Source organism: Phreatobacter sp. (genome assembly GCF_051860605.1).
Taxonomy (GTDB): domain Bacteria; phylum Pseudomonadota; class Alphaproteobacteria; order Rhizobiales; family Phreatobacteraceae; genus Phreatobacter.
The window spans coordinates 55460-112136 of the sequence record NZ_JBHYDR010000008.1 but is presented as its reverse complement, the minus strand read 5'-3'; the positions used below and the strand labels follow the sequence as shown (position 1 = coordinate 112136).

Below are 56677 nucleotides of genomic sequence, written 5' to 3'. Positions count from 1 at the left end.
GGCACATGGTCGGGCAGGGCGTTGGAGGTTGCGCCCGCCACGGGCTCGTATTTGAAGCAGCCGACCCGGTCGAGACCGACCTCGTCCAGCCAGTCGAGGAGGAAGTCGAATTCCTCCTCGGTCTCGCCGGGAAATCCGGTGATGAAGGTCGAGCGGATCGTCAGGTCCGGGCACATCTCCCGCCAGTTGCGGATGCGCTCGGCGGTCTTTTCCTGATGGGCCGGGCGCTTCATGCGGCGCAGCACGTCGGGATGGGCGTGCTGGAACGGAATGTCGATATAGGGCAGCACCTTGCCCTCGGCCATCAGCGGGATGACCTCGTCGACATGCGGATAGGGGTAGACATATTGCAGTCGCACCCAGACGCCGAGCTCGCCGAGCGCCTGAGCCAGGTCGAGGAACTTCGTGCGCCACGTGCGGTCGCGCCATTGGCTCTCGGCATATTTGACATCGATCCCGTAGGCCGAGGTGTCCTGGCTGATGACCAGCAGTTCCTTCACGCCGGCCGCGACCAGCTTTTCGGCCTCGCGCATCACCTCGCCGAGCGGGCGGGAGACCAGGTCGCCGCGCAGTTTCGGGATGATGCAGAAGGTGCAGCGGTTGTTGCAGCCCTCGGAAATCTTCAGATAGGCGTAGTGGCGCGGTGTCAGCCGGATGCCCTGCGGCGGCACGAGGTCGAGGAACGGGTCGTGCTTCGGCGGCGCAGCCTCATGGACGGCGGCAAGCACGTTTTCATATTGCTGCGGTCCGGTGATGGCGAGCACGGAGGGATGGGCCGCGCGGATCTGCTCGGGCTCGGCGCCCATGCAGCCGGTGACGATGACCCGGCCGTTCTGCTTCAGCGCGTCGCCGATGGCGGCGAGGCTCTCGGCCTTGGCGCTGTCGAGGAAGCCGCAGGTGTTGACCAGCACGAGGTCGGCGCCCTGATGCGTGCGCGACAGCTCATACCCTTCCGCGCGCAGCCGCGTGATGATCCGTTCGGAATCGACCAGCGCCTTCGGGCAGCCGAGCGAGACGAAGGAGATTTTCGGTGCGGCCCGGTCAGGGGCCTCGACATCGCTCATGGCGGGGTCCGGCGAAGGCGCGGTCAGGACGCGGGAAGCGCCGCACATAGGCCAAGGCGCGGCCGATCACAAGGCTTCAGGCCGTTTCAGGGCGGCGCTGGGCCGTTCGGAACCGTGCCGTCGTCACCCCGGGGCGCCGGAAACCGCCGCATGCAAGCCAATGGCGGAGAGGGAGGAACGAAGTCCGAACCCGACGCATGGCGCGCAACTGCGCGACCGGCCGAGAGGCCGCCCCCGCGGAGGCGTTGAGCGAAGCGAAACCGCCGTGAGCGAGACAATGGCGGAGAGGGTGTCCATTTTTGGCCAATCTACGGGGGTCCACCTGCATCCATAACTTGTGTTTTCTCAACGACTTGTGGCATGGTCAGCCGTCTATCGGCGTCCCTCGAAAACCACGTGAAGCCAAGGGGCGATTGTGGGTAAGGTTGCGGGCACTGAGAGTTAGACGGAGAAAAGCCGGGTTGTGGGTAGGGGAAATCTAACTGCACTCAAGATTGCCGCGCTTTCGACGCCGGGCCGATATGGCGACGGCGGCGGGCTTTATCTCCAGGTTGCCAAGGGCGGCACGAAGGCATGGCTTTTTCGTTTCATGCTGGACGGGCGCGCTAGGCAGATGGGTTTAGGCCCGGTGGAACTCGTAAGCCTCGCCCAAGCCCGCGAGAAGGCCATACAGGCCCGACAGCTTCTCCTCGACGGCATCGACCCTATCGACGCCCGCGATGCCGCACGCGAGGCCCGCCGCGCCGAGAAGGCGTCTGCCATCACGTTCAAGGAAGCCGGCGCCCGATACGTCGCAACGCACCGGGCCGGCTGGAAAAATGCGGTGCATGTCCGACAATGGGAGCAAACCCTCGAAACCTACTGCGACCCGATCCTCGGCAGCGTCTCCGTCGCCGAGGTCAACGTCGGCATGGTGCTGAAGGTGCTGGAGCCGATCTGGCTCGACAAGCACGAAACCGCGAGTCGGCTTCGCGGCCGGCTGGAAGCCATCCTCGACTGGTCGACGGCGCGCGGCTACCGGAAGGGCGACAACCCTGCACGGTGGCGCGGGCACCTTGAAAACCTTCTGCCCCGCATCAGCCGGGCTAAGCGGATCAAGGGCCATGCGGCACTTCCCTATGAAGAGGCGCCCGCGTTCATGCATGCCCTGCGAGCGCGGAACGACGTGTCATCGCGTGCGCTGGAGTTCCTGATCCTCACAGCGGCCCGCACCGGCGAGGTCATCGGCGCCCGGTGGTCTGAGGTCAACGTGGCAGAGAAAGTCTGGACTGTGCCAGCTGAGCGGATCAAGGCGGGCCGGGAGCATAGGGTTCCGCTGTCCGACCGTGCGCTCGAAATCCTGCGGACGGTGCCAACGGAGGGAGACTTCATCTTTCCGGGCCGTGCGAAAGGCGCTGGTCTCTCGAACATGGCCCTTTTGGGCACGTTGAAGCGCATGGGTCGCGAGGACCTGACGGCGCACGGGTTTCGCTCGACATTCAGGACTTGGGCGGGCGAGCGCACAAACTTCGCCCGCGAGGTCGCCGAGCAATCGCTTGCACACGTCGTCGGCGATGCGGTGGAGCGGGCCTATGCGCGCGGCGATCTATTCGAGAAGCGGCGGCGTCTGATGTCGGCATGGGCCGGCTATCTGGCGACGGAGGTAACGGCTGGCGAGGTCGTTGCGATTCACGGGGGGCTGGGTAGATGAAAGTCGAGGAAGTTCTTCGGTGGCCTTTGCACGAAGTTATTGCGCGACAGTCTGAGGCCGATGCAGAAAACCGCGGAATGCAATCAACCGCACCAATATACCGGCACGCTGCTGCGCAAAGGATTTCTGCACTAGAGCAAGCGTTCAGAAACGGCGACAAATATGCGCTAATGAAAACGATTGAAGTCTGCGCTTTGCATGAATTCGTAGTGCCTGACTGGGCATCAAAGGCCTATATCGAAGCTTTCCGCAGTATCGAACGCATGAAGGTAAGATCATGGGATCAGGCTTTCGGCCCCCCATTTAAAAAGGGGGTTCACCTTCACGAAGCCGCGCAACGCCAACGACTTGCGCCAGCGGTATTCGCAGAGGTTCGCGAAGTTCTCGCGCTTGATCCAGCCTCGCCCATAGACGATGGGCTGTTCGAACAGGTTGGAAAGCGGTTTGGGATCGGCAAGACCCTAGCCAAGGAGCTCTACTACGAAAGACAGAGCTTCTACGAAGCCTATTTCTCGCAGAAATCCCCCTAACGCTCGATTCCCTGCCGCCAATTTCTGAAATTTGGCGGCAATACCGTCGCGCCACTGTCAGCCATCGTCGTCCCTGTGAGGCCGCCCCACGGCCAAGAGGGACGCACGATGAACAACATGCTTCGCCGCGAGGAAGTCACCCGGCGCACGGGATTGGCCCGTTCTACGATCTATAAATTGGCTGGCCTTGGGCAGTTCCCACGACCGGTCAAGATCACGGGCCGGGCATCCGGCTGGCTCGAAACCGAAATCGACGCATGGCAGAAGTCCCGGCTCGCCGAGCGCGACGGCAAGACCCGCCAGACTGAGGCCGCGTAATGCAGCGGCTTGAACGGGGGCCGCCCGAAAACAGCAGCGCCGGCCTGGGGACTAGCCAGACCGGCGCTGAGATGCAGAAGCAAGGGCAGCTTCATCCCGGAGAATATCCCGCCGGGCCTGACCTCGCAACTGCGCTGGACGAGTTCGAGGGCCGCGCGTTCGTCAATCAGTGCCTCCGCGATCCCGATCTTGCGCGGCACGGCATCCCGGCCGACCTGCCGATGATCGTCACACGCATCCGCTGGACGTGGGCGAGCCGCTGGACCTTCGCTGATGAAGGCGAGGGCGAGTTTGGCGCCGTCGTCGTGGTGCAGGACGAGGGCGAACCGCTTGACCTCGCCGCATGGTCGCCTGCCGATCCCAGCCGCTGGGGCTTCATGTTCGGGGCCGCCGTGGCGCTGGGGCTGGAGCGGATCGACCATGCCGGCAGCTACACATGGGATACGCCTTTGCCCGTGTTCCGGACGCCGCTGGGCTGGGCGAAGGCGGGCGGGAAGGGGGCCTGCTTCAAGCACGATCATGACCTGCGGCTCCTCGAACGGGCGCACGGCCGCATCGTCTGCGAGGATCGCGACCACGCCCTGACCGTGGCGCGCTGGGCTTGCCTGTCGCCGTTCATGTCGGCCGACCGGATCGGCTTCCGGAGGGCAGCGGTATGAACGATTTCACGCCCGTGGCGGATTTGCCGGAGTTTGATCCGGCGGCCCCGGCCCCCAAACCGAAACCGCCCGAGTCCTTCGGGATCAGTTTTGCGAGCCTGCGTCACAAGACGTTCCCGCCCGTGCGCTGGATTGTGCCGGACATCCTGCCGGAAGGTTGCACCATCCTCGCCAGCCGTCCGAAGCTCGGCAAAAGTTGGCTGGCGCTCGATGCGGCCATTGCGGTCGCACGCGGCGGGTTCGTGCTGGGCGACAAGCGCTGCCCGGAGGGCGACGCGCTCGTTCTGTCGTTGGAGGACAACGAAAGGCGCCTGCGGTCGCGTGGCTTTAAGCTGCTTGGCCACGATGACTGGCCGGCACGGCTGACGGTAGCCACGGAATGGCCGCGTGCTGATCAGGGCGGCATCGCCAAGTTGGAGCGTTGGGCGAAGTCAGTTGCCGATCCGCGACTGATCGTCATCGACGTGCTGGCCGGCTTCCGCGCGCCGGTCTCCGACCGTGCGAACGGCTATGGCACCGACTATGCGGCCATCGCAGAGTTGCGCGACCTTGCGAACCGGCTGGGGCTTGCCGTCCTTCTCATCCACCACGTGAGGAAGGGTGAGGCGACGGACCCCGGCGACTTGGTGTCGGGGACGTTGGGCTTGACCGGGGCTGCCGACGCAACGCTGGTCTTGTCACGGACGGCGGAGAAGGGCGCCACGCTCTACGGCCGGGGCCGCGACCTTGCCGAGATCGACCTCGCGCTGGACTGGTCTCAGGACGCCTGCCGCTGGACCATCAAGGGCGCCACGGCTGAGGTGATGCGGTCGGACCAGCGAAACATGATCCTGGCCGCTATCGAGGAAAACGGCTCCCCGATGACGCCGAATGACATTGCGAGCGTTACCGCCATTCGGGGAGGTAACGTTCGCCGGCTCATCGGCAAGATGGTCCGTGATGGGCAATTGAGGAAGGAAGGACGGTCCCTCTACGCCATCGGTAACACCGGTAACGCCGGTAACGCGTCGGACGATCCTCTTGAATTTGAAGGGGAAAGTGATGAATGACGTTGTTACCGCAGGAGAGATGACCGGTAACGGTAGCCGGCGCTCAACCTTCGCCGTGCCGCTGATCGTTACCGCTGTTACCGCTGTTACCGGGGGGCGAGGGTCAAGTCTGGTCGCGGCCGTCTCCGGACCGTCGCGGGCAGTAAATCTTCGGCGTTTGCAAATTGCCGTTCTGGCCGTGCCAATCCAGCGAGGCCGGCCATGAGCGCGGCTGACCGTGCCCGCCGATATCGCGAACGGCGGCGCGAGGGCATCGAGGTTTACCGCGTCCCGGTTCGCGACTGCATCGCCGTGGTGCTTGTCGAGCTTGGCGAACTGCACCCGAACAAGAGCGACGACCGGGCCGCCGTCGAAGCGGCGCTGGCGCGGTTCCTTGAGCGGCTGGCGCTTGTCGATCTTCACGAGACCTGACCGTCACGCGTGACGACGCGGCCCGTGAAAACCTGCGAATCTGCCCTCGACCCGTAGGAGGACATGCTCATGAAAGCCGCAATAGTTCGCGCCACGGCCGACCCCGCTGCCGCTGCCATCCCCCAGGCTTTTCGCCTCTACCTGAAGGCGAAGGCCGAAAACCGCGAACCCGCCGACATCGCGGATGATGCCGGTGCGTCCTTCACCGTGCGAGCCGTCCTGAAGGCGGCAACCTCCGTGATGACCACGACGGACACGAGCACATCGGTCCTGATCGATGGCGCGGTCAGCGCATGGTCGGACGCGCTTCGCCAGCGCAGCGCATTCGCCGCAGCCTTCGCTGATGGCGCCTTCGCCCGTGTGCCATTCCTGATCCGCTCGACCGTCATCACAAATGGTGCGGTGGCGTCGGTGGTCGGGGAGGGCCGCCCGGCGCCGATAAGCCGGATCGACTTCAGCGCGGCGCAGACACTCCAGCCGGAGAAGATTCAGGCGACCGTGGCCGTGACGGGCGAGCTGATGGACGAGGCTAGCCGCGAGGGCAGCGCGCTGCTCGAACGCGAACTTAACCGGGCGGTCGCGACCTGCCTGGACGAGGCCATGGTTGCTCGTATCGTCAACACCGGGACGCCGTCCTTCTCGTCGGCCGGCATTGCGGACGCGGCCCATGCCGACCTGCTCGACCTGATCGGAAGCCTCGACCCTGACGAGGGCAGCAGGATCTACGCTGTCGCATCGGCTGACGTGGTGCGCGGCGCAAGCTTGCTCTGGACCACCTACGGCGGCAGGGTTTTCCCGAACGTTAGCGTGACCGGGGGCACACTGCCCGGTGGCATCCCGCTGTTCCTTTCCTCTGCGATGGAGCCCGGCGAGATGCTGGTGTTCGACGCTGGCCGGATTGGCGCAAACCTTGGTGCGCCGCGCTTCGAGGTTGCCCGACATGCTTCCATCGAGATGGCGACCGATCCCTCGAACGACGCCGTCTCGCCTTCCGAAACGACGACTGTGAACCTCTGGCAGGCTGGCCTTCGTGCCGCGCGCATCTCGCTCACGTTCGGCTGCAAACCGGAACGGGAGAACGTGGCGGCACTGATGACCGGCATCGCCTGGGGCGCAACGGGGAGCCCGGTGTGATGACAGATGAGCGCAAGACCCGCCGCTTGCAGGCCTCCATCGCCCGCGCAAACGATCAGGCGAGAGCCGCCCGCGACCGTGGGTGGACATCGCTCGCCGAGCAGTTCGAGCGTCTGGCCGTGGCGCTCTCCGTCCGGCTGGCGAGCTTGAGGGTGGGCTGACATGGCAAAGCGCACGCGAAAAGCCACTTCGGCACCGACAACCCAGCCGACCAAGCAGCCGACCGCGCTGGAGCGGGTTGACGCTGAGATTGCCGATGCCCGTGCCCGTGCCAAGGCGCTGGAGGCGGACGAGAAGGACGCAGCGCACCGACTGGACGATAGGCGCTGGCGGGCCGCGAAGGCGGCGGGGGAACGCGCCTGGGCTCGCCTTGACGCGCTGGAGGTGAAGCGCGCGGCGATCATGGCCGGCGAGATGCCGGGAGAGGAGCCCGCTGGCGGGGGCCTGACAAAGCGCGAGCTGGCGCTTGCCGAAGTGGTCATGGAGCTCCTGCTCCGGACCGAGGTTTTTCCTCTTGAGGATCGCGTCAAGGCGCTGGAGTCGCGGCCCGCACTTGAAGACCACGGCGTCTGGACAGAGGGCAAGGTCTATCGGCCCGGCAATGCCGTCTCTCACGGCGGCTCGCTCTGGCTGGCTCAATGCGAAACATCAGCCAGGCCAGACACGAAGGACAGCGGCTTTCGACTTGCCGTGAAGAAAGGTCGAGACGGGAAGGACGGCCGATGAAGCCAGCAAATGACAACAAACCCTTCGATGCCAAGCGCTTCGATACCGTCGCCGAGGCCGCCATCGAGCGCGCCATTGAGGCCAGCGTTGCCCTGCTCGTCCGCCACGGTGCGACGGATGACGAGATCGCGACCCATATCGCCAGCGAACGGCAGCGATATGCAGTGTGGAAGGCCGACACCCTGGAGCAGTGGACCCGCGCAGCGATGCTCCCGGCCAAGGAGTGGGCCGCACTCCCGTCCACCCAGTTGCAGTGACCGGGGGGGCCTCCGTGAGCCATCGGGCGCAATCCCCGGACCGTCGCGGGCAGTTTCGGCGCGCTAAACCTGTAGAGAAAAATTTGCAGGAACGCAAAAAATGCTCGAAACTATAAGACATTCTTTGTGCGATTTCGCATGCGCTATAGGCGGGTTTCTTTGCCTAATCGACAACGTTCGGGGCGGGCATCAACGAATTTTGTCGCTAGGGCCAATCCGGCATCCGCTGAATCTGTCGTCCGCCGCACGCAGAACGGGTTAGGCGCCGGCCAGCGGACGGGAATGGTTCATCGTCGTTGGCCTTCATGCGCTCCCACGACAAGACGACATGCCGGCCGCACGAGACGCACCAAAGCCGAGCCCCCTTCACGCCTTGATCGCGCAGCAGCCCCACGGTGGGTGGCGCCGATCTGACAGCCATGTCCTCGCCGTGGCTGTCAGATCGAGCGGACACCATGTCGAAGGGATAGACGCCGGCCCGGTCGCAGGCGGACAGCCGCATGCCGGCCGACGCCATGACCTCGGCCACGGGGCGCCGTCCCAAACTTCGACCAAGAATGGATGCTCGACCTTGCCGCAATACCGCCACTCCCCGAACGGCGATACGCAAATGCGTTCCTTGCAGGTTCTCAAATTGCAGCTGGCGCGCCTCACAAGGATGCCGGTCTAGCGCGCCGCCACGGTGCTCAACTCAAAACGCCCCCCAATTGGGGGGCGCGGTCCACCCAACTGCACGGCAGACTGGTTCGGTCACGCGCTCGGAGTGAACCATGAAGTTCCCGTATTCAGTCTTGGCAGCAGCAATGCTGTTTTTTCCCGCGGATCAAGCTAGGGCGCGCGCTCCTGAAGCTTGTGTAGTAACTCGCGGAACCAACCTGTTCAATGGCTGCAACGCGCGTCTCAGCGTTTGGTACCGTCAATGCAGTGGCGCAGTTGGGCTTGTTGTTATCAATCCGGGGCAGCAAAAATTCAACGGATCAACATCATGCGGACCGCAAATATTGAAGGCCTGCGTCTATCAGGATCATATAGCCAATCGCTGCAACTATCGGGGCTGATGTGAGGTTCTTTCGGGAGGCCAATGGCGCGCTGTTTGCGGTTCGGCAGTCGCGCGATAACCTAGCTGAGTGTGCAACCTTTACAGCCGCCCGAAGGGCCAGCAGGCCATCCTAGACCTTGCCCGGGCGCAGGTGGATCGGACAGGCAACTCTGCCATCGACGCGCTGGACCGGCTGATCGTCGGCGGGGAAAGCTTCGGCCAGGTTCTCGGAGACATCACTCGCCAACTCGCCCGCATGGTCTTGCAGGCCGCGCTTCTGGGGCAGGGGCCGCTTGCCTCCCTGTTCGGTTTCGGCGGGACAGGGGGCGGCGTTGGTGGCTTGGTCGGGCTTCTGTTCGGTGGTGCCCGCGCGGCAGGCGGCCCGGTCAGTACGGGGCGCTCCTATCTCGTTGGCGAGAAGGGGCCGGAAATGTTCGTCCCGAACTCAAGCGGAGCAATCGTGCCGAACGACATGGTGAGGGGCGGCGGCGGTGGCGTGGCCGTGACATTCGGTGACACGCTCATTGATGCCCGCAACTCGTCCATGAGCGAAGCGCAGTTCCGGTCGATCCTCGCTGAGAACAACAAGCAGGTTCTGTCGATGGTCCCTGCCGCTGTCCAGAAGGCCCGGTCCACCCGTGATCTGGATCGACGCCGATGAGCGGGTCATTCGGCATTCCGCAGAAGGGCGGGCTCGTCAGGTAGGGTTCGCCACTCGTTCCCTTTATGGTCCTACGCGTAGTTCATGTCATCATGCGACATGAAATCTCTTGTTAATGAACCATACGATATGTATCGTCGTTGTATCGACATGCGCCCAGGGAGAGGCGTGGATCGATGGAGAGAACCATGAACATGCCGATCACGAAGTGGGGCAACAGCCTTGCGCTACGCATTCCCTCGTCTTTCGCGAAGGAAATCGGGGTGGGCGAGGGTGCGATTGCCGATCTTTCCGTGGAAAATGGTACCTTGGTCGTTCGACCGGTTGCCAAGCCTGCCTATGATCTCGCAATGCTCGTAAGTGGGATCACCGAGGCGAATCTCCATGGCGAAACAGATACCGGTTACGCAGCCGGCAACGAAATCGGCTGAGGAGCCGTATTGCCCTGAAGAGGGCGATATCATTTGGATCAACTTCAATCCTCAAGCAGGGTCAGAGCAGGCTAACAGGCGTCCTGCTCTTGTCCTCTCCCCGAGGAACTATAATACTAAGGTACGTCTGTGCGTGGTTTGCCCAACTACGAATCAATCAAAAGGCTATCCTTTTGAGTGTGCGGTGCCTTATGGTGCTAAAACTTCGGGAGTGGTCTTAGCTGATCAGGTAAAGAGCCTGTCTTGGCATGCTCGCCAAAGCTCATTCATCGAACAGGCTCCAAGGGCATTGATGGAAGAAGTTCGAGGGAAGCTACGCGTTCTCCTCAAGTTCTAGTAACGCGCGTCGGTTGGCGAGCCTATATCCGAAGCCTCCGAATTGCTGTTGAGGAAGTCGCGACACTCGCGGATGTCCGCGAGATTTCGAGCGCGATGGCACCGCGCTCATATCTCCGTTCCTTCATCGGCCTGACGCCCGGCCGCTGCCGTAACCGACGGCGAGCACTGGACGGTGCGCGCAACCAGCGATAGGGTCTACATATGCCCTACTTGCTCTACATCGTTGGAATTTTCAGCGTGCTTGCCGGCATCGCCTTCATGATGGTCGCAAGGGGCGGCATTCATGAAGCAACGGCGGCCATCCTTTGGTGCGGAGGGTTCGGGATCATCGGGATCGCCGCGATCCTGACAGAGTTGCGGAAGAAATGAAAAAGGGGGCCTCGCGGCCCCCTCTCTCATTCTTTCGACAGCGACGGATCAAGCTTGCAAGTTGGTGAGCGATCCGACCAGCAGATCGAACTGCTCCTCGCCCGCGCACTCCATGAGCGTGCGGCAGCCAGAAATGTATTGGATCTTGCGGCGGACCATCTCCGCAGTGCGGCACGGGAATGCGATGAGTTCGTCTTCCATGTCCACGAGATGTCGGCACCGAACGCCCTCGGCCTCGTCCAATGCCTTGAAGGCGTCAGACCCCCAGACCTGTTGCAGCGCATCGCCGCCCATATGCTCAACGGGGCGTTCGAGCCGAGCCTTGGCTTCGAGAACGGCTTCGAGGGCAGCATGCGCTTCCATCTGGCGGGCGATGCAGGCTTCGAGGCCAGCCATGTCACCGTCCGGAACTTCGGCAACGGCAGCCACGGGCGCCAGCGCTGATGCGGCGATGCCGACGAGCGCGGCGCGACGTGATGGGGTATGCGATGAGGTAGCCATGATCGTCTCCTAACGACGGTGGTGGTCAGGGCCGGGAAGGGGCACAGCCTTCCCGGCTCGCACGATCATGATTTCATGTGTGGGCAAGTCTGTCGGCAGAAAAATTCCGCGGAAATAAGATATAGCAAAATCAATGGCTTATAAGGGTATTTGGCGGAGAGGGTGAGATTCGAACTCACGGTGGGCGTGAACCCACGGCGGTTTTCAAGACCGCTGCCTTAAACCACTCGGCCACCTCTCCCGGCCCGGCATCCGGGTGGGCCTGTCTAGGCCCAGCGCAGGGCGGGCGTCAACGCGTCGTCGCGATGCCGGGAGAAGCTGCGGGGCGCGGCGGTGGGGCCGTCGCAATTGGTCAACCATCCGCCGCCTTGCCCGGCCAACCGCCACGTTTCGGCCCCGATTGCCCGGAGGATGGATTCGTTCATGAACGTCGGCTAAAAGAACCGGCGTGAAGCGGGCCCGCAAGAGGCCCGCAGGTCACAGCGGGCACGGAGCGATCGGCTTGGCTTTTTCGGCAACGAACGGCGGATCGCGCCCCCATGCGGGGTTCGTCGGCATTCCGGCGTCCCGGCTCGGGCTCATCAGCCTGTGCGCCATCGGGCTTGCGCTTGGCGGCTGCGCCCATCAGGACCGCGTCGCCGAAGGCGCACCCTCCGTCGACCGGTTCAATGCCCGCTACGGGGTCTCCTCATCTCCGCGCGTGCTTGAGGGCAACCGTCCGGTTCCGCGCGGCGGCGGGGTCTATCGCGTCGGCCGCCCCTATACGATCGCCGGGCGGCGCTACGTGCCCTACGAGAAGCGCGTCGGCCACACGGAGGCCGGCATCGCCTCCTGGTATGGGCGCCAGTTCCACGGCCGCCTGACCGCGAATGGCGAAGTCTACGACATGAACGCGCTGTCGGCGGCGCATCGCACCATGCCCATGCCGAGCTATGCGCGCGTCACCAACCTGCGAAACGGCCATTCGGTGGTCGTGCGCGTCAATGACCGCGGCCCGTTCCACGGCAACCGGGTGATCGATCTCTCCCATCGCACCGCCAACCTGCTCGCCTTCCGCGGTCACGGGGTCGCCCGTGTGCGGGTCGAGTATCTCGGCCGGGCCAGTGTCGATGGCAGCGATGACCGCCGCCTGCTCGCAACGCTCAGGACCGACGGCTCGCCGGCGCCGACGCCCGGCGCCGTGACGCCGACCATGCTGGCGGCCGCGCCGGGCCCCGCCGAGCCTGCGCGCGTCCAGCCTGCGGTCCAGGTGGCCCAGGCTCCGGTGACACAGGCTCCGGCGGCAAGGCAGTCGGGCTTCCACCTTGCCTCGACCGGATCCCGGCCGGTGCCCGCGCCGGTGGTGCAGGTTGCTGCAGCAACGCCGTCAGCGACCATGGCAGGCGCGCCGTTGCCGGCCGCGCGGCCCTCCTCGGCGGGCATGACGGCGACCACGACGATCGCGCGGGTCAACCAGCCGCCGCAGGTCTATCAGGCCCCCGCCATGCGCTCGGGCACGACGACGACCACCGTGGTCGCCGCGCCGGCGGCCGCTTCGGCCGCTCCTGATCGCGCGCAGCGGGCAAGCCTGTCGACCGCCTCGGCCTTCTCTGGTCAGCGGCAGGGCGGCAACCAGTCCGCTCCGGCCCTGTCGGCCATGCCGGCACCGTCGAGCCGCGTGGCATTCGGCATGGGCGGCCTCTACTGACACGCCGGCCTGCGCGCGGGCAGGGCAGGCGGCGGGACCCTTTGCCGCCCTTGATTTTGCGCTTCCGCCGGCCCATCCATGACCGCATGGCGCGCGGGTTGGGACGGCTCTTCGATCGCTTGGCTTTCTGGCGCAAGCCGGCCGTTCGGGCTGGCCTTTGCGGCTTGTTGCTGCTGCCCGGCGCACCCGCCCTGGCGCAGGATGCCTTCCAGACCACCGTCCGCAACGCCATCCTCCTCGACGTCGGCACCGAATCAGTCTTGTTCGAGAAGGCTGCGGACGAATTGCAGGCTCCGGCGAGCCTTGCCAAGCTCATGACGCTGGCCGTGATCTTCGAGGAGATGCGGCAGGGCCGGCTGCAGGCCGACCAGGACATCGTCATCAGCCGGGATGCATGGCGCCGCGGCGGCGCGCCCTCGCGCACCTCGTCGATGTATGCGGCCGTGAATTCGAGGGTGAAGCTGCAGGACCTGCTGCGGGGCGCCATCGTCCAGTCCGGCAACGATGCGGCCATCGCGCTGGCCGAGGCGGTCTCGGGCACCGAGGCGAATTTCATCGACGTCATGAACCGGCGCGCGCAGGCGCTCGGCCTCAGGCAGTCGGTTTTTCGCAACGCCACGGGCCTTCCGGACCCCGAACAGCGGATGACGGCGCGCGAGGTGGCAAGACTGGCCGACCACATCATCCGCAGCTATCCGGAACATTATCCGATCTACGCGGAACGCGAGTTCACCTGGGGCGGCATTCGCCAGCAGAACCGTAACCCGCTGCTCGGGACCTATCCCGGCGCCGATGGGTTGAAGACCGGCTATATCGAGGAGGCGGGGTTCAATCTTGCCGGCTCCGCCGTGCAGAACGGCCAGCGGCTGATCGTCGTGGTGATGGGCGCAAGGTCCCTGCAGGAACGCTCCAATGAGGCGCGCAAGCTGCTCGACTGGGGGTTCCGTTCCTTCGAGCTGCGCGATCTGTTCCGCGAGGACGAGGTCCTCGGCGAGGTGCAGGTCCATGGCGGGTCGCAGGGGTCCGTTCCGGTCACCGCGCGTCGCCTGGTTCGCCTCCTGGTCCCACGGGGGCAGTCAGATCGGGTGACGGCCCAGATCGTCTATCGCGGGCCGCTACGCGCGCCCGTGGCTGCCGGCACGGAGGTCGGCCGCCTGCGGGTTCTGCGCGGAAGCCAGCTCGCGCTTGAAGTGCCCGTCTATGCCTCGACCGATGTCGGAACCGGCACGCTCACCCAGCGCGCGCTGCAGGGCGCCTGGGAACTGGTTGCCGGCTGGGTCCGCTCCGGGATCGCGCGGCCGTGAACGAGGCGGCAGGGCGCGGCCGGTTCATCACGCTGGAGGGCGGAGAGGGAGCCGGGAAATCGACGCAGGCGAAGCGCCTTGCGCGCCATCTGGAAAGCCGGGGCCTGTCGGTGGTCGTCACCCGCGAGCCCGGCGGCTCGCCCGGCGCCGAGATCATCCGCCATGTCATCCTGTCGGGCGCCGCCGAGCCCTTCGGTCCGGATGCGGAAGCGATGCTGTTCGCGGCCGCCCGGCGCGACCATCTGCGCACCACCATCCTGCCGGCCCTTTCCCGCGGCGACTGGGTGATCTGCGACCGTTTCGCCGATTCCACCCGCGTCTATCAGGGCGTCGCCGGCAAGGTCGATCAGGCGTTCATCCTGGCGCTGGAACGGATCACGGTGGGCGAGGACCGACCCGATCTCACCCTGATCCTCGACCTGCCGGCCAAGGTGGGCCTTGCGCGGGCCGCCGGCCGCGGGGAGGGCGCCGACCGCTTCGAGAAGGAGGCGCTCGCCTATCACAACAAGCTGCGCCAGGGCTTCAAGGCGCTCGCCAAGTCCGAACCGGAACGGTGCCGGCTGATCGACGCTGCCGTCGACGAGGAGGCTGTGGCAACCGCGATCCGCGACACGGTCGACACGCATTTCGGCCTTGGTGCCCGGCTGGTGGCATCGTGATCGAGGAACCGGCGGCGGACCGGCTGGAGAGTGCGCCGCATCCGCGGGAACGCCAGGTGCTGATTGGCCACCGCGACGCCGAGCGGACCTTGCTCGATGCCTATCGCGGGCCGCGGATGCACCACGCCTGGCTGATCGGCGGCCCTGAGGGCATCGGCAAGGCGACGCTTGCCTACCGCTTTGCCCGCTTCGTGCTGGCAAATCCCGATCCGGGCAGGCTCCGGCACGACACGGCCGACCTTTCGGTTACAGCCGACCATCCGGTGGCGCGCCGGATCGTCTCCGGGGCCCATCCCGACCTCCTCGCTCTGCGGCGGATCGCCGAGGGCGGCAAGGACAAGATCCCGCAGGACATCGCGGTCGCGGCGGTGCGCGAGATCGTCCGCTTCTTCGGCTCGACGGCCGGTGAGGGGGGATGGCGCATCTGCATCGTCGACAGCGCCGACGAGTTGAACCGGCATGGCGCGAACGCCCTGCTGAAGCTGCTGGAGGAGCCGCCGCCGCGGTCGCTGTTCCTCATCGTAGCGCATGTGCCGGGAGCCCTCCTGCCGACCATCCGCTCGCGCTGCCGCTTGCTGTCGCTTGCCCCGCTTTCCGCAGAGGAGATCGTCCAGGGGCTGGCGAGCTTCGATGAGGTCAAGATCCCCGCGGACGAAGCGAAGGCCATCGCGCGGCTCGCCGATGGCAGCCTGCGGCGAGCCCTGCAACTGGTCGAGGGCGGGCAATCGGCCTTCGCGGCCGAGATCGAGACGGCGCTCGCGGCCCTGCCGCAGGTGAACGGACGCACCACCCATGCCATCGGCGACCGGCTGGCCAAGCGCAATGACGAAGCCTTCGACCTGTTCCTGCGCCTCGTCTTCGACCATCTGAGTGCCGCGGTCAGGGGGCAAGCCGCGGCCGGCGGCCGGCTCCTTGCACCCCATGCCGAGGTATGGGAGAAGGTCGAAACTGCCGCGGCCGAAGTGCGGACGTTCAATCTTGAGCGCAAGCCCTTCGCTTTCCAGGTTTTCGGCTGGCTTGCCGAAGCCGGCCGGCAGCGGCCCTGATTTCAGACCCGACATCCACCGAACCTGCGCCATGGCGAAGCCCCGCTTCTACGTCACGACCGCCATTTCCTACCCCAACGGCGTGCCTCATATCGGGCACGCCTATGAGGTGATCGCGACCGATGCCATCGCCCGGTTCATGCGCAAGGATGGCCATGAGGTCTTCTTCCTGACCGGCACGGACGAGCACGGCTTGAAGATGGTCCAGACGGCCGAGCGCGAGGCATTGCCCGTTCGCGAACTTGCCGACCGCAATGCCGAGCGCTTCCGCGCCATGGCGGCGGCGCTCGCCATCTCCAACGACGACTTCATCCGCACGACCGAGCCACGCCACTACAGGGCGAGTCAGGCCATCTGGGACCGCATGGTCGCGTCCGGCGACATCTATCTCGGCGGCTATGAGGGCTGGTATTCGGTGCGCGACGAGGCCTTCTACAACGAGGACGAGACCTCGATCGGACCGGACGGCGTCCGGCTCGGCGGGCAGGGGACACCTGTGGAGTGGACTAAGGAGGAGACCTACTTCTTCCGCCTGTCCAGGTACCAGGACAGGCTGCTTGCCCATTATCAGGCCCATCCCGCCTTTGTGGGGCCCGATACCCGGTTCAACGAGGTGATCAGCTTCGTAAAGGGCGGGCTGTCCGATCTGTCCGTGTCGCGCACCACCTTCGACTGGGGCGTCCCGGTGCCGGGGTCCGACGGCCATGTCATGTATGTCTGGGTCGATGCGCTGACCAACTACATCACCGCTGCCGGCTTCCCGGACGAGACCGATCCGAGGTGGACCTTCTGGCCGGCCGACCTGCACGTCATCGGCAAGGACATCGTGCGGTTCCATGCCGTCTACTGGCCGGCTTTCCTGATGTCGGCCGGCATTGACCTGCCGAAACGCGTCTATGGCCACGGCTTCCTGTTCAACAGGGGCGAGAAGATGTCGAAGTCGCTCGGCAACGTGGTCGACCCCTTCGCCATGGCCGACGCCTATGGCGTCGATGCCATGCGCTATTTCCTGTTGCGCGAGGTCGCCTTCGGCAATGACGGCTCCTATTCGCACGAGGCCATCGTGGCGCGGACCAATGCCGACCTTGCCAACGATCTCGGCAATCTCGCCCAGCGATCCCTGTCGATGATCGCCAAGAACTGCGACGGCGTGCTGCCAACTCCTGGTGCCTTCACCGGCGAGGACGAGGCCATGCTCGCAGCCGCCGACGGCATGCTGGCCGCCTCGCGCGAGGCCATGGCCACGCAGCAGATCCACCGCTGGCTCGAGACCGTCTGGGCTGTGGTCGGCGAGGCCAACCGCTATTTCGCGGCGCAGGCGCCCTGGGTGCTGCGCAAGACCGATCCCGCGCGGATGGGCACGGTGCTTTACGTCACCGCCGAGGTGATCCGACAGGCGGCGATCATGGCCGAGCCGGCCCTGCCGATCGGTGCGCCGAAACTGCTCGATCTGCTGGCGGTGCCGGCGGAGGAGCGGGATTTTGCCGCGCTTGCGACCCGACTTCGGCCTGGCTCCGCATTGCCGGCGCCTGTCGGCGTGTTTCCGCGCTATGTCGAACCGGAGGCAGCGGCCTGATGTGGGTCGACAGCCACTGCCACCTCGACTTTCCCGAGTTGGAGGCCGACCGCAGCGGGCTCATCGCCCGGGCGGTCGGTGCCGGGCTGCAGGCCATGGTCACGATCGCGACGCGGGTGCGCCGGTTCGATCAGATCAAGGCGATTGCCGAGGCGCATGACGGCATCTGGTGCTCGGTTGGCACCCATCCGCACAATGCCCACGAGGAACTGGACGTGACGGCCGACACGCTGGTGGCGCTTGCGGCCCATCCCAAGGTGATTGCCATCGGCGAGGCCGGTCTCGACTACCACTATGACAAGTCGCCGCGCGAGGCGCAGGAGCAGGGCTTTCGCACCCATATCGCAGCGGCGCGCCAGAGTGGCCTGCCGCTCGTCATCCATGCCCGCGAGGCCGATGAGCGGGTGGCCGCGATCCTGACCGAGGAAATGGGGAAGGGGGCGTTCAAGGCTGTCCTCCACTGTTTCACGGGTTCGCAGGCGCTTGCCCTGCGCGGTGTCGAACTCGGGCTCTATGTCTCGTTCTCCGGCATCGTGACCTATCGCAGCGCCCAGAACCTGCGCGACATCGCAGCGGTGCTGCCGGCCGACCGCATTCTGGTGGAGACCGACGCTCCCTATCTCGCGCCGGGCAAATTCCGCGGCAAGACCAACGAGCCGTCCTTCGTCGTCGAGACCGGCAAGATGGTGGCCGAGGCGCGCGGTGTCGCTCCCGAGGTCATGGCCCGGCAGAGCACGGAGAATTTCCATCGGCTGTTTGCCAAGGCCGATCCCCGCCAGCGGCTGACCGCCTAGCCGGGCCGCCCATGACGCTCCGGTTCACCATTCTCGGCTGTGGGTCCTCGGGGGGCGTTCCCCGGGTCGGCCAGGGCTGGGGCGCCTGCGACCCGAATGACCCGCGCAACCGGCGGCGTCGCTGCGCGCTGCTGGTGGAACGCTCGGGTCCCGGGGGCACCACCACCGTGCTCGTCGATACCGGGCCGGACCTGCGCGAACAACTCCTGGACGCCGGCGTGACGCGGCTCGACGGCGTGCTCTATACCCATGACCACGCCGACCACACCCATGGCATCGACGACCTGCGGCCGCTCGCCATCACCATGCGCCGGCGGATCGATGCCTATGCCGACGCGGCAACCACCCAGACGCTCATGCAGCGCTTCGGCTACTGCTTCGTGTCGCCGCCGGGCAGCGACTATCCGCCGATCATCACGCTGAAGCCGATGGAGGCGCACCAGCCTGTCAGCATTGCCGGTCCCGGCGGCCCCATCGAGGCCGTGCCGTTTCCAGTGATGCATGGCGCGCCGTATCGCGCGCTCGGATTGATGTTCAACGACGTCGTCTATTGCCCTGACATCAATGTGCTTTTGCCTGAGTCCGAAAGCTATCTCCGGAACTGCAGACTGCTCGTGCTGGATGCGCTGCGCTATACACGGCATCCGACGCACTTCAATGTGGATGAGGCGCTCGCGGTCGTTGCCCGGTTCAAACCCAACAGAACGGTGCTGACCAATCTGCACTGCGACCTGGACTACCGTGAACTGGCCAGCCGACTGCCTGAGGGCGTCACGCCAGCCTATGACGGGATGGTTCTGGCGCCTTGATCCTGCAGCGCCAGCTGGCGCAGAGCCCGGAAACCGTCGCTTTGGTGACACCGATATATTCCATAATATGTCTTATGCGAATTGCATTCGAGGCAGCCTGCCTGTGGATGGCTGATCGCGCCCCTTGCCCCTCAACGGCACAGACACCCCTATGGAGCCATGACCGTTCTCGCGCCTTCCGACGATATCGCCGCCCTGCTGGCCATCATGGCGAAGCTGCGGACGCCCGGTGAAGGCTGTCCGTGGGATATCGAGCAGGACTTCGCGTCCATCGCGCCCTACACGATCGAGGAAGCGTATGAGGTGGCGGACGCGATCGCGCGCGGTGACCTGTCGGACCTGCGTGACGAACTGGGCGATCTGCTGCTGCAGGTCGTTTTCCATGCCCGTATGGCCGAGGAGCGGAACGCCTTTGCCTTCGGCGACGTGGTGCGCGCCATCACGGAAAAGCTGATCCGCCGTCACCCCCATGTCTTCGGTCAGACCCCCAACCTGACTCCGGCGCAGGTCAAGGACCTGTGGGATCGGATCAAGGCCGACGAGCGGCGCGCGAAGGCCGAGGAACGGGCTTTGCGCGGACTTCCGGCGCCATCCGACGCAGGTGCCCTTGCAGGCGTGCCCGCCGCCTTGCCCGCCCTCACCCGCGCACTCAAGCTGCAGCAGAAGGCCGGCCGGGTCGGCTTCGACTGGAACGATGTTGGTGCGGTCATTGCCAAGATCGCCGAGGAGGCCAGCGAGATCGCCGAGGCCCGCCGGGCGGGTGCGAGCGATGATGTGGTGGCCGGAGAGGTCGGAGATCTGCTGTTCGCAGCCGTGAACCTTGCCCGGCATCTCGGCGTCGATCCGGAAAGTGCCCTTCGGGGCACCAACGCCAAGTTCGAGCGGCGGTTTGCCTCGATCGAGGCCGCGCTGGCCGCGCGCGGGCAAACGCCGGCCGGATCGAGCCTCGACGAGATGGATGCGCTGTGGAACGCGGCCAAGGCGGCGGAGAAGCGCCCCGGCACCTAATCGTCAACCGGTCGCGAGGCGCTCTTCAAGTTGCGCGCGCTTGGCCGGCGCGATCCGCAAGGTCACCTCGGTGTCGCCATCGGCAAGCGGGCGGCGCTGCTCCACGGCGGCATTCTCGTGAATCCAGCTCAACGTCTCGCCGTCGCGGGCCGGGACCGTCACGACCATGCGTTCGTTGCCGGCGCCGAGCACCGCCTCGATCATGACGCGCAGGCTGTCGAGCCCCTCCCCGGTGGTCGCCGAGACGAAGTGGAGCTGGCGCTCGGTCTCGCCGCGGGCCGCGCGGTTGCGGGCCTCCTCGCGCGCCGGCGCGTTGAGCAGATCGACCTTGTTCCAGACCTCGATGATCCGGTCGCTGTCGGGATCGATGCCAAGGTCGGCGAGGATCGCCGCAACATCCGCCGCCTGGGCCTCGGTGTCGCCATGGCTGACGTCACGCACGTGAAGGATGACGTCCGCCTCGATGACCTCCTCGAGCGTCGCCCGGAAGGCGGCGACCAGCATGGTCGGCAGGTCGGAGATGAAGCCGACCGTATCGGACAGGATCGCCTTGGTGCCGCGCGGCAGGCGGAGTTGGCGAAGCGTCGGATCCAGCGTGGCGAACAGCATGTCCTGCGCCAGCACGCCGCCCGTGGTCAGCGCGTTGAACAGCGTCGACTTGCCCGCATTGGTGTACCCGACCAGCGCCACCACGGGATAGGGCACGCGCCGGCGCCCTGCCCGGTGCAGCCGCCGCGTGCGGATGACCTGGTCGAGTTCGCGCTCGATGCGCGTGATCCGTTCCTGGATCATGCGCCGGTCGGCCTCGATCTGCGTCTCGCCGGGGCCACCGAGGAAGCCGAAGCCGCCGCGCTGGCGCTCGAGGTGGGTCCAGGAACGGACGAGCCGGCTTTTCTGATAACTCAGATGGGCCAGTTCCACCTGGAGGGCGCCCTCCTTGGTCCGGGCGCGCCGGCCGAAGATTTCGAGGATCAGGCCTGTGCGGTCGACAACCTTGGCGTTCCAGGCCTTTTCGAGATTGCGCTGCTGGACGGGCGACAGCGCCGCATCGACGAACACCAGGCCGGCCTTCTCCGCCAGCACCAGCCCCGCCACCTCGTCGACCTTGCCCTTGCCAATCAGCGTTGCCGGCCGCGGCGTGTTGACGGTCACGACCATCGAGGATGCCACGTGGAGGTCGATTGCGGCCGCAAGGCCCACCGCCTCGTCGCGGCGCGCCGCAGGCGCGCGCAGCGAGCCGGCCTGCGCGCTGCGCCCGCCCATGATCGGCACAACGACGACCACCCGCGTCGGCTCGCCGCGCGGGGTATCGGTGCCCGAGGGCGCCGTGTCCAGAATGTCGGGTCGTCTGATCTCCAACAGGGCCTCTTCGGGTGTCAGGCCCTGTCGCCGTCTCCGTCCTGGGGCTCGAAGAGCTGGATCGGCGCGCCGGGCATCACCGTGGATATGGCGTGCTTGTAGACCAATTGCGAGTGCCCGTCGCGACGAAGGAGCACACAGAAGTTGTCGAACCAGGTGACGACGCCCTGCAGCTTGACGCCGTTGACCAGGAAGATCGTGAGCGGGACCTTGTTCTTGCGGACGTGGTTGAGGAAGGTGTCCTGAAGGTTTTGCGCCCGTTCCGCCATTGTCGTTATCCTTTTGTTGCCGCAGCCACACACACGCTGCGAAGGTTTATGGACCGGCCGAAGCCGTTCTGGGGATTTGCCACATTAAATGCCCATGATGCCGCACTGCACAAGGGGCAAGGCGTCACAGGCCCGTGTATCGGCCCTGCTACTTGATTTCGGCCACCTCGTGGAATTTTGACCGCAGTTCTGTCGCGATCTGCCCCGGCATGCCGTTTCCCACAGGCCGACCGTCGATCTCGACGATTGGCATGACGATCGTCGTCGCCGAAGACAGGAAGGCCTCCTTGGCGTTCTGCGCCTCGGCAATGGTGAAGGGGCGCTCCTCGATGCGGATGTTTTCGCGCTTGCACAGGTCGAACAGGGTCGTGCGGGTGATCCCCTTCAGGATGCCGTTGTCGGCGAAGCGGGTGACCAGCACGCCGTCCTTGGTGATGATCCAGGCATTGGTCGACGAGCCCTCGGTGACATTGCCTTCGTCATCCACCAGCCAGGCCTCATAGGCACCGGCCTCGCGGGCGGCCTGCTTGGCAAGGCAGTTGGGCAGAAGGCCGACCGATTTGATGTCCACCCGCTCCCACCGGTTGTCGGGAAGCGAGATGACCTTCACGCCCTTCGCGGCGGTCGCGTCGTTCTTGGCGAAGTCGATCGACTTGGCGGTAACCACCAGCGCCGGAGGCGTGCCGGGCTTGGGGAAGGCATGGTCGCGCCGCGCCACGCCGCGCGTGACCTGGAGATAGACCAGACCATTGCGCACGCGGTTGCGGCGCACGGTTTCCCGCAGCACCACGCCGAGCGGCCCGCGCCCCATGGGCATAGCGATCCGCAATTCCTTCAGCGAGCGTTCCAGCCGGTCGACATGGCGGGTTTCGTCGACAAGCCGGCTGCCGCGCACCTCGCAGACCTCATAGACGCCGTCCGCGAACTGGTAGCCACGGTCCTCGATGTGAACGGCGGCCTCCCCATGGGGCACATAGCTGCCATTGACGTAGGCGACACGCGACATTCCCCAAGGCTCCCGTCATTGCTGGCACGCCGGAGGGCGTACCGGGCGCGATCCTGCCGCGCTGCGGTACAATCTGCCACGGTTCGCCCCTGCCCGCGAACCTTGGATGCGATCTGGTCCTGCAAGGCGGCCCTGCCGAAATGGCGGATCACTCCACGCCGAGGGCCTTCAGCTTGCGGTGGAGCGCCGAACGCTCCATGCCGATGAACTCCGCGGTGCGCGAGATGTTGCCGCCGAAGCGGCTGATCTGCGCGGCGAGATATTCGCGCTCGAAGGCCTCGCGCGCCTCCCGCAGCGGCAGTCCCATCAGGTGCTCGCCGCCCTGCCCCGTCGGCATGGTCGGCGCCGCCGAACCGACATCCGGCGGCAGCATGGAGACATCGACGACAGCGTCGGGATCGCCCCCGGCGAGGATCAGGACGCGCTCGATATTGTTGCGCAGCTGGCGGACATTGCCGGGCCAGTCATGGGACTGCAGGACCGCCATGGCGTCGTCGCCGATCCGGCGTCGCGGCAGACCCGCAACGGTGGAAAGCTGTTCAAGGAAATGCTGCACGAGATCGGGAATGTCCTCCCGGCGCTCAGCCAGTGCCGGCACCCGGACGGGCACCACGGCGAGCCGGTGATAAAGGTCCTCGCGGAAACGCCCCTCGGCAATGTCCCGCTGCATGTCGCGGGCGGTGGACGCGATGATCCGCACGTCGACCTGCACCCTGGCGGTGCCGCCGAGGCGCTGGAAGCTCTGGTCGACGAGAACACGCAGGATGCGGTTCTGCGTCTCCCGGGGCATCTCCGCAACCTCCTCCAGGAACAGAGTGCCGCCGTGGGCCTCTTCCAGCGCGCCGACCTTGCGCGGCTGGCCGCCGTTGGACTCGGTGCCGAACAGCTCGATCTCGACCCGTTCCGGGGTCATGGCCGCGGCATTCACGATGACGAAGGGCGCCTTGGTGCGCTGCGAGGCCGTGTGGATCGTCCGCGCCGTCAGTTCCTTGCCGGTGCCCGGCGCGCCGAAGATCATGATCCGGCTGTTGGTGGGTGCCACCCGCTCGATCGTCTGGCGCAGCTGGTTCATCACCGAGGAGCGCCCGATCAGATGGCCCGTGTCACCGGACATCTGGGTCAACTCGCGCACTTGCCGCTTCAGCCGCGACGTCTCGATGGCGCGCTCGGCCACCAGCACAAGCCGGTCCGCCTTGAACGGCTTCTCGATATAGTCGTAGGCCCCGCGCTTGATCGCGGAGACCGCCGTCTCGATGTTGCCGTGGCCGGAAATCATCACCACCGGCACATCGGGATGGCGCTCCTTGACCACGTCGAGAAGCTGCAGTCCGTCGAGCCGGCTGCCCTGCATCCAGATGTCGAGGAAGACGAGATGCGGCCGGCGCGCCTCGATCGCCTCCAGCGCCTCGTCGGCGTTCTTGGCTGTGCGCGTGCGATAACCCTCGTCGTCGAGGATACCCGCAACGATCTCCCGGATGTCCGCCTCGTCATCCACAACCAGAATGTCACCTGCCATGCCGTTTCCGCCCTGTATCACTCGGCCGCGGCCGAAGCCGCAGCCAGCGTCTGGTCCTTGAAGCTCAGCCGGATATGCGCCCCGCGCTGACGCCCCTCTCTGTCGGGCGGGGCGTCGAAAAGTCCCAGCCCGCCGCCATGCTCTTCGAGAATCTTGCCGACGATGGCGAGGCCGAGACCGGTGCCCTTCTCGCGTGTCGTTACGTAAGGTTCAAGCAGCCGATGACGGTTTTCCTTGGGCAGCCCGACCCCGTTATCGACCACATCGATGGCGAAAAACGGCGCTCGCGCATCGAGCGTCACACGGATCCGGCCCTGGCCGCGCTCGGCTTCCGGAACCGCAGCGACGGCCTCCGTGGCGTTCTTGACGATATTGGTCAGCGCCTGGCTGATCAGGCGGCGATCGAACGAGGCGGGGATCGCGCCATCGGGAATGTCCGCCTCGATCTCGATCTCGGGATAGCCGATCTTCATCATGAACACGACCTGGCGGACCGTGTCGGCCACGTCCTCGGTCTCGAAGACGGGCTTCGGCATGCGGGCAAACGACGAGAACTCATCGACCATGCGCCCGATATCGCCGACCTGCCGGATGATCGTGTCGGTGCACTGGTCAAAGACCTCCCGGTCCTCGGTGATGACCCTGCCGTAGCGGCGCTTGAGCCTCTCGGCCGAAAGCTGGATCGGCGTCAGCGGGTTCTTGATCTCGTGGGCGATGCGGCGGGCAATGTCGGCCCAGGCCGACGTGCGCTGCGCAACCACCAGTTCGGTCACGTCATCGATCGTGACAACGGCGCCGTGCGAGCCCTCTTCGTCCGCCTCCAGGGCCACGCGCACCACCAGGGTGCGCTCGCGCCCGCCGCGGGTCAGCAGGACCTGGCCCTGGACGATCGGCGCACCGCGCTCGGCCCGCGCGATGAGCCCCGCCAGTTCGGGCACCATCTCGCCAAGCGGCGAACCCATCAGTTCGGTCTCGGCGACACCCAGGGTCTCGACGGCGAAGCGGTTGAGCAGACGCACGCGACCATTCTCGTCGAGGCCGATCACACCGGCGGTCACGCCGGCCAGAACCGCTTCGGTGAAGCGGCGGCGGCTGTCGATCTGGTCGCGGGCACTGATGAGGTCCTCGCGCTGCTGGCGCAGCTGCGAAGTCATCATGTTGAAGGTGTCGCCGAGATTGGCGAGGTCACCCTCCGATTTGCGGATATGAACCTCGACATTGAGATCGCCCGAGGCCACCTGCCTTGCCGCGCCGATCAGGCGGCGGATCGGCTGCACCAGCCGGTTGGCGAAGCTCAGGCCCAGATAGACCGCTGACAGCGTGACCAGGAAGGCGATGAGGGCGAACATCAGCGCGAAGGCGAGCTGCAATCCGGCCCGCCGGGCCTGGATCTGCTGATACTCGAACAGGCCGAGCTGCGTGGCCCTGAGGTGCTGGCCGATCTGGGGGTTGATCTGCCTGACGATGTAGAGGACCTCGTCGCCCCCGCGCTTGAGCTTCAGAACGGCCTCGATGAAGTCGCGGTCGTCGCGGGCCGAGAGGTTGACGATGATGTCGTCGGTGCGGCTGACCTCGGCAAGCACCGAGGCCGGCAGGCTGAACTCGGCCTGGACGGGGGTATCGGCATTGGCGACAACCGTGCCGTCCATGCGCAGGATGCGGATGACGACGAAGCCGCGCACCATCGACTGCGCGATCAGGAACCGCTGAAAATCCACCTGACGCTGGTCGAGGGCGCGGATGCGCTCGACATCCTGGGTCAGCGCCGCCGCCTCGGCGCGAACGGCTTCCACCTGCTCGCGCACATAGGCATTGGCGACCTCGGCCGAGGCATCCACCGCGTGTTTGACGGAGCCCGAGAAGATGCTCTCCATGCCGCGGTCGAGCGCGACCGAGGCCGCCACTGCGACGACGGCGACGGGAATCGCCGCCACGATGGCGAACAGGCGCACGACCCGTTCATGAAGCCGCGAAGCGGCCTGACCGGACCTGCGCGCGCGGCGCAGCACCAGAATCTCGCGAAGGATCATCAGGATCAGCGCGGCAACGATGATGCCGTCGGCGATCAGGACGGCGAGCACGACCTCGTGGGTCGGCACGATCGGCGACAGTCCCGAGACGAGCAGGAATGTGAAAAGGCCGCAGCACAGCGCCACGGCCACCATCAGGGGGCCAAGGCGGCGCGAGCGCAGCCGCGGCACGATGGCCGGGGCCTCCGACACCGGAAGCTTGACCTGAGGGGCTGCCGAAGCCGTCATCCGATCGCCATTCTCCTGACCGCCGGGCCGGAAGCCCGCACCGGACCCTATCGGATTCGTGAGACCTTCCTACAACACCTGTGACCGAAGAGGCACGCAGGCTCTCCTCACGTCACCGCGAGGTGAGGCACGAGTGCGGCCCGAATGAGGCAGGATCGTTGCGCAGCACCCCGGGGTCAGCGCGAGGTGCGGATCACCTGGATGTCGAGGTCGCGGACCTTCTTCCGAAGGGTGTTCCGGTTCACACCCAGCAGGTCGGCGGCCTTGATCTGGTTGCCGCGTGTGGCGGCCAGCGCTGCAGAGATCAGCGGAATCTCGATCTCCCGCAGAATCCGATGATACAGGCCGGGTGGTGGAAGATCGTCTCCGAAGCCCTTGAAATAATGTCCCATATGGCGCTCGACGGATGCCATCAAGGTCTCGTCCTCGCGGGCGGGTTCGCGGGCCGGCCCGGGCTCGGGCGTCGCCAGCTCATTGTCGATGATCGGCGCGGTGATGATTTCCTGCGGGTAAAGCGCGGCCAGCCGGCGGACGAGGTTCTCCAACTCACGGATGTTGCCGGGCCAGCGGTAGCGGCGCAGCTTCTCCATGGCGGCCCCGTCCACCTGCTTGGCCGGCAGACCCTCGCGTTCAGCCAGTGCGAAGAAGTGGCGGACCAGATCGGCGACGTCGTCCAGCCTTTCGCGCAGCGGCGGCAGGCGGATCGGCACGACGTTGAGACGGAAGAACAGATCCTCGCGGAACAGGCCCTGCTGGATCAGCTGGCGCAGGTCCTTGTTGGTGGCGGCGACGATCCTGACATCGGTCTTGATCGGCGTGCGGCCACCGACCGTGGTGTATTCGCCCTGCTGGAGCACGCGCAGGAGACGCGTCTGCGCCTCCATGGGCATGTCGCCGATCTCGTCCAGGAACAGCGTGCCGCCCTCGGCCTGCTCGAACCTGCCGGGGTTTCGCGACTGGGCGCCGGTAAAGGCACCCTTCTCGTGGCCGAACAGTTCGCTCTCGATGAGGTCTCGGGGGATTGCGGCCATGTTGATGGCCACGAATGGCCCGCTGCGCCGCTTGCCGTAGTCGTGCAGCGCGCGCGCCACCAGTTCCTTGCCCGTTCCGCTCTCGCCGACGATCATGACCGTGAGGTCGGTCTGCATCAGGCGGGCCAACATCCGGTAGATGTCCTGCATGGCCGGCGAACGGCCGACCAGCGGGATCGCATCCACGTCGGGAGGCTCTGCCCGGCCGCTGGCCTTGCCTCTCGGCTCGGCCAGCGCCCGGCCGACAATGGACACCAGTTCCTTCAGGTCGAAGGGCTTGGGCAGGTAGTCGTAGGCGCCGCGCTCGGAGGCCTTGATGGCCGTCATGAACGTGTTCTGCGCGCTCATGACCACAACCGGCAGGTCGGGCCGCAATTTCTTCATGCGCGGCAGCAGGTCGAAGGCATTCTCGTCGGGCATCACCACGTCGGTGATGACAAGATCGCCTTCTCCCTGGGACACCCAGCGCCAGAGCGTCGTGGCATTGCCGGTCAGGCGGACGTCATAGCCAGCGCGTGACAGTGCCTGGTTCAGCACCGTCCGGATCGCGGCGTCGTCGTCGGCGACCAGGATCGTTCCCGTCGGCATGGGCACCTCGTCAGAGCGCTTTGCGGCCATTGGTGTCCACCTGGGACACGCGGGCCATCGGCAGAAGAATGCGGAAGGTGGTGCGACGAGGCTGGCTGTCGCATTCGACGATGCCGCCATGGTCCCCGACGATCTTGGCGACCAGCGCCAGGCCGAGGCCCGAACCGGAACTCTTGGTGGTCACGAACGCATCGAACAGATGCGGCAGCAGGTCGTCCGGCACGCCCGGCCCATTGTCTCGCACGCAGACCTCGAGCGGCAGGGCGACGCGGCTCGAAACGCCCGGAACGGTCAGGCGCACGCCCGGCCGGAAGGCCGTGGTCAGCAGGATCTCGCCGTCTGTCGCCCGCTCGCCGATGGCCTCGGCGGCGTTCTTGACGAGATTGAGCATCACCTGGATTAACTGGTCGCGGTTGCCGTAAACCGGCGGCAGCGAGGGGTCATACTCCTCGATGAAGCGGATATGCCGGCCGAAGCCCGACTGCGACAGCTTCTTCACGTGCTCCAGCACGACGTGGATGTTGACCGGCTCGCGCTCGACCGGGCGCTCGTCCGAGAAGACCTCCATCCGGTCAACCAGCTTCACGATCCGGTCGGCCTCGTCGCAGATGAGCCGGGTCAACGTGCGGTCCTGGTCGTCGACCGATGTTTCCAGAAGCTGCGCGGCCCCGCGAATGCCGGAGAGCGGGTTCTTGATCTCATGGGCCAGCATCGCCGCCAGAGCGGTCACCGAACGGGCGGCGCCACGATGGGTCAGCTGGCGGTCCATCTTGTCGGCAATGGTCCGCTCCTGGAGCATGACCACCACGTCGCCCGCCTGTTCCGGCATGGGCGCGACATAGATGTCGACGATCCGCTCATGCCCGTTGCGCGGTGTGCCGAGATCGACCTTGTATTCGTTCACCGGCGCCAGACGCTCGCGCACCTGGTCGACCAGGGCGAGGAGCGGGCTTCCGAAGGGGACGAGGTCCTTGAGGGAGTGCCTTGCCAGCACGGGAACGGAGGCCTGGAAAAAGGCCTCCGCAGCGGCATTGCCATCGACGATCCGGCCGTTCGACGACACCCGCACGACAGGGTGCGGAAGGGCATTCAGGATCGTGTCGTGCATGTCGATCCGCGATGTGCCGAGCATCATGCGGCGGCCCTCCAGGCGAAGGCGCCATAGGCGTCGGCAAGGGCCCGGACCACCTGCCGCGGCTGGTCTAGCGTCAGGACCCGCGCGCGCTCGGCCGAGAGCAGCGAAGGCGCTGCGCCGGTCGCCGCGGCGGCCGTGTCCAGTGCCCATCCCAAGTGCTTGCGGGCATGCCGCACACCGACAGCCGGGCCATAATGTGCCAGTTGGGCCTCATACAATTCGGTGGCCAGCTCCAGCTGCGCGGAGAGGCCCGGGTCGGCTGGAACCGGCTCGCCGGCAAGTGCTGCAGCAACCTGTGCCAGGATCCACGGCCGTCCCTGCGCTCCACGGCCGATCATGACCGCGTCGGCGCCCGATGCTGCAAGCGCTCCCGCCGCTGCCTCGGGCGAATCGATGTCGCCGTTGGCGACCACGGGGATCGATACGGCCTGACGCACATCCGCGATGCGGCTCCAGTCCGCCGTGCCCTTGTAAAACTGCTGGCGGGTGCGGCCATGAACCGTGACAAGCCGGACACCCAGCCGCTCGGCGCGGCGGGCAAGATCCGGCGCATTGATCGTGGCGTCGTCCCAGCCGAGCCGCATCTTCACCGTGACCGGGACATCGACCGCCGCCACGGTCGCCGCGATCAGCCGCTCGGCGTGATCCAGATCGCGCATCAGCGCCGAGCCGGCATAGCCGCCCGTGACGCGCTTGGCGGGGCAGCCCATGTTGATGTCGATGATGTCGGCGCCCGCACCCGCTGCCACGCGAGCCCCCTCGCCCATCCAGTGCGGATCGCATCCGGCGATCTGGACAACGTGAAGCCCCAGGCCGTGACCCTCGGCGCGCAGGCGTGCCTCGTCCTCGCCAGCCGCAAGGCCGTCCCCGGGGACCATCTCGGATACGGTCCATCCCGCACCGAACCGCGCCACCATTCGCCGGAAAGGCGCATCGGTGATACCGGACATCGGTGCCAGGGCGACGGGACCTGCTATACCGAAATGGCCGATCGACAACGGAACGCCCAGGGGCGTCGAAGCCGAAGAGTGAGCCATTCAAGTGCCTATTTCGTGAGCGTCGTTCAATGTGCCTACACATTAGACATTTTTTGCACTGCCGCACAAGAGCGCAGTTGCACACGCATAGGCAAGAGATCGCCGGCGACGGGATGGCGGAGATCAAGACGTGAGTGCCAGCGCGACATTGCATGCGGCAAGGCCCGTCGTGGCGGTTCTGGTCGTTGCCGCCGGGCGCGGCCTGCGGGCCGGAGGCGAGGTTCCGAAGCAGTATCGCGACCTCGCCGGCCGACCGGTCCTGGCCCACGCTCTGGCGACCTTTGCGACCCATCCGGCGGTCGACGTGATCCAGGTGGTGATCGACCCCTCCGATCGGGCGCACTACGATATGGCGGTGAAGGGGCTCGAAAAGCTCGCGCAACCGGTCGCTGGCGGAGCCGCGCGCCAGGATTCGGTCAGGCTGGGTCTGGAGCAACTGGCGGCCGAACCTCCGGAGATGGTGCTGATCCATGATGGCGCCCGGCCCTTCGTCGATGGCGCGCTGATCGACCGGGCCATTGCTGCCGTGACCCTGGAAGGAGCCGTGGCGGCCGTTCCGGGCGTTCCGGTCACCGACACCATCAAGCGGGTCGATCCAGCCGGTGCCGTCTGCGAGACCCCGTCCCGCGATCTTCTGCGGGCCGTGCAGACGCCGCAGGCCTTCCGGTTCGACCTTCTCCTGGCGGCTCATCGGAAGCAGGCGGGAGCGGGCCTCACCGACGATGCGGCCGTGATGGAGGCGGCCGGACATGCTGTGATGGTCTTCACGGGCGACCCCGGAAATATGAAACTGACCCATCCGGAGGATTTTGCCCTGGCCGAACGCCGCCTTTCCCCGCCGCAGGACGACATCCGAACCGGCCAGGGGTATGACGTCCACGCGTTCGGGCCGGGCGACCATGTCTGGCTCGGCGGGATCCGCATCCCTCACGAAGCCGGCGTGCTCGCCCATTCCGATGGCGACGTCGTCCTGCACGCTGCGACCGATGCCATCCTCGGCGCGCTCGCCGATGGCGACATCGGCAGCCATTTCCCGCCCTCGGACCCGCAGTGGAAGGGCGCTTCGTCCGACCGGTTTCTCGCCCATGCCGCGGCGCTCGTCGCCGGGCGAGGCGGACGGATCGCTCATCTCGACGTGACGGTTGTCTGCGAGCGGCCGAAGGTCGGGCCGCACCGGGAGGCGATGCGGGCGCGGATCGCAGAGATCCTCGCCATCGCGCCCGACCGCGTCGCTATCAAGGCGACGACCAGCGAGCGGCTCGGCTTCACCGGCCGCGGCGAGGGCCTCGCGGCGCTTGCCATCGCGACCGTCCGCCTGCCCGGCTTGTGAGTGACAGGAGCGAACCCATGGACAGCGAGACGGAAACCCTCGCCCACGACGTGCTCGATGCGTGCCGCGCCCGCGGCCTGACCGTTGCGACCGCCGAGAGCTGCACCGGCGGGCTCGTCGCAGCCACGCTGACGGCCATCGCCGGCTCCTCCGACGTGGTGGACCGGGGGTATGTCACCTATTCCAACATGGCCAAGCAGGAGATGCTGGGCGTCCCGGCGGAGGTGCTCGCGGCCCATGGAGCCGTATCGCGCGAGACGGCCGAGGCCATGGCCAGCGGGGCGCGGAGCCGTTCGGGTGCCGGTCTTGCCGTTTCGATCACCGGCATTGCCGGACCCGGCGGTGCGACACCGGGCAAGCCGGTCGGTCTCGTCCATTTCGCGGCTGCGGGGCCGGATGGCGTGGGTCTGGCGGTCGAGCACCGGTTCGGCGCGATCGGGCGGGACGAGGTGCGGCGGAAAAGCGTGCTGGTGGCGCTCGGGCTGCTGAAGGATCTCGCCCGAGGCTCGGCCTAGACGCCCTGATCGACGGCGATCAGGGCGCCGCCACCGCCGTGCCGGTGCCATAGATCGCGTCGGCCCGTGCCTCGAAGGCTTCCGCGAAACGCCGGAAGGCCGCATCGAAGATGGCGCCCATAACCAGAGCCAGCGCGCGCGACCGGAACTCGTAGTCGATGGAGAAGGAGACACGGGTGCCCTCCCCGTCGGGAGCAAAGCGCCAGTGGTTCTCCAGCCGCGAGAACGGGCCGTCGATATATTCGGCGATCACGTGCAGGCGCGACCGGTCCAGCGTCACGCGGCTGGTAAAGGTCTCGCGCAAGACCCTGTAGGCGACGGTCATGTCGGCCACCAGGATCTCCACGCCATCATCGCCGGCATTCACCCGGCGTCGCACCTTCAGGCTTTCGCAGAGCGGCACGAACAGGGGGTAGTTCTCGACGTCGGCGACAAGGTCGAACATCTGGTCGGGGCGATGGCTCACCCGACGCTCGGTCTTGAAGACGGGCATGTCAGTGCGCTTTCGCCGTGCCAGGGTCGGACACGCAGCCGCCCGGAAGCCCGCGTATGGTCAAGGAGGTCTGTCCCGAGCCCGAGCAACCCATCACGAGAACGCGGTGCATGACCTGTTCCAGCCTCAATGGCCGAGGCGCGCCAGACGAGCTGCCCGCAGCCTGGCGAAATCCTCCCCCGCATGGTGAGACGAGCGCGTCAGCGGGCTCGACGAGACCAGCAGGAAGCCCTTGGCCATGGCGATCGTTTCGAAGCCCTTGAACTCGTCGGGCGTAACGAATCGCACGACCTCGTGGTGCTTGCGGGTCGGCTGCAGATATTGGCCGATGGTCATGAAGTCGACATCGGCGGAGCGCAGGTCGTCCATCAGCTGGAGCACCTCGTTCCGCTCCTCGCCAAGGCCGACCATGATGCCCGACTTGGTGAAGATCGTGGCGTCCAGCTCCTTGACCCGCTGCAGCAGGCGGATCGAGTGGAAATAGCGCGCGCCGGGACGGACCTTGAGATATTTCGAGGGCACCGTTTCCAGGTTGTGGTTGAACACATCCGGACGGGCCGCGACCACGATCTCGAGCGCCCCGTCCTTGCGCAGGAAATCGGGGGTCAGGATCTCGATCGTCGTCTTCGGCGAGCGGGCGCGGATGGCGCGGATGACATCGGCAAAATGCTGCGCGCCCCCGTCGGCAAGGTCGTCGCGGTCGACCGAGGTGATGACGACGTGTTCCAGCCCGAGCTTCGCCACGGCGATGGCCGTGTGCTCCGGCTCGTTGCGATCGAGCGGACCCGGCAGGCCGGTCTTCACGTTGCAGAAGGAGCAGGCGCGCGTGCAGGTGTCGCCCATGATCATGAAGGTGGCGTGCTTCTTCTCCCAGCACTCGCCGATATTGGGGCAGCCCGCCTCCTCGCAGACGGTGACGAGCCCGTTCTCCTTCACGATCCGGTGCGTCTCCGCCCATTTGGGCGAACCCGGAGCCTTCACGCGGATCCATTCCGGCTTGCGCTGGATCGGCTTGTCCGGCCTGTGCGCCTTTTCGGGATGGCGCGGGCGGCTGTCACTGTTGAGCGTGTCGATGAGCGTGGCCATGGTGGCTCCGGCGGCCCGCACCGCGGGCAAGGTCAGGCCTCATTAGGCGCCCGCGGGGGGCTTTCGCAAGGCCTGGCATGGCGTCTGCGACGCCGATGCAGGGCGGGCGCAGTCAGCCGGCCGGCCGTCTGGCCGGATCGAACCCCTCGATGAAGCGGATCAGCGTCGCGACCGCCGCACCCATATCGGCGGACGTGGAGAACTCGGCCGGATTGTGACTGATCCCGCCCTTGCAGCGAACGAAGATCATGGCGAAATCGGTCAGCCGGGCCATGGACTGGCCGTCATGGCCAGCGCCCGAGACGAGCCGCGGGGCGTCGATCCCCAGCGCTGTCGCGGCCTGCACGAGCCCATCCTGCAGCCAGGGCGCACAGCCTGCCGTCGGGCAGTCGTGATAGGTCTCGAAGGCGACCGTGCAACCACGGGCAGCAGCGATGGCCTCGGCCCGCTTCTGGAACAGGACCAGCGCCTCCATGCGCGGCGCATCGGAGGATGCGCGCAGATCGAGCACGAACGCGACCCGGTCCGGAATGACGTTGATGGCCCCAGGATTGATCGTCATCTGCCCGACGGTCGCAACCATCGCCGCCTCATGCCGCGCCTTGGCGATGGCCTCCGCCGCAAGCGCCATCTCGGCAGCGGCCAGGAGCGCGTCCTGCCGGATCGGCATGGGCACCGTTCCGGCATGCCCGGCCATGCCGCCGACGGTCACGCGCGTTCGGTATTGCCCGGCAATGGAGGTCACGACCCCGATCGGCTGGTTCGCCCGTTCGAGCACCGGCCCCTGCTCGATATGGATCTCGACATAGGCCAGCGCCTCGTCCCTGGCCATGGCCGCGGTCCCCACCGCGCCGGGATCGAGGCCGTAGTCCTGCATGGCCTGGCGCAGGGTGATGCCGTCGCGGTCGGTCCCGTCCAGCCAGCGGGGTTCGAACGTGCCGGCAAGAGCCGCGGACGACGACAACACGGTCGGAAAGCGGCTGCCCTCCTCGTCACCGAAGGCCAGCACGTCGACGGCGAAGGGAAAGCGCCGGCCGGCGTCGCGAAAATGCTCGATGGCCAGGATGCCAGCGACCACGCCCAGCATGCCGTCATACTTGCCGGCATTGATGACCGTGTCGATATGCGAGCCGACCAGCAGGCGCGGGACGGCATTGGCGCCGGCGGTCTCCCCTTGCGCCGCATAGTGGCCGCGCACCGTTCCAAGCGCATCCTCGCTCGTCACCATCGTTGCCTCGGCCATCCACTGGGCGACGAGATGGGCGGCGCGCTTGTGCTCTGGCGTGAGGAACCGGCGCGTCAGCCGGTCGGGCTCCTCGGAGATCGCCGCCAGTTCCTCGATCATGGCCTCGGCGCGCCGGCCGAGGCGCTCGATGTCGAGGGTCCCGGTCATCGTGCGGCCAGGAAGGCGCCGAGCTCGGCCCTCTCCCCATCGGTCATTCCACTCTGGTTGCCGAGTGGCATCGCCCGCGACTGCACCGTCTGCTGCATGATCCCCGCCGAAAAGCGCCTGAGGTCCGACACGGTTTCCAGAATGACGCCTTTCGGCGGCTCGGTGAAGCTTTCGTTCGCCGGCCGCCGCGCATGGCAGGACAGACAGTGGCGGTTCGCGATGTCGAGCGCCCGTGCATCGGCCACGCGCCCGACCGATCCGACATCCACCGTTGGACGCTGGGCGGTGACGAAGATGGCGCAGACCAGCGCGAAAGCTGCCAGCGGCACAGCCCAGCCGTAGCGCTGCCACGGGTCGCCGGCATCGTGCCGGTTGATGCTGTGCTGGACCAGGGCGCCGATCACCAGAATGAAGGCCACGACCAGCCAGGCATGCGGGTGGGCGTAGAGCATCGGATAATGGTTCGAGACCATCATCAGGACGACCGGCAGGGTCAGGTAATTGTTGTGGGTCGAGCGCGTCTTGCCGATCTTGCCGAATTTCGGATCCGGTCTCCTGCCGGCAATGAGGTCGGCCACGACGATGCGCTGGTTCGGGATGATCACCATGAACACGTTGGCGGCCATGATCGTGCCGACCAGGACGCCGACGTGGATGAAAGCGCCGCGTCCGGAAAAGACCTGCGAAAAGGCCCAGGCTGCGGCGACCACCATCGCGAACACAATGCCGGCCAGCAGCGCCGGTCGCTCGGCGAGCGGCGAGCGGCACAGCCGGTCATAGGCGAGCCAGCCGCCGACAATGGAGGCGAGCGACAGCGCAATCGCCTGCCAGGGCCTGAGATCTGCAACGGCGGGATCGATCAGGAAGGACCGGGCATTCAGGTAGTACTGCGCGGCCAGCAGCACGAAGCCCGACATCCAGGTCAGATAGGCGGCCCAGCGGTGCCACATCAGGTCCGGCGGCAGGTTGTCGGGAGCAACCAGATATTTCTCGACCCGGTAAAAGCCGCCGCCATGCACCTCCCAGGCTGTGCCGTCGGGGCCGGAGGCGCCCTCCGCCCTGGGTTTCAGCGAATAATCCAGCGCCATGAAATAGAAGCTGGTGCCGATCCAGGTAATGCCCACCGTGACGTGGAACCAGCGCGAGAGCAGGTTGAGCCAGTCTGCAGCGAGGGCGAAGTCCATGGTCGGTCCTGTCGGTCGGCTCAGGCGCGGCGGGCCGTCGGGCGCTGAACGGTTGCGGTTGTCGCCCGATGACCGGCGAGGATCAAGCATTCGGCCGCCACGGAGGCCGCAATCACCGCAGGCTCCTTGCCGGCGAGGCCAGGGATCCCGATGGGGCAGCGCAAGGCGGCGATCCGGTCGTCGGGCAGGCCCGCTTCACGCAGGCGGCCGGCAAAGCGCGCACGTTTGGAGGCCGAGCCGATCAGGCCGACATCAAGGCCGCGCGGATCGGCCAGCGCAGCGGCAACGATCGCAAGATCGAGGGCATGGCTATGGGTCATGACCAGGACCTGCGTGGCTTCCGGGGCCGCATCGAGCAGCGCCTGCCAGTGGCCGGCCACGACCAATACGCTGGCCGGAATCGCCGGTGGAAAGGCCCCTTGCCGGCCGTCCCACCAGAGAACCCGGACGGGAAGCGGCGCCAGCGCCAGCACCAGGGCCCGGCCGACATGGCCTGAACCGAACAGCAGAAGGGTCGTGCGGGTGTCGCCCCACGCCTCCAGAAACACCGGTCCGCCAACCGCCAGATCATCTGCGGCACCGGTCAGCACCTTGCGCACGACGCGGCCGTCCCGCAGCTCGGCCATCGTCCGGAACGCTCCCAGGCGCTCCTGCGCCGCCAGCTGCCGGACCGTTGCCAGATCGGTCGCGATGAACCGCTCGGCCAGCAAGGTGACATGGCCGCCGCAACACTGGCCAAGATCGGGGCCGAGAGCCTGCCCGATCAGCCGGGCCGGCTCATTGCCGGACAGGAGCGCCTGCGCATGGGCCTGCGCCTGCCATTCCAGTGCGCCGCCGCCGATCGTGCCGTGAAAGGCGCCATCCGGGCGGACGATCATGCGCGCTCCGGCCTCGCGCGGCACCGAACCGCGGGTCGCGACCACCGAGACGAGCACGCAGGCGACGCCCGCCTCGATCATCGCCTCGATGCGCGGCCAGACCTCCATGGCTTAGTCCTCCGCGGACTGCTGCGCCTTGCAGGCGAACAGGATGGCCTCGGGCGTCGCCGGAGCGTCGAGCGCGACGGCCCGGCCGGGCCTGAGCGAATGGACCGCATCGGCCATGGCACAGAACACGGCATTGGCCAGCATGAGCGGCGGCTCGCCGACCGCCTTCGAGCGGTAGATCGTGTCTTCGCGGTTGGGATGATCGAAGAAGGCGACGCGGAAATCGGCCGGCACGTCGCGCGCGGTCGGGATCTTGTAGGTTGAGGGCGCATGCGTCCTCAGCCGCCCCTCGGCGTCGAAGACGAGCTCCTCATTGGTCAGCCAGCCCATGCCCTGCACGAACCCGCCCTCGATCTGGCCAAGATCGACCGCCGGATTCAACGAACGGCCGACATCATGCAGGATATCGACGCGATCGATCGTGGACTCGCCCGTCAGTGTGTCGATGGTGACTTCGGCGCAGGCCGCCCCGTAGGCGAAGTAGAAGAATGGCCGGCCGGTGCCGCTGGGCCTGTCCCAGGTGATCTTCGGCGTGGCGTAAAAGCCCGCGGCTGACAGGTGCGTGCGCGCGAGATAGGCCCGCTTGACCACGTCGGCAAAGCCTTCCGAGCGCTCGCCGGCGAAGACGCGGTCATCGCGGAACACCACGCTTGCCACCGGCACCTGCCAGTCGCGCGCGATGAACTCGGCGAGCCGGCCCTTCAGTTCGGCGGCGGCAATGCGCGCCGCCATGCCGTTCATGTCGGTGCCGGAGGACGCGGCAGTCGGCGAGGTGTTCGGCACCTTGCCGGTATGGGTGGCGGTGATGCGCACGCGCTCCAGGGCGATGCCGAACTCCTCGGCCACCACTTGCGCCACCTTGATGAACAGCCCCTGCCCCATCTCCGTGCCGCCGTGGTTCAGGTGGACCGAGCCGTCCTGATAGATGTGAACCAGAGCGCCGGCCTGGTTGAGGAAGGTGGTGGTGAAGGAGATGCCGAACTTGACCGGTGTCAGAGCCAGGCCCTTGCGCAGCACGACGGATCCGGCATTGAAGGCCGCCAGAGCTTGCCGGCGGTCGCGATAGGCCGATGAGCGCTCCAGTTCGCGCATGATCTCGCCGGCAATGTTGTCTTCGACAACCATGCCGTAGGGCGTCACGTTGCGGTCCGTGGTGCCGTAGAGATTGGCATAGCGGACGTCCAAGGGGTCGCGGCCTGTCGCCCAGGCGATCTGGTCCATCAGACGCTCGGCGAACAGCATGCCCTGCGGGCCGCCGAAGCCCCGGAACGCGGTGTTGGAGACAGTGTTGGTCTTCAGCCGGCGCGACCGGATCGCGACATGCGGATAGAAATAGGCATTGTCGGCATGGAACATGGTCCGGTCGTTGATCGACGAGGACAGGTCGTGGCTGTAGCCGCACCGCCCGGCCAGGTCGACCTCGACGGCCTGCACCTGCCCGTCCGGGTCGAATGCGGCCCGGTAGGTCGCCAGGAAATCGTGGCGCTTGCCGGTCATGACGAAGTCGTCGTCGCGGTCGAGACGGACCTTGCACGGCCTGCCGGTGACATGGGCGGCCAGCGCTGCCATGGCCGCCCAGCCGCTCGCCTGGCTCTCCTTGCCGCCGAACCCGCCGCCCATGCGGCGCACCTCGACCTCCACGGCCGCATCGGCGAGGCCGAGCACGCGCGCGACCACGTGCTGGACTTCCGTCGGGTGCTGGGTGGAGGAATGGATGGTGAAGCCGCCGGCCTCGGTCGGCACGGCGAGTGCCGCCTGCCCTTCGAGATAAAAATGCTCCTGGCCGCCGATGCGCAGGCTCCCCTCGATCCGCCGGTCGGCAGCCGCCAGCACGTTAGCCGGATCGCCCCGCCGGAACGCGTAGGGCGGCATCAGGTCGGCCTCCGCCGCAATCGCGTCGTCGACGCTGACCAGCGGCGTCGCAACCTCGACCGTGACCTGTGCCAGCCGGGAGGCCCGCCGGGCGGCATCGCGGGTGCGGGCCACCACCGCAAAGACCGGCTGGCCGTGGAACGCGACCCGGTCGGCGGCAAACAGCGGATCATCGCCGGCCACCGGGCTGACATCGTTGCGGCCGGGAATGTCGGCCACCGTCAGCACGGCAACGACACCGGGGTGGGCCCGCACCGCGGCCAGATCGACAGCCGTGATGACACCACACGCTGCCGGCGCGCCTCCCGGCACGACGTGCAGGGTGCCCTCCGGCTCAAGAATGTCGTCGATATAGGGAGCCGATCCGGTGACGTGGCGCTCGGCGGCATCGTGGGCGAGCGGCCGGTGGACATGCCGGCCGGCCTCCTTCAGAGGCGGTGGTTCATGCCGCATGGGTGCCCTCCCTCAGAGGAGCGATCCGCGTGGCCAGGCGGCTGCCTGTGGCGATCTCGGCCAGACCTTTTCGGATAAGGCCCACCGACGCCTCGAGCCGGTAGCGCGCCGAAGCGCGATGATCGCCGAGCGGGGTCAGGTCCTCCGACAGGCGTGCGGCGGCAATGGCATTGGCCTCCCCGTCGTCGATGGCAAGGCCGGCAAGCGCCGTCTCGACGGTCGCCACCCGTTTCGGGATGCCGGCCATCCCGCCGAAGGCAACGCGGGCCGACGCGATGCGCCTGCCGTCGAGCCTGATGGCCATGGCGCACAGAACGGCCGAAATATCCTGGTCGATGCGTTTCGACAGTTTGAAGACGCGCAGATGCGTGTCCGGCGGGGGTCTCGGCACGGTGACATGGGTCACGACTTCGCCCGGCGCCCGGTCCTGCCGCCCATAGGCCTGGAAGAAATCCTCCAGCGGCAGGTCGCGCACAGCCTCTCCGTGCCGGAGATGAAGGCGGGCGCCGAGCGCGATCAGAAGGGGCGGACTGTCCCCGATGGGCGAGCCGTTGGCGATGTTGCCGCCGATCGTGCCGGTGGCGCGCACCTGTGCCGAGCCGAGCCGTTTCGCCCAGATCGCGATATCCGGGTCCAGGACCGACAGCGCGCCTTCCGCTTCGGCATAGGTGACGGCGGCGCCGATGGTCAGGCCATGGGGCGCCAGATCCAGCTGCTTCAGTTCGGCAACACGGCCGGTGTGGATGATCTTCGGCAGGTCACGCAACTGCTTGGTGATCCACAGGCCGACATCGGTCGCCCCGCCCAGCAGCGTGGCATCGGGGTGCTGCGCCGCGAGCCGGCAGAGGCTGTCGAGGCTGGCCGGAGCCGCGAAGAAAGATGCCTCGTCGCCGACCAACAGGTCGGCACGGTCATCAAGCGCGGCAAGGCCGGCAATGGTCGCTGCCGACCCGGCGGCAAACCGGTCCGCGGCCGCCCCTGCGCAGGCCTCCAGCCCCGCGTCGACGATCGGCCGGTAGCCCGTGCAGCGGCAGAGGTTGCCGGCAAGGCGCGTCAGCACCGCATCGCGGTTGCCGTCCCGCGCCGCGCCATCCTGGTAGAGCGTGAACAGGCTCATCACGAAGCCGGGCGTGCAGAAGCCGCATTGCGATCCGTGGTGCTTCACCAGCGCCTGCTGCACCGGATGCAGTCCCCCTTCAGCCGAAAGGTCCTCCACGGTTACCAGTTCCGCGCCGTCGATCTGGCCCAGCAGCAGGATGCAGGCATTGACCGGCTCGTAGACGAGACGACCACCCTTCACGCGGCCGAGCGCCACGGTGCAGGCCCCGCAATCCCCCTCGCCGCAGCCCTCCTTGGTGCCTGTCAGGCGCCGGTCCAGCCGCAGCCAGTCGAGCACGGTCATCATGGGATCGAAACGGTCGATCTGGACCGTCTCGCCCCTGTGCCGGAAACGCAGAGATGAACGCAGCTCGGTCATGATCCCCGATAGGTCGTGTAGCCAAAGGGCGAGAGCAGGAGCGGCACATGATAGTGCTGGTCGGTCGCCGAAATGTTGAACCGCAGCTCGACCTGGTCGAGGAAGGGCGGATCGGTCAGGGTCAGGCCCGTTCCGCGGTGGTAGGCCGCGACATCATAGACCAGCACATAGGGACCCGGCCGGATAGTCTGCGGCGTCAGGATCGGTGCGGGGGCCCGCCCATCGGCATTTGTGACGCCTTCGGCGACGGGGGTGCGGGCTTCGCCATCAATCCGGTAGAGCCGATAACCGATGCCGGCCGCCGGCCGGCCGAGGGCGGTATCGAGAACGTGGGTGGTGACGTTTCCGGGCATGAGGTCCTCCGATGCCAAACGTGCCGCAACGCCTGTCGCTGGCAAAGTCTTTTTGTGCGGCGCGTCCTGACGCCCGAACAGGCTGACAGGAAACCTGCATGGCAGCCCGTCTCCGTAATTGTCCCGTGGCGCGCTGTGGTATCGCGCCGCTAGGGTCTTCAGGTTCCCCGGCGTCGAATCCTCCGAAGCACAATGACTGTCCTGACGTTCGCGCCGCCGTCGTTCCGCGACCTGTTCACTCCCAAGCTCGTGACGGTGTTGCGGGAAGGCTACGGGCCAAAGGACCTGAAGGCCGATGCCGTTGCCGGCCTGACGGTCGCCATCGTTGCGCTGCCGCTGTCCATGGCGATTGCCATCGCCTCGGGCGCCTCGCCCGACAAGGGGCTGATCGCCGCGATCGTCGGCGGCTTCCTGATCTCGGCCCTCGGCGGTTCACGCTTTCAGGTCGGCGGCCCGGCGGGAGCTTTCATCCCCCTCATCGCGACAACCATAGCGACCCATGGCTATGACGGCCTCGTCATCGCCACCTTCATGGCCGGGGCCATGCTCGTGGCGGTCGGGCTGCTGCAGCTTGGAACCTACATCAAATATATCCCCTACCCCGTCACGGTCGGGTTCACGGCCGGCATCGCGGTCATCATCTTCATCAGTCAGATCCGCGATCTCCTCGGTCTGAGGATCGAGGGACACGACCCTGCCGAGGTTCTGGAGAAGCTGCCGGTCCTCTGGGCTGCGCTGCCGACCGTCAATGCCGTGGCGCTAGGCGTCAGCCTTGTCGCCGTGGTCGGGATCGTGGTGCTCAGGCGATGGCGCCCGCGGCTTCCGGGGTTTCTGTTTGCAGTGGCGGGCGGCGCCCTCGCGGTTGCCATCTTCGCACTGCCTGTCGAGACCATCGGGTCGCGATTCGGAACCCTGCCCACCGGGATCAGCTTCCAGGGTCTGCCCGGCCTGTCCATCGCCCGCATGCGCGAACTGATCGTGCCGGCCATCGCCATCGCGATGCTGGGCGGGATCGAATCGCTGCTCTCGGCAGTGGTCGCCGACGGCATGACGGGCCGGCGCCACCGGTCGAATTGCGAACTCGTCGCCCAGGGCATCGCCAACATGGCCTCCGCCCTGCTCGGCGGCCTGCCCGTGACCGGCACCATCGCCCGTACGGCGACCAATGTCAGGGCCGGGGCGCGCAGCCCCGTTGCCGGAATCCTGCATGCGGTCTTCCTGCTGGTATTCCTGACCCTTGCCGGCAATCTGATGGGATTCGTGCCTCTGGCCGTCCTTGCCGCCGTGCTCGCCATCGTTGCGTGGAACATGGCGGAGAAGCGCGAGTTCATCGTGCTGCTCCGGGCATCGCGCGGCGATGCCATGGTGCTCATGTCGAGCTTCCTGCTGACCGTCTTTGTCGATCTGACGGTGGGCATCGGGGTCGGCATCGTGCTCGGCGCGCTCCTGTTCATGCACCGCATGGCCGAGGCGGTGGAGGTTCAGGGCGGCCGTCGGATGATAGAAGCCGACCTTGCCGATTCCCGAGACAGCGCGGTTGCCTACGATGCCTCCCGGGCGGCAGATCGGGAGGTCGCGGTCTACCGACTGAACGGCGCCTTCTTCTTCGGAGCGGCCGCCACGGTGGGAGCCGTGTTCGACCGGATCGGGGATCCGCCCCACGTGTTCATCCTCGACCTGACGGCCGTGCCGTTCCTCGACACGACCGGTGCCTATACGCTGGAATCCTTCATCCACAAGCTGGAGGGCAACGGCACGACCGTGATCGTATCGGGCGCCCGCGCCGAGGTCGCGCAGGTTCTCGCTCATTTCGGGCTGAAGGAACCGCGCGTGATCATGTCGCCAACGGTGGACAGCGCGTTGACGACGGCAGATGCCCGTCTCGGGCTCGGCGGCTGATCCGTCAGGTCATTGGTCGCGCACGGCCGAAGGCCAGGCCAATGGTGAGGAAATAGAGGCTCGCTGCGGCGAGCACAGCCAGGACCGCGGCTCCCGGCCGGAGATCGGCCGCCAAGGCCGCTCCGGCCGCTCCGCCCCACACGGCGAGCACGGCCAGCGTGACCAGCCGGAACCGCCTGACCCTGAACGGATGGACCATCACGAAGGGCGCAAATGTTGCCGCCACCAGCGTCATCACCACGGCCGCATTGAGGGCCTGACCGGCATCGAAGACGAAGATGAGGAAGGCCGCGACGTTCCACACGGCGGGAAAGCCGCGGAAGCCGCCTTCGCTGGTTTTCATCAGACCGTCGGCGAAATAGAAGGCCGAGGAGATCAGAATGGCGGCAACAAGCGGCCATGCCAGCGCCTGGGGCAGGAGGCCCGCCGCCATCAGGGCATAGGCGGGCACGATCACATAGGTCAGGAAATCGACGATGAGGTCGAGCACCTCGCCGGAAAACCGCGGCAGCACCTCGTCAACGCGCACCGCCCGCGCCATGGTGCCGTCGATGCCATCGACGACCAGTGCAATCCCGAGAAAGAGGAACATGGCCGTCCAGCGGCGTTCCGCGGCGGCCTGCAGGGCAAGAAGCCCGAGGACAGCCCCCGATGCTGTGAAGGCGTGAACACCGATTGCGGCCAGACGCCGGCCGCGCGGCGATTGTCCCGATCCGCCGTCCTGCGGCACCGTGCCCACTCCCGCTCCCCTCGCCCGCCATCCACATCGATCAAGAAGGCTAGCATAGTCCGGACAGTAGGCGGCGGCGCCATGTGGGGCGATCTTCCGCCCTGCGGCCAGTCATGTTAGGCGGGATCGGAGGTCCAAGATCATGGCGAGACATCCGGGATCCAGGCAGGACACCGGCCACGCGAGCAAGGCTGTCGTGGTCGGCGGCGGGCCGGCGGGGCTGTTCGCCGCGCTTGCACTGCATCGCGCGGGCGCGCGCGTGGAGGTGGTGGCTCCAGCGCATCGACCTGGGGGTGACCGGCGCACCAGCGCCCTGCTCGGCGGATCGGTGGATGCCCTGCGGGCGCTCGGCGTCTGGGAGCGCGTCTGTGACCGCGCGGCTGCCCTCGCCGTCATGCGACTTGTCGACGATACCGGGCGGCTGATCCGGGCACCGCTGTTCGAGGGACGGGCCACCGAACTCGGCCTCGAGGCTTTCGGCTACAACATCGCAAATGACGATCTGAATGGCGGTCTTTCCGAGGCAGTGGCCGCAGCCGGCATTCCGGTCCACACATCAGGCGCGGCCAAGGTGCTTGCCGGCGCGACGGGTGCCGAGGTCGTGCTGGCGGACGGAGACCGCCTCGTGGCCGCGCTGGTGGTGGGGGCGGACGGGCGCCGTTCGCTCGTGCGCGAGGCTGCCGGCATCAGCGTTGTCGAGGAGCGCTATCCGCAGGTGGCTGTGACGGCCAACCTCTCCCATACGCGCGCCCACGATCATGTCTCCACCGAGTTCCACACGCCCGACGGGCCGTTCACCCTCGTGCCGCTGCCGGGCCGCCGCTCGAGCCTGGTCTGGGTCGTCCGGCCGGCCGAGGCCGAGCGACTGATGGGCCTGGAGGAAGCAGCCTTCGCCCGCGCGGTCGAGAAGCAGTCGCAGGGGCTGCTCGGACGCATCACCGTCGAGACCGGACGGGGCGCCTTCCCTCTCGGCGTCATGACCCCGCGCCGCTTTGCCGGAGGTCGTATCGCGCTTGTCGGCGAAGCGGCCCATGTCGTCCCGCCGATCGGTGCGCAGGGGCTGAATCTCGGCCTGCGCGACGGGGCCGCTCTGGCCGACTGTATCGCCGATGCCCTGTCTGCCGGCAGCGATATCGGCGGCGAGGCGCTGGCCGAGGCCTATGACCGTTCGCGCCGTGCGGACATCGTCTCGAGGTCGGCAGTCATCCACATGCTGAACCGGTCGCTGCTGTCGGATTTCCTGCCGTTCAACGGCTTGCGCAGCCTCGGCCTGTGGGCGCTCGACCAGGTCGGGCCGCTGCGCCGGACCTTCATGCGCGAGGGACTGGAGCCCTCTCTCGCGCAGCCCCGTCTCATGCGCGGCGATCTGCCGACCGCCGCCTGATCAGGCTGGGAAGAGATTGATCGGCAGGAGGTTCTGCTTGACGAGATAGAGCACGGTGGTGAGCGTCACCACCGACACGACGGTCCCGAGCAGCACGGCGTTGGATGCCTCCTCGACCCAGGTCTCGTATTGCCGCGCGATGATGAAGACGTTGAGCGCCGGTGGCAGGCAGGCCATCAGCGCTGCCGTATAGACCCAGGTCGTCTCGAAGGTCCCGAGCACGGACAGGATCAGGATCACCAGCAGCGGGTGAACCACCAGCTTCAGTGTCAGGATCGGCGAGATGGCGGCGGCAACCTTCGCCAGCGCCGTGAAACTGCCCATCCTGAGCGCGACTGTGACGCCAAGCGTGAACAGGGCGACGGGCGCTGCCGCTGATTGCAGGAAACCCAGCAGGCGGTCGAGCATTTCCGGTGGTTCGAACTGCAGGAAGGCCGAGGCCACGCCGGCAAGCGTCGCCAGGATGAACGGGTGCGTGGCGATCTTGCGGATCACCTCCCAGATCACCGACAGGATCGAACGGCTCTCCGTTCCGGACAGTGCCATCAGCAGCGGCACGAGCGAGAAGAGCAGGATGTTGTCGAAGCAGAAGATCAGCGCGACCGGCACGGCGGCATCCGGCCCGATGGTCGAGAAGGCAAGGCCCGGGCCCATATAGCCGATATTGCCATAGGCCCCGCAGACCCCGGCGACAGTCGCGTGGCGCATGTTGCCGTCCGAGCGCCACATCACATAGGCAAAACCGCAGGCGAACACCGTATAGGTCGCCAGCGTCGTGCCGGCGATGAACGGCACGTTGTTCAGCTTTTCCAGCGGGGTTTTGGCGAGGATCCGGTAGAACAGAGCCGGCAGCGCCACATAGATCAGGAAGAAGTTCATCCAGGCGAGCCCGGATTCCGGGATCGCCGTGCCGCGCCAGGCCTTGAAGCGGGCCGTGGCAAAGCCGAGCGCGATCAGCCCGAAGAACGGCATCGCGAGATTGAGAACCTGGATCATGCCCCTGCCGGCCGCTGACGGTGACCCGCCGTAGTGGGCTGCGCGGCAGGCGTCAATTGCCGGGCTGACCGGCAAGGCGCGTCAATCAGCCCAGATGCGGCCGCGCCAGCATCAGCCAGAGGATCCCCATGACCGCCGCGAAGGCCGGAAAACCGCACAGGAACCAGATGCGAAACAGCCGGTCGTAGTCGGGTGGCAACGGGTCCCCGCGCGCCGCAGCCGCACGGGCGAGATTGCGCAGGCGCAACTGGATGAACACCACCGGCAGCCAGAACAGGCCGATGATCCCATAGAGCACGAGCGAGATGACGATCCACGGCGTGGTCAGCGGCCAGCCGATGAGATGGGCGAGCAGGACCCCGGTCAGCGGCTGAATGACGACGGCGCTTGCCGTGAACAGCATGTCCGCGACCACGACGGTGCCGGCGACATGGGCGATCAGGACCGGATCGCGGGTCAGATGGGCCCGCAGCATGAAGAAGGCGATGCCGGCACCTGTCCCCAAGAGAACGGTCGCGCCGATGACGTGGAGCCAGCGCAGGATATCGACCGCCAGCATCACCGGTCTCCCGCAATTGCCATGGCGACCAGCGCGAGGACCAGAGCAGGCAAGGTCTTGACCATCGGCCCGAGCGGGTCGAGCCAGAGATCCGGGGTGAGCACGGTGGCCGCCCCGAGATAGCCAAGCGTGACCAGGATCATGCCGATGGCAGCAGGAACCAGCGTCCGGCGAAAGGCCGCGGCGATCCCGACCGCGATGTCGGCTGCGGCGCCGGCCAGCACGAAGAAAACGGCCAGGTCGCGGCCCATGCCGCGGGTGGTCAGAACCGACGCCGCCTGATCGAGGCGGATCAGGCCAATCACTCCGGATGCCAGCCAGAACAAGACCAGCGTTGCGATCACAACCGGCTTCATCAGCCAGAGCCTTGCGAACCAGCGCTCCTGAACCGAAGCGGGCGTGGCGGCAAGCGTCGTGTCGAAGGATGCCAGCCCCCGCCCGGTCGCCTCGCGCCAGGCCCCCGGGTCGCCGGTGACGCCGGCCTCCATCTGCCTCAAGGCGGTCGAGCGGACCGGCGAACGCCAGCCGAGCAGGCCAAGTCCGTCACCGATCCGGAAGGCAAGCCTCGCCAGCCCGTCGGGGATGGCCAGAAGCCGTGCCGGTGGCAGGCCGAGCCAGCCACGCAACGAGACCAGGAGCGAGGCCAGCGTTCTCGGCTCGTCCTCCACAAGGTCGTAGCTGCGCCGCTGCGGCACCTGCCCCTCGATCGCCAGAACCACGGCGCGGGCGACTTCGTCGAGCGAAACGGTCTGGAAGCGCGTGGCGCCGAAGGCGACCGGCAGGACCAGCGGCACCGCGGCCGCAGCCCGGAGCAGACCGGTCGCGCCATAGGCCGGCGAACCGAAGACGAGGCCGGGCCGCAGGATCACCCAGTCGAGCGAACTCGTGGCCAGCGCGGCATCGGCCTCCACCTTGCTGGTCATGAACCGGGTGGACGCGCCGGGGTCTGCGCCGGCCGCAGAGACCTGCACGACACGAACTCCGCCCTGGGCCTGACAGGCCTCGAACAGCGCCCGCATGGCGTGGGTCTGCACGGCAGCCACGTCATCGTCCGGCCCATCCTGCAGGACGCCGGCGGCATTGACGACGGCATCCATGCCCTCGGTCAGCGCGGTCCAGTCCCGCGCCGCGGTCATTTCGCGCAGGTCGCGCTCGACCCATCGGGCCTGCGGCCACCGGCGGGCGGCCTGCGCGGTGCGGCGGCCGAGCCCCGTGACCTCATGACCAGCCGCGATCAGGGCGGCTGTGACCGCGGAGCCGATCAGGCCGTAGGCGCCGAGCACGAGGACCTTCATGGTCGTCTCCCTCCCGAGCCCGACGGCTCCTGACCCGGGCCGGGATGCGACCATGACCGGCGCGCAAGGCCAGCGTCAGTGCAGCCCCGATCGGCGGGTCCGATAGGCGCCACTGTCGTCGCGCTCGAAGAACTCATCCACCTGCGGATGTCGGATCGGCTCCTCGCTGGTGTCCGGAACGAGGTTCTGCTCCGAGACATAGGCGATGTACTCGGTCTCGGCGTTTTCGGCGAGCAGATGGTAGAAGGGCTGATCCTTGGACGGCCGGACCTCGACGGGAATGGACTCGTACCATTCGTCGGTGTTGGCGAAGGTCGGATCGACGTCGAAAACCACGCCCCGGAACGGATAGATCCGGTGCCTCACGACCTGTCCGATCTTGAACTTTGCGACACGCGGCTTGTCGATCACGGTCCCGAAGCGTCCCTTCCGATTGAGAAGTTGGGGGTTTTGCGCCCCACTCCCCCCCCTGTCAACCGGTCCGGGCGCGCCCGACATGCGTCACATCGCATATCGGCCGGCAAAGCCCGGGTCCTTGGCGGCGACCATGCGGGCCAGATCGACCATGACCTTGGCCTGCTTCCAGGTGGCGTCGTCCTGCATCTTGCCGTCGATCATGACGGCGCCCGTGCCGTCCGGCATGGCGGCCAGAATCCGGGCGGCGAAGGCCACTTCCGCGGGATCGGGCGAGAACACCGCCTTGGCGATGTCGATCTGGCTGGGGTGGAGGGTCCAGGCACCGGCGCAGCCCATCAGGAACGCATTGCGGAATTGGGTCTCGCAGGCCAGCGTGTCGGAGAAGTCGCCGAACGGACCGTAGAACGCCTTCAATCCATTGGCCGCGCAGGCATCCACCATCTTCGCCAGCGTGTAGTGCCAGAGATCCTGCTGATAGACCGCACGCGGGGCATCGCCTGCCGGGTCAGCCACCACCTTGTATTCAGGATGGCCGCCACCGACGCGCGTGGTCTTCATGGCGCGCGAGGCGGCAAGGTCGGCCGGGCCGAGGCTCATGCCGTGCATGCGGGGCGAGGCCGAGGCGATGTCGTCGACATTCTTCACGCCCTCGGCCGTTTCGAGGATGGCGTGGATGAGGATGGGCCTGGCAATGGCGTGGCGCGCCTCGAGCTGGGCCAGAAGCTGGTCGAGATAGTGGATGTCCCAGGGACCCTCGACTTTCGGCAGCATGACCACGTCGAGCTTGTTGCCGACGGCTGCGACGATCTCCATCAGGTCATCGAGCACCCAGGGCGAATTGAGCGCATTGACCCGGGTCCAGACCCCCGTCGCGCCGAAATCGGTGGCCTGAACCATCTCGATGAAGCCGCGCCGGGCCGCTTCCTTGGCATCCGAGGGGATCGCATCCTCGAGGTTGCCGAGCACGATATCGACGCTGCGGGCGAGGTCCGGCACCTTGGCGCGGACCTTTTCCAGATGCGGCGGCACGAAATGGATCATCCGCTCCAGACGGACCGGCAGATCGCGCATCGGCGCCGGTGCGCCAATCGCCAGCGGCTTGAAGACATTGCGCGGCAACTTCATGGGGTCCTCCCGGTTCCGCCGCCGGCTGGAGCACCGGATCGGCGCGGACAATTCGGCGGATCGGCCGATGCTGCACCGCATCCAAGCGGTTTGCATGCCAAATGAAAAGGGCGCGGGAGAGGTCCCGCGCCCTTGTCAGGCAAAATCGCGCTTGCGGCGATCAGCGCTGCGGCGGAGCCAGCGGCGTCAGGCCGGCCGGAGCGCCGGTGCCGGGCGGCAGGCCACCGGGGGCCGCGGCACCGCCCTGCTGCTGTTGCTGCTGCTGGAGCCGGCGCTGGGCTTCCTCGCCCCGGCGCTGCAGTTCCTGCTGAAGGCGACGCTGGCTTTCCTCATAGGCGCGCGGGTCGACCGGGGCGCCGTCATAGGACTGCGTGAAGCCCTGCAGCGACATGGCGAGCGAGATCGCCCGGTTGTTCATGTTGACCACCTGGATCTGCAGGTTGTTGGCCCGCTTCATCCGGGTGAGGAAATCCGGCTGCATCTCCATCTGGGCGAAGCAGGCATTCGGCAGGCACACCTCGTAGCGAAGAGCCTGCGGCTGGGGCTGACCGGCGCCGCCCTCGAGCACCACGCGGATGCCCGGCTGCAGCGACATGCCGACCGGCACGGCGATGATCAGCCGCGGCCGCTCGCCCTCAAGCTCGCGGATCTGGACGGAGGCCAGCATCTGGCCGTTCTCCGCGCGCGTCTCCTGCACCACCATGCACAGCTTCTTGGTCGTTGGCGGCTGGCGCTCGTCGACCGGCACGTCGTCGCACAGCTTGACCCAGGGGGTCTGAACGGCGGCAAGGTTCGGGTCGGGCGTGCCGGCTGCCGGGGCCGCTGGCGTCTGGGGCGCGGCAGGCTGCTGCTGGGCGGGCTGTGCCGGGCGCTGGGCGGGGCGCTGGGCCTGCGCCAGGGCCATGGCGGGCACCAGGGCAAGGGCGGCGCCGAGCCCGAATCGGACCGCGGTGGCGGCGGGGTTGAACATGGAACAGCCCTTTCGGTCCGGTTCCGGGAGCGCGCGTTCGCTGCGGTTCGGAACAATCAATCTGGGTGGGATGCGTCCTTTCGCCATGGAACGTGGCGACACTTGGGCGCTTCCGTGCGCCGCGGTTGATAGCCGCTCCCCCGCCCGTTGGAAAGCGGGAATCGCCTGACCGTGGTAGCCTGACCGGAACATCCGGACGAACCATGAGCCTGAACCGACGCCAAGCCCTGCTCGCCACAGCGGGTCTCGTCACCGTTGCCGACCTTGCCCGTGGCGGCCGTGTTGCCGCGGCCGTGCCGCGTGCGCCGGTCCTGCGTGGCATTGCCATGCACGGCGAAGCGGGAAGCGATCCGGACGCCATCCACCGCCGCTATGCGCGCGAGGACGCGCCGAAAGGCGGGCGGCTGGTTCAGGGCGTTCTCGGCGCATTCGACACGCTCAATCCCTTCGTCGTGCGCGGCCTTGCCGTGCCCGGTGCGCGACAGTTCCTGCACGAGACGCTCCTGCAGCGCAGCTACGACGAGCCCTTCTCGCTCTATCCGCAGATCGCGGCCGGCCTCGAAGTGCCGGAGGATCGCGACTGGATCATCTTCCACATCGACGCTCGAGCGCGTTTTTCCGACGGGCAGCCGGTGACGGCCCGCGACGTCCTGTTTTCCTGGGAGCTTCTGCGCGATCACGGCCGGCCCAACCACCGCAGTTACTACCGCAAGGTCGTGCGGGCCGAAGCGCTCGACGGCAGAACGGTCCGGTTCGACCTTGCCGGTGCGCAGGACCGCGAAATGCCGCTGATTCTCGGCCTCATGCCGATCCTGCCGGCCCATGCCATCGACACGGCCCGCTTCGAGGAGACGACGCTCACTCCGATCACCGGATCGGGTCCCTACCGGGTCGGCGAGGTGAAGCCGGGGGAGAGCCTGACGCTGGTCCGCGACCCGGACTGGTGGGGCGCCGGCCTGCCGGTCCACCGCGGGCTCTACAATGTCGACGAGATCCGGTTCGACTTCTACCGGGACGCCAATACCCTGTTCGAGGCTTTCCGGCGGGGGCTGGTGGATTTCCGCGTCGAGACAGATCCGGCGCAATGGGCCAATGGCTACGACTTTCCCGCCGCGCGGGAGGGCCGCATCCGTCGCGATACGCTGAAACCCGGCGTGCCGAAGGGGATCCGCGCCTATGCGATGAACACGCGGCGGGCCGTGTTTTCCGACGTGCGCGTGCGCGAGGCCATCGGTCTGCTGTTCGATTTCGAATGGACGAACCGCAATCTCTACGCTGGCGGGTTCGAACGAACGGCCTCGATCTTTGAAGGCTCGGAGCTGTCGGCCATCGGCCGGCCGGCAGGAGACAGCGAGACCGCACTTCTTACGCGAGCGGGGGCGCGCGTCAGGTCCGATATTCTCGACGGCAGTTGGCGCGTGCCGGTCTCCGATGGAACCGGCACCGACCGCAGGCGTCTGCGGGAGGCCATCGACCTGTTCCGGCAGGCCGGGTGGGACCTGTCCGCCGGCCTGCTCGTCAACCGCGAGACCCGTTCGCCCTTCACCTTCGAAATCCTGGTCGCGACGCGCGAGCAGGAGCGCCTGGCCCTGACGTTCCAGCGCATGCTTCGCCGCGTCGGCATTCAGGCCTCGGTCCGCAACGTCGATGCCGTCCAGTATGACAGGCGGGTGCGCGACTACGATTTCGACATGATCGACTATCGCTGGTGGACCATCTCGCTGTCACCCGGCAACGAGCAGGCCTTCTACTGGGGCCGGGAGGCGGGCCGTACACCCGGCAGCCGCAATGTGCCCGGCATCGATGATCCGGCCGTCGATGCCATCGTGGCCGCGCTTGTCGAGGCCCGCACGCGCGGCGAACTGGTCGATGCCTGCCGCGCCCTCGACCGGGTGCTGGTCTCCGGCTTCTACTGGGTGCCTCTGTTCCATCAGCCGGCACAGTGGATCGCCCGCTGGAGCCATGTCGGCGTTCCTGCCGAATCATCCGTTTTCGGCTATCTGACGGAGACGTGGTGGCGGCAGCAGCCTTGAGGAGCGGCGTGTGATTCTGGGCGGGGGGAAAGCGGGTGCCCGTTCGGGCCAGGCGACGGCGACGCTCGACGGCCTGCTGCGCCGCGCGGCTGCCTCTCGTCCCGACGCCCCTGCCCTCGCGGATGCGGCCAATCGCGACGCCCTTATCGGCGGCGCGCCGCGGACGCTGACCTGGGCCGAACTCGACAGGCTGGTGGATCGCCTCGCGGGCCGGCTGCGCGAACTCGGCCTGCAGCCCGACACGGTGGTCGCCACCCAGTTCCCGCTTTGCACCGAGGCCGTGGCGTCGATGCTCGCGATCGCCCGCGCGGGCCTGATCGCGGCGCCGCTTCCGCTCGGCTGGGGCCGGCGCGAGGTCGTGGCCCATCTCAAGACGGTCGGTGCGCGGGCGATCCTGACCTGTGGCCGCGCCGGACCGCTCGATTGCGCCGACATGATGCGCTTCGCGGCGGCCGAGGTCTTTTCCATCCGCTTCGTGCTGTCGCTGGGTGGCCCTTCGCTTGACGGGGTCGTGCCGCTGGACGATGTGCTCGCCGACACCGGCGGCGTGGAGCCTGTGGAGACCGTTCGCGCTGGCGAGCCTGCCCATCACGTGGTGCTGGTCACCGCGGAGGCGACGCCCCAGGGGCACGTCTCAGCCGCACGCAGCCATGCGGAACTGGCGGCTGGCGGCCTCGCCGGTTTCATGACGCTGGTTCCGGACGACGGTGCGGTCATCGCTGCGACGCTCGCCCCCGACAGCTTCGCCGGCATGGCCCTGCAGGTCGTACCCTGGCTGATGGCCGGTTGCCGCCTGATCGTTCATCCGCCTTTCGCACCGCGCGTCTTCGCAGACCTCCTCGCCGCCGATGGCGTCACTCATGTGGTGATTCCGGCCGGGCTCGCCGCCTGCCTTGCCGCGGCCGATGCCCCTCGTGTGCGGCACGCCCTCCTGGTCGCGCGACGGTCGTCGGAAATTGCCGCGGCTCAGGACCTGCGCCCGGCCGGCATGGTCATCGACACGCTGTTTGCAGCCGGCGAGGCCGGCATCGTCCGCACCCTGATGGCCGATGGGACCCCCGCGATCCGGGCGGGGGCCGATTCCTTCGCGACCAGCGCGGGCCAGTCGCCGGTGCTGGTCGAAACGCGCGCCGGGACTGACGGCATGCTGGAGCTTGCCGGAGCGATGGTCCCGCGGGCCGCCTTTCCACCGGGCGCCGAGCGTGGGACGACACCCGGCTGGACGGTCGATGCGGCCGGATTCAGGGCCTTCAGCCAGAGCGCCGCGCCCATCAAGGGCGCTGGGGCGCTCGCCATTGGCGAGAGAGCCCAGGGCATCGTGGCCGTCGGCGGTCGCGGATTCTCGGAGGCTGACATCCGCGCGGCCTATGCGGAGGCGGGCGGCGAGATCGCCCCGGTCATCCGGCCGGATCCCGTGCTCGGGCAAAGGGTGTCGGGTGTGATCGGCGACGGCCGGGCCGTCATGGGGCTGGCCGGACGGCTTGAGGCGACCGGGCTGACCATGCTCGCGGTGCCGGGGGGCAACCGTCGCGCGGGACCGATTCCGTTCGAGGACACACGGGTGAAGGAACCGGCGGCAGCCCGCGATGCGCTGGCCGACACGCAGGCTGCGCTGGAGCAACTCCTGCAGGTGGCGCGCTCGGCCGCCGGGCGCTAGGCTGAGAGGTCCCCTGCGGGGGCTTCAGGCCCGAAGGAGGCTCCATGGTTGCAACATCCCCGACGCCGTCCCCCGCCCTCATGATCGACGTGGTCTCGGATGTGGTTTGCCCCTGGTGCTTCGTCGGCAAGCGGCGGCTTGAGAAGGCGATCGCGCTGGTCCCCGACATTCCGGTGGAGGTGCACTGGCGTCCCTACCAGCTGGCTCCCGAGATCCCGCAGGGCGGCCTGCCCCGGAAGGACTACATGCTCGGCAAGTTCGGCAGCCAGGCGCGGATCGACGAGATTCACGCACGCCTGACCGGCGTTGGAGCCGAGGAAGGCATTGCGTTCGCCTTCAGCGAGATCGCCGTCGCTCCGAACACGATGGACGCGCACAGGATGATCCTCTGGGCCCGCTCGACCGGCACGCAGGATGAGCTGGTCGAGGCCCTGTTCCGCGCGTTCTTCATCGAGGGACGCAACCTCGCCGATCGCGACACGCTGATCGCCATCGGCTCGGCGAACGGACTGGACGCGGCGCTGCTGGCCGAGCTTTTCGGAACCGAAGCCGATATCGACCGCACGCAGCGCGACATCGCCTCCGCCCAGCGGATCGGCATCACGGGCGTTCCGTTCTTCATCGTTGCCGGGCGCTATGGCATTGCCGGGGCCGAGGCGCCGGAGACGATTGCGCAGGCGATCCGCGAGGCGGCGAGCGAGCCCCTGCAGGAAGCGGCTCCGGTGGGCTGACGCGGGCGTTGCGCCCGTCAGGCAATGCCGCTAAGCCCGCGGCAAGGTTGCGGATCACCGCTTCGGCCCGATGGCAGGACAGGCATGGCTCAGGGACAGGTGCTGACCCATCTCGATGCAAGCGGCCAGGCCAATATGGTCGATGTCTCGGCCAAGGCCGCCACCGAGCGCGTCGCCGTGGCCGAAGGCTGCGTGGTGATGATGCCAGCGACGCTGGCGCTGGTCCTTGCCGGAGAGGCGAAGAAGGGCGACGTGCTGGGCACCGCCCGCCTGGCCGGCATCATGGCCGCCAAGCGCACCCATGAACTCATTCCACTATGCCACCCGCTGCTGATTTCGCGGGTCGCCGTCGATATCGTTGCCGATGACGCGCTGCCGGGCGTCCGCGTCACCGCCAGCGTCAAGGTCACGGGGCCGACCGGGGTCGAGATGGAGGCCCTGACGGCGGTTTCGGTGGCCTGCCTGACCGTCTATGACATGGTCAAGGCCGTGGATCGGGGCATGCGCATCGAGGGTATCCGCCTGCTGGAGAAGTCTGGCGGGGTATCCGGCGATTTCCGGGCCGGCTGAACCATGAGCGGCCTGACACCTGTCGCAGACGCGCTTGCCATGATGCTGGATGGCGTCCAGCCGCTCGGGCAGGAGATGGTCGCGCTGGCCGAGGCCGACGGGCGGGTGCTGGCGGATGATCTGGTCGCCACCCGCTCCCAGCCGCCGGCCGCCGTCTCGTCCATGGACGGCTATGCCGTGCGCGCGGCCGACCTGCCGGGAACGCTTGCCGTTGCGGGGGAATCAGCTGCCGGCCGGCCGGCCCTGACGACACTCGCGGCTGGAACCGCCATGCGCATCTTTACCGGTGGCGAGGTGCCGGACGGCGCCGATGCCGTGGTGATGCAGGAAGAGGCTGTTCGTCAGGGCGACACTGTCACCATGAACGGCCGCGTCCATGTCGGCCAGTTCGTGCGGCCGAAAGGGCTCGACTTTACCGAAGGCGTGACCGGCCTCGCCGCTGGCAGCCGGCTCGATCCGCGCGGCATCGCGCTTGCAGCCGCCATGAACCATGCCACCCTGCCCGTGCGCCGGCATCCGCGCGTCGCCATCCTGTCCACCGGAGACGAACTGGTTCGTCCGGGCCAAGCGCCGGGGCCGGGCCAGATCGTCTCCTCCAATGCCTTTGCGATCGCCGCGCTGGTCAGGCGCGAAGGCGGAATTCCGGAGGATTTCGGCATCGTCGCAGACCGGCTCGACGACACGCTCGCGGCGGTGAAGCGGGCCCGCGACGAAGGCTTCGACGTGTTGGTGACGTCCGGCGGGGCGTCCGTCGGCGAATATGACCTGATGCGCGACGTGATTGAGCGCATGGGCACGCGCCCGGGCTTCTGGAAGATCGCCATGCGGCCGGGCAAGCCGCTGATGATGGCCGATCTCGGCGGAACCCGGCTGATCGGCCTGCCGGGCAATCCGGTCGCATCGTTCGTG

Annotated in this window: 55 protein-coding genes, 1 tRNA gene and 1 pseudogene (2 of these 57 cut by a window edge); 31 read left to right on the top strand and 26 right to left on the bottom strand. The window is 67.1% G+C overall.

The genetic code is table 11. The annotated features are described in order from the left end of the window. A protein-coding gene (rimO, locus tag ACTIFS_RS15030; protein ID WP_439574929.1) for a 30S ribosomal protein S12 methylthiotransferase RimO crosses the window boundary here: on the bottom strand, positions 1-1064 show its 5' portion. The gene continues 268 nt to the left of window position 1, outside the view; only the first 1064 of its 1332 coding nucleotides appear in the window; it begins with the start codon at positions 1062-1064; its stop codon lies off the left edge, out of view. A 463-nt stretch (positions 1065-1527) separates the two neighbouring features. Between rimO and ACTIFS_RS15025 the strand changes: the two genes are divergently transcribed. The 14 genes from ACTIFS_RS15025 (at position 1528) to ACTIFS_RS14960 (ending at position 10677) form a co-directional block, all read left to right on the top strand. Beyond that, positions 1528-2754 carry a tyrosine-type recombinase/integrase gene (locus ACTIFS_RS15025; RefSeq protein ID WP_439574928.1) on the top strand — a complete coding sequence of 409 codons (1227 nt, stop codon included), beginning with the start codon at positions 1528-1530 and terminating at the stop codon, positions 2752-2754. Continuing rightward, the gene (locus ACTIFS_RS15020; protein WP_439574927.1) at positions 2751-3284 is read left to right on the top strand and encodes a hypothetical protein; all 534 of its coding nucleotides are present in this window, start codon (positions 2751-2753) and stop codon (positions 3282-3284) included. The genes ACTIFS_RS15025 and ACTIFS_RS15020 overlap by 4 nt, the downstream gene beginning before the upstream one ends. A 108-nt stretch (positions 3285-3392) precedes the next feature. Next, positions 3393-3602, top strand: coding sequence for a helix-turn-helix transcriptional regulator (locus tag ACTIFS_RS15015; protein WP_439574926.1), 210 nt, complete (start codon positions 3393-3395; stop codon positions 3600-3602). A gap of 71 nt (positions 3603-3673) precedes the next feature. After that, positions 3674-4261, top strand: coding sequence for a hypothetical protein (locus ACTIFS_RS15010; protein ID WP_439574925.1), 588 nt, complete (start codon positions 3674-3676; stop codon positions 4259-4261). Then, positions 4258-5310 carry an AAA family ATPase gene (locus ACTIFS_RS15005; RefSeq protein ID WP_439574924.1) on the top strand — a complete coding sequence of 351 codons (1053 nt, stop codon included), beginning with the start codon at positions 4258-4260 and terminating at the stop codon, positions 5308-5310. The genes ACTIFS_RS15010 and ACTIFS_RS15005 overlap by 4 nt, the downstream gene beginning before the upstream one ends. 201 nt (positions 5311-5511) lie before the next feature. After that, on the top strand, positions 5512-5721 hold the full coding sequence (locus tag ACTIFS_RS15000) for a hypothetical protein (RefSeq protein ID WP_439574923.1): 210 nt from the start codon (positions 5512-5514) through the stop codon (positions 5719-5721). A gap of 63 nt (positions 5722-5784) precedes the next feature. Then, complete coding sequence (locus ACTIFS_RS14995; RefSeq protein ID WP_439574922.1) at positions 5785-6855, top strand: phage major capsid family protein; 1071 nt, start codon at positions 5785-5787, stop codon at positions 6853-6855. Next, on the top strand, positions 6855-7016 hold the full coding sequence (locus tag ACTIFS_RS14990; protein ID WP_439574921.1) for a hypothetical protein: 162 nt from the start codon (positions 6855-6857) through the stop codon (positions 7014-7016). Before ACTIFS_RS14995 ends, ACTIFS_RS14990 begins: the two co-directional genes overlap by 1 nt. Position 7017: 1 nt before the next feature. Then, positions 7018-7581, top strand: coding sequence for a hypothetical protein (locus tag ACTIFS_RS14985; protein ID WP_439574920.1), 564 nt, complete (start codon positions 7018-7020; stop codon positions 7579-7581). Next, positions 7578-7838, top strand: coding sequence for a hypothetical protein (locus ACTIFS_RS14980; protein WP_439574919.1), 261 nt, complete (start codon positions 7578-7580; stop codon positions 7836-7838). Before ACTIFS_RS14985 ends, ACTIFS_RS14980 begins: the two co-directional genes overlap by 4 nt. A gap of 1127 nt (positions 7839-8965) precedes the next feature. Then, positions 8966-9538 (top strand): hypothetical protein, encoded by a 573-nt coding sequence (locus ACTIFS_RS14975; RefSeq protein ID WP_439574918.1) that lies wholly within the window; start codon positions 8966-8968, stop codon positions 9536-9538. A 188-nt stretch (positions 9539-9726) separates the two neighbouring features. Next, the gene (locus tag ACTIFS_RS14970; RefSeq protein ID WP_439574917.1) at positions 9727-9969 is read left to right on the top strand and encodes an AbrB/MazE/SpoVT family DNA-binding domain-containing protein; all 243 of its coding nucleotides are present in this window, start codon (positions 9727-9729) and stop codon (positions 9967-9969) included. Next, complete coding sequence (gene mazF, locus ACTIFS_RS14965; RefSeq protein ID WP_439574916.1) at positions 9923-10306, top strand: endoribonuclease MazF; 384 nt, start codon at positions 9923-9925, stop codon at positions 10304-10306. Before ACTIFS_RS14970 ends, mazF begins: the two co-directional genes overlap by 47 nt. A gap of 203 nt (positions 10307-10509) precedes the next feature. Then, on the top strand, positions 10510-10677 hold the full coding sequence (locus tag ACTIFS_RS14960) for a hypothetical protein (RefSeq protein WP_439574915.1): 168 nt from the start codon (positions 10510-10512) through the stop codon (positions 10675-10677). Positions 10678-10725: 48 nt separating this feature from the next. Here the strand turns inward: ACTIFS_RS14960 and ACTIFS_RS14955 are convergent, their stop codons facing one another. Then, a complete protein-coding gene (locus ACTIFS_RS14955) occupies positions 10726-11178 on the bottom strand; it encodes a hypothetical protein (RefSeq protein WP_439574914.1) in 453 nt (150 codons plus the stop codon). 151 nt (positions 11179-11329) lie between these two features. Beyond that, positions 11330-11419: transfer RNA gene (locus ACTIFS_RS14950), tRNA-Ser, on the bottom strand. Positions 11420-11680: 261 nt separating this feature from the next. Here ACTIFS_RS14950 and ACTIFS_RS14945 point away from each other — a divergent pair. From ACTIFS_RS14945 to mazG, 8 genes are all read left to right on the top strand, one after another. Then, positions 11681-12865: a septal ring lytic transglycosylase RlpA family protein gene (locus ACTIFS_RS14945; protein ID WP_439574913.1), complete on the top strand. Its 1185-nt coding sequence runs from the start codon at positions 11681-11683 to the stop codon at positions 12863-12865. A 164-nt stretch (positions 12866-13029) separates the two neighbouring features. After that, the gene (locus ACTIFS_RS14940) at positions 13030-14169 is read left to right on the top strand and encodes a D-alanyl-D-alanine carboxypeptidase family protein (protein ID WP_439574912.1); all 1140 of its coding nucleotides are present in this window, start codon (positions 13030-13032) and stop codon (positions 14167-14169) included. Beyond that, positions 14139-14828 (top strand): dTMP kinase, encoded by a 690-nt coding sequence (gene tmk, locus ACTIFS_RS14935; protein ID WP_439575035.1) that lies wholly within the window; start codon positions 14139-14141, stop codon positions 14826-14828. The genes ACTIFS_RS14940 and tmk overlap by 31 nt, the downstream gene beginning before the upstream one ends. After that, positions 14825-15874 (top strand): DNA polymerase III subunit delta', encoded by a 1050-nt coding sequence (locus ACTIFS_RS14930; RefSeq protein WP_439574911.1) that lies wholly within the window; start codon positions 14825-14827, stop codon positions 15872-15874. Before tmk ends, ACTIFS_RS14930 begins: the two co-directional genes overlap by 4 nt. A 31-nt stretch (positions 15875-15905) precedes the next feature. Further along, positions 15906-17450, top strand: coding sequence for a methionine--tRNA ligase (metG, locus tag ACTIFS_RS14925; protein ID WP_439574910.1), 1545 nt, complete (start codon positions 15906-15908; stop codon positions 17448-17450). Beyond that, positions 17450-18244: a TatD family hydrolase gene (locus ACTIFS_RS14920; protein ID WP_439574909.1), complete on the top strand. Its 795-nt coding sequence runs from the start codon at positions 17450-17452 to the stop codon at positions 18242-18244. The genes metG and ACTIFS_RS14920 overlap by 1 nt, the downstream gene beginning before the upstream one ends. An 11-nt stretch (positions 18245-18255) precedes the next feature. Continuing rightward, positions 18256-19053: an MBL fold metallo-hydrolase gene (locus tag ACTIFS_RS14915; protein WP_439574908.1), complete on the top strand. Its 798-nt coding sequence runs from the start codon at positions 18256-18258 to the stop codon at positions 19051-19053. A 159-nt stretch (positions 19054-19212) separates the two neighbouring features. Beyond that, a complete protein-coding gene (gene mazG, locus ACTIFS_RS14910; protein WP_439574907.1) occupies positions 19213-20061 on the top strand; it encodes a nucleoside triphosphate pyrophosphohydrolase in 849 nt (282 codons plus the stop codon). 3 nt (positions 20062-20064) lie between these two features. Here mazG and hflX read toward each other — a convergent pair whose 3' ends face one another. The 8 genes from hflX to dusB all read right to left on the bottom strand — a co-directional run bounded on the left by hflX (position 20065) and on the right by dusB (position 30221). Beyond that, positions 20065-21420 carry a GTPase HflX gene (gene hflX / locus ACTIFS_RS14905; protein WP_439574906.1) on the bottom strand — a complete coding sequence of 452 codons (1356 nt, stop codon included), beginning with the start codon at positions 21418-21420 and terminating at the stop codon, positions 20065-20067. A gap of 17 nt (positions 21421-21437) precedes the next feature. Continuing rightward, positions 21438-21689: an RNA chaperone Hfq gene (hfq, locus tag ACTIFS_RS14900; protein ID WP_439574905.1), complete on the bottom strand. Its 252-nt coding sequence runs from the start codon at positions 21687-21689 to the stop codon at positions 21438-21440. 148 nt (positions 21690-21837) lie between these two features. Beyond that, on the bottom strand, positions 21838-22695 hold the full coding sequence (locus ACTIFS_RS14895) for a D-amino-acid transaminase (RefSeq protein WP_439574904.1): 858 nt from the start codon (positions 22693-22695) through the stop codon (positions 21838-21840). Positions 22696-22843: 148 nt separating this feature from the next. Further along, a complete protein-coding gene (gene ntrX, locus ACTIFS_RS14890) occupies positions 22844-24211 on the bottom strand; it encodes a nitrogen assimilation response regulator NtrX (protein ID WP_439574903.1) in 1368 nt (455 codons plus the stop codon). Between the two features lie 17 nt (positions 24212-24228). Further along, the gene (locus ACTIFS_RS14885; protein ID WP_439574902.1) at positions 24229-26469 is read right to left on the bottom strand and encodes an ATP-binding protein; all 2241 of its coding nucleotides are present in this window, start codon (positions 26467-26469) and stop codon (positions 24229-24231) included. A gap of 176 nt (positions 26470-26645) precedes the next feature. After that, on the bottom strand, positions 26646-28088 hold the full coding sequence (gene ntrC, locus ACTIFS_RS14880; protein ID WP_439574901.1) for a nitrogen regulation protein NR(I): 1443 nt from the start codon (positions 28086-28088) through the stop codon (positions 26646-26648). A gap of 10 nt (positions 28089-28098) precedes the next feature. After that, positions 28099-29223, bottom strand: coding sequence for a two-component system sensor histidine kinase NtrB (locus ACTIFS_RS14875; protein WP_439574900.1), 1125 nt, complete (start codon positions 29221-29223; stop codon positions 28099-28101). Further along, the gene (gene dusB / locus ACTIFS_RS14870) at positions 29220-30221 is read right to left on the bottom strand and encodes a tRNA dihydrouridine synthase DusB (RefSeq protein WP_439574899.1); all 1002 of its coding nucleotides are present in this window, start codon (positions 30219-30221) and stop codon (positions 29220-29222) included. Before dusB ends, ACTIFS_RS14875 begins: the two co-directional genes overlap by 4 nt. A gap of 169 nt (positions 30222-30390) precedes the next feature. Here dusB and ACTIFS_RS14865 point away from each other — a divergent pair, with 169 nt between their 5' ends. Next, the gene (locus tag ACTIFS_RS14865) at positions 30391-31590 is read left to right on the top strand and encodes a bifunctional 2-C-methyl-D-erythritol 4-phosphate cytidylyltransferase/2-C-methyl-D-erythritol 2,4-cyclodiphosphate synthase (RefSeq protein WP_439574898.1); all 1200 of its coding nucleotides are present in this window, start codon (positions 30391-30393) and stop codon (positions 31588-31590) included. 17 nt (positions 31591-31607) lie between these two features. Further along, a pseudogene (locus ACTIFS_RS14860) lies at positions 31608-32096 on the top strand (CinA family protein); the annotation flags it as partial. A gap of 28 nt (positions 32097-32124) precedes the next feature. Here the strand turns inward: ACTIFS_RS14860 and ACTIFS_RS14855 are convergent. The 8 genes from ACTIFS_RS14855 to uraH all read right to left on the bottom strand — a co-directional run bounded on the left by ACTIFS_RS14855 (position 32125) and on the right by uraH (position 41402). After that, positions 32125-32598 carry a type II toxin-antitoxin system RatA family toxin gene (locus ACTIFS_RS14855; RefSeq protein WP_439574897.1) on the bottom strand — a complete coding sequence of 158 codons (474 nt, stop codon included), beginning with the start codon at positions 32596-32598 and terminating at the stop codon, positions 32125-32127. 126 nt (positions 32599-32724) lie between these two features. Then, on the bottom strand, positions 32725-33684 hold the full coding sequence (gene lipA, locus ACTIFS_RS14850; protein ID WP_439574896.1) for a lipoyl synthase: 960 nt from the start codon (positions 33682-33684) through the stop codon (positions 32725-32727). A 112-nt stretch (positions 33685-33796) separates the two neighbouring features. Next, positions 33797-35077: an allantoate amidohydrolase gene (locus ACTIFS_RS14845; RefSeq protein ID WP_439574895.1), complete on the bottom strand. Its 1281-nt coding sequence runs from the start codon at positions 35075-35077 to the stop codon at positions 33797-33799. Continuing rightward, positions 35074-36261, bottom strand: a complete 1188-nt coding sequence (locus tag ACTIFS_RS14840) for a urate hydroxylase PuuD (RefSeq protein ID WP_439574894.1) — start codon at positions 36259-36261, stop codon at positions 35074-35076. The genes ACTIFS_RS14845 and ACTIFS_RS14840 overlap by 4 nt, the downstream gene beginning before the upstream one ends. 20 nt (positions 36262-36281) lie before the next feature. Beyond that, positions 36282-37247, bottom strand: coding sequence for a xanthine dehydrogenase accessory protein XdhC (gene xdhC / locus ACTIFS_RS14835; protein ID WP_439574893.1), 966 nt, complete (start codon positions 37245-37247; stop codon positions 36282-36284). Positions 37248-37250: 3 nt separating this feature from the next. Continuing rightward, the gene (gene xdhB, locus ACTIFS_RS14830) at positions 37251-39572 is read right to left on the bottom strand and encodes a xanthine dehydrogenase molybdopterin binding subunit (protein WP_439574892.1); all 2322 of its coding nucleotides are present in this window, start codon (positions 39570-39572) and stop codon (positions 37251-37253) included. Continuing rightward, a complete protein-coding gene (gene xdhA, locus ACTIFS_RS14825) occupies positions 39562-41049 on the bottom strand; it encodes a xanthine dehydrogenase small subunit (protein ID WP_439574891.1) in 1488 nt (495 codons plus the stop codon). Before xdhA ends, xdhB begins: the two co-directional genes overlap by 11 nt. Further along, positions 41046-41402 (bottom strand): hydroxyisourate hydrolase, encoded by a 357-nt coding sequence (uraH, locus tag ACTIFS_RS14820; protein WP_439574890.1) that lies wholly within the window; start codon positions 41400-41402, stop codon positions 41046-41048. Before uraH ends, xdhA begins: the two co-directional genes overlap by 4 nt. 192 nt (positions 41403-41594) lie before the next feature. Here uraH and ACTIFS_RS14815 point away from each other — a divergent pair, with 192 nt between their 5' ends. Then, a complete protein-coding gene (locus ACTIFS_RS14815; RefSeq protein WP_439574889.1) occupies positions 41595-43301 on the top strand; it encodes a SulP family inorganic anion transporter in 1707 nt (568 codons plus the stop codon). Between the two features lie 4 nt (positions 43302-43305). On the opposite strand, the gene ACTIFS_RS14810 is transcribed toward ACTIFS_RS14815, so the two are convergent. Further along, entirely contained in the window at positions 43306-44040 is a 735-nt protein-coding gene (locus ACTIFS_RS14810) for a CDP-alcohol phosphatidyltransferase family protein (RefSeq protein ID WP_439574888.1), read from the bottom strand. Between the two features lie 133 nt (positions 44041-44173). Between ACTIFS_RS14810 and ACTIFS_RS14805 the strand changes: the two genes are divergently transcribed. Then, positions 44174-45415, top strand: coding sequence for a UbiH/UbiF family hydroxylase (locus ACTIFS_RS14805; protein WP_439574887.1), 1242 nt, complete (start codon positions 44174-44176; stop codon positions 45413-45415). Here the strand turns inward: ACTIFS_RS14805 and ACTIFS_RS14800 are convergent, their stop codons facing one another. The 6 genes from ACTIFS_RS14800 to ACTIFS_RS14775 all read right to left on the bottom strand — a co-directional run bounded on the left by ACTIFS_RS14800 (position 45416) and on the right by ACTIFS_RS14775 (position 50777). Next, complete coding sequence (locus ACTIFS_RS14800) at positions 45416-46411, bottom strand: AEC family transporter (RefSeq protein WP_439574886.1); 996 nt, start codon at positions 46409-46411, stop codon at positions 45416-45418. A gap of 85 nt (positions 46412-46496) precedes the next feature. After that, positions 46497-46970 carry a DUF2269 family protein gene (locus ACTIFS_RS14795; RefSeq protein WP_439574885.1) on the bottom strand — a complete coding sequence of 158 codons (474 nt, stop codon included), beginning with the start codon at positions 46968-46970 and terminating at the stop codon, positions 46497-46499. Then, positions 46970-48265, bottom strand: coding sequence for an SDR family oxidoreductase (locus ACTIFS_RS14790; RefSeq protein ID WP_439574884.1), 1296 nt, complete (start codon positions 48263-48265; stop codon positions 46970-46972). Before ACTIFS_RS14790 ends, ACTIFS_RS14795 begins: the two co-directional genes overlap by 1 nt. Positions 48266-48340: 75 nt before the next feature. Next, positions 48341-48676, bottom strand: coding sequence for a heat shock protein HspQ (gene hspQ / locus ACTIFS_RS14785; protein ID WP_439574883.1), 336 nt, complete (start codon positions 48674-48676; stop codon positions 48341-48343). A 90-nt stretch (positions 48677-48766) separates the two neighbouring features. After that, entirely contained in the window at positions 48767-49807 is a 1041-nt protein-coding gene (locus tag ACTIFS_RS14780; protein ID WP_439574882.1) for an HpcH/HpaI aldolase/citrate lyase family protein, read from the bottom strand. Between the two features lie 160 nt (positions 49808-49967). After that, positions 49968-50777 (bottom strand): invasion associated locus B family protein, encoded by an 810-nt coding sequence (locus ACTIFS_RS14775; RefSeq protein ID WP_439574881.1) that lies wholly within the window; start codon positions 50775-50777, stop codon positions 49968-49970. 203 nt (positions 50778-50980) lie between these two features. Here ACTIFS_RS14775 and ACTIFS_RS14770 point away from each other — a divergent pair, with 203 nt between their 5' ends. The 5 genes from ACTIFS_RS14770 to ACTIFS_RS14750 form a co-directional block, all read left to right on the top strand. After that, on the top strand, positions 50981-52810 hold the full coding sequence (locus ACTIFS_RS14770) for an extracellular solute-binding protein (RefSeq protein WP_439574880.1): 1830 nt from the start codon (positions 50981-50983) through the stop codon (positions 52808-52810). Positions 52811-52820: 10 nt separating this feature from the next. Beyond that, positions 52821-54467 (top strand): AMP-binding protein, encoded by a 1647-nt coding sequence (locus ACTIFS_RS14765; protein ID WP_439574879.1) that lies wholly within the window; start codon positions 52821-52823, stop codon positions 54465-54467. A gap of 44 nt (positions 54468-54511) precedes the next feature. Beyond that, entirely contained in the window at positions 54512-55198 is a 687-nt protein-coding gene (locus ACTIFS_RS14760; RefSeq protein WP_439574878.1) for a DsbA family oxidoreductase, read from the top strand. A gap of 84 nt (positions 55199-55282) precedes the next feature. Beyond that, positions 55283-55768, top strand: coding sequence for a cyclic pyranopterin monophosphate synthase MoaC (gene moaC / locus ACTIFS_RS14755; protein ID WP_439574877.1), 486 nt, complete (start codon positions 55283-55285; stop codon positions 55766-55768). A 3-nt stretch (positions 55769-55771) separates the two neighbouring features. Beyond that, positions 55772-56677, top strand: partial view of a molybdopterin molybdotransferase MoeA gene (locus ACTIFS_RS14750; RefSeq protein WP_439574876.1) — the 5' portion only. The gene runs 297 nt beyond the window's last position; 906 of the gene's 1203 nt are visible here — the first part of the coding sequence; its start codon is at positions 55772-55774; its stop codon lies off the right edge, out of view.

Bases quoted from the DNA above. Each gene is read 5' to 3' on its own strand.
- ACTIFS_RS14955 (WP_439574914.1), bottom strand. From the start codon at position 11,178: ATGGCTACCTCATCGCATACCCCATCACGTCGCGCCGCGCTCGTCGGC.
- xdhA (WP_439574891.1), bottom strand. From the start codon at position 41,049: ATGACCGAGCTGCGTTCATCTCTGCGTTTCCGGCACAGGGGCGAGACG.
- ACTIFS_RS15010 (WP_439574925.1), top strand. From the start codon at position 3,674: ATGCAGAAGCAAGGGCAGCTTCATCCCGGAGAATATCCCGCCGGGCCT.
- mazF (WP_439574916.1), top strand. From the start codon at position 9,923: ATGGCGAAACAGATACCGGTTACGCAGCCGGCAACGAAATCGGCTGAG.
- ACTIFS_RS14970 (WP_439574917.1), top strand. From the start codon at position 9,727: ATGAACATGCCGATCACGAAGTGGGGCAACAGCCTTGCGCTACGCATT.
- xdhB (WP_439574892.1), bottom strand. From the start codon at position 39,572: ATGCGGCATGAACCACCGCCTCTGAAGGAGGCCGGCCGGCATGTCCAC.
- metG (WP_439574910.1), top strand. From the start codon at position 15,906: ATGGCGAAGCCCCGCTTCTACGTCACGACCGCCATTTCCTACCCCAAC.
- ACTIFS_RS14840 (WP_439574894.1), bottom strand. From the start codon at position 36,261: ATGGACTTCGCCCTCGCTGCAGACTGGCTCAACCTGCTCTCGCGCTGG.
- ACTIFS_RS14855 (WP_439574897.1), bottom strand. From the start codon at position 32,598: ATGCCCGTCTTCAAGACCGAGCGTCGGGTGAGCCATCGCCCCGACCAG.
- ACTIFS_RS14920 (WP_439574909.1), top strand. From the start codon at position 17,450: ATGTGGGTCGACAGCCACTGCCACCTCGACTTTCCCGAGTTGGAGGCC.
- mazG (WP_439574907.1), top strand. From the start codon at position 19,213: ATGACCGTTCTCGCGCCTTCCGACGATATCGCCGCCCTGCTGGCCATC.
- ACTIFS_RS14775 (WP_439574881.1), bottom strand. From the start codon at position 50,777: ATGTTCAACCCCGCCGCCACCGCGGTCCGATTCGGGCTCGGCGCCGCC.
- ntrX (WP_439574903.1), bottom strand. From the start codon at position 24,211: ATGGCAGGTGACATTCTGGTTGTGGATGACGAGGCGGACATCCGGGAG.
- ACTIFS_RS14995 (WP_439574922.1), top strand. From the start codon at position 5,785: ATGCTCATGAAAGCCGCAATAGTTCGCGCCACGGCCGACCCCGCTGCC.
- ACTIFS_RS15000 (WP_439574923.1), top strand. From the start codon at position 5,512: ATGAGCGCGGCTGACCGTGCCCGCCGATATCGCGAACGGCGGCGCGAG.
- ACTIFS_RS14790 (WP_439574884.1), bottom strand. From the start codon at position 48,265: ATGAAGGTCCTCGTGCTCGGCGCCTACGGCCTGATCGGCTCCGCGGTC.
- ACTIFS_RS14985 (WP_439574920.1), top strand. From the start codon at position 7,018: ATGGCAAAGCGCACGCGAAAAGCCACTTCGGCACCGACAACCCAGCCG.
- ACTIFS_RS14915 (WP_439574908.1), top strand. From the start codon at position 18,256: ATGACGCTCCGGTTCACCATTCTCGGCTGTGGGTCCTCGGGGGGCGTT.
- ACTIFS_RS14875 (WP_439574900.1), bottom strand. From the start codon at position 29,223: ATGATGCTCGGCACATCGCGGATCGACATGCACGACACGATCCTGAAT.
- moaC (WP_439574877.1), top strand. From the start codon at position 55,283: ATGGCTCAGGGACAGGTGCTGACCCATCTCGATGCAAGCGGCCAGGCC.
- xdhC (WP_439574893.1), bottom strand. From the start codon at position 37,247: ATGGAGGTCTGGCCGCGCATCGAGGCGATGATCGAGGCGGGCGTCGCC.
- ACTIFS_RS14780 (WP_439574882.1), bottom strand. From the start codon at position 49,807: ATGAAGTTGCCGCGCAATGTCTTCAAGCCGCTGGCGATTGGCGCACCG.
- ACTIFS_RS14815 (WP_439574889.1), top strand. From the start codon at position 41,595: ATGACTGTCCTGACGTTCGCGCCGCCGTCGTTCCGCGACCTGTTCACT.
- ACTIFS_RS14760 (WP_439574878.1), top strand. From the start codon at position 54,512: ATGGTTGCAACATCCCCGACGCCGTCCCCCGCCCTCATGATCGACGTG.
- ACTIFS_RS14795 (WP_439574885.1), bottom strand. From the start codon at position 46,970: ATGCTGGCGGTCGATATCCTGCGCTGGCTCCACGTCATCGGCGCGACC.
- ACTIFS_RS14800 (WP_439574886.1), bottom strand. From the start codon at position 46,411: ATGATCCAGGTTCTCAATCTCGCGATGCCGTTCTTCGGGCTGATCGCG.
- ACTIFS_RS14845 (WP_439574895.1), bottom strand. From the start codon at position 35,077: ATGACCGGGACCCTCGACATCGAGCGCCTCGGCCGGCGCGCCGAGGCC.
- hfq (WP_439574905.1), bottom strand. From the start codon at position 21,689: ATGGCGGAACGGGCGCAAAACCTTCAGGACACCTTCCTCAACCACGTC.
- ACTIFS_RS14895 (WP_439574904.1), bottom strand. From the start codon at position 22,695: ATGTCGCGTGTCGCCTACGTCAATGGCAGCTATGTGCCCCATGGGGAG.
- lipA (WP_439574896.1), bottom strand. From the start codon at position 33,684: ATGGCCACGCTCATCGACACGCTCAACAGTGACAGCCGCCCGCGCCAT.
- ACTIFS_RS15020 (WP_439574927.1), top strand. From the start codon at position 2,751: ATGAAAGTCGAGGAAGTTCTTCGGTGGCCTTTGCACGAAGTTATTGCG.
- ACTIFS_RS14805 (WP_439574887.1), top strand. From the start codon at position 44,174: ATGGCGAGACATCCGGGATCCAGGCAGGACACCGGCCACGCGAGCAAG.
- ACTIFS_RS14960 (WP_439574915.1), top strand. From the start codon at position 10,510: ATGCCCTACTTGCTCTACATCGTTGGAATTTTCAGCGTGCTTGCCGGC.
- ntrC (WP_439574901.1), bottom strand. From the start codon at position 28,088: ATGCCGACGGGAACGATCCTGGTCGCCGACGACGACGCCGCGATCCGG.
- ACTIFS_RS14770 (WP_439574880.1), top strand. From the start codon at position 50,981: ATGAGCCTGAACCGACGCCAAGCCCTGCTCGCCACAGCGGGTCTCGTC.
- uraH (WP_439574890.1), bottom strand. From the start codon at position 41,402: ATGCCCGGAAACGTCACCACCCACGTTCTCGATACCGCCCTCGGCCGG.
- ACTIFS_RS14885 (WP_439574902.1), bottom strand. From the start codon at position 26,469: ATGACGGCTTCGGCAGCCCCTCAGGTCAAGCTTCCGGTGTCGGAGGCC.
- ACTIFS_RS15005 (WP_439574924.1), top strand. From the start codon at position 4,258: ATGAACGATTTCACGCCCGTGGCGGATTTGCCGGAGTTTGATCCGGCG.
- ACTIFS_RS15015 (WP_439574926.1), top strand. From the start codon at position 3,393: ATGAACAACATGCTTCGCCGCGAGGAAGTCACCCGGCGCACGGGATTG.
- ACTIFS_RS14980 (WP_439574919.1), top strand. From the start codon at position 7,578: ATGAAGCCAGCAAATGACAACAAACCCTTCGATGCCAAGCGCTTCGAT.
- ACTIFS_RS14990 (WP_439574921.1), top strand. From the start codon at position 6,855: ATGACAGATGAGCGCAAGACCCGCCGCTTGCAGGCCTCCATCGCCCGC.